The following is a 41,902-nucleotide window of genomic DNA, read 5'->3' on the forward strand; positions in this document are numbered from 1 at the left end:
ACGCAGCGTAACAATGCGCTAAAGTAAGCCCCACAATTTCACCACCCCATGGTGTCTACTTTCCGGGGGTCAGGCCCTTATGGCCGTTCCTCTTAGTTGGCCACGGTCAATGCGCAAAAGCTCGGCTATGTCTAACCAGGTGGGTTCTTTCTTGTGAGAAAGATTGACAAGGTAATTAAAAACAATCAGCCGCTCATCGCGATCAAGGGGAGAGGTATCGCCGCCGCGGTTGATACGGAGGTTTCCGGTGAGAGCAGCGATACGGTACTGCTGAAAGACGTCAGAAGCTTTTAGAGCTCGGTCTTGACTGGGTTGCAGGGGGTCCTTGCCGACGCGCCCTTGTTGAGCACCTTTGGGGGATTCAGCCTCGAAGACTAGTTCTAAAATGTTTTTCCGTAGTGTGTCGTCTATCTTTTGGACACGGCAAATCTCGTTGATTTCGCGCGCGTGGTCTATCTGATGCAGCCGCGCAGAAATAACTGCCTGCTTCACCTCGTTTGCGGGCTTCTTGTCGTCTTTCTTCTTGCCACCGCCTCGTAGCCTGTCGGTACCCAATTGAGCAAAGGAAATGAGTTGCCCAACGGTGGCATCGTGAGGAATTGCGCGGCCGGTGGCCGCCTCCAGCTCCTTGCGTATTTGTTGAAAAGCCTCGCTAGGCTCGCTCGGTGCGTACAGGCTCGATACCTTCCAATATGGATTACGCCAACCTCGGTGGTTGGCAATATGGCGTAGCGCGATAGAAAGATATCGGCCTCGTTCTTCGTCATCGTGGATGAAGGAATTTACCAATTCCACGCGAGCCTTCCATGGAAGGTAAGGGTCGGAATAGTGCTCAAAAGGTAGAGTTTCCCAGCCTTGCGCTTTGAGAAACTTTTCAAGCTTAATCATGCGCTTGCGGCGACGGCGGTACAGACGTCGCGTACGTCGTGCGACTCCAGAAGAAGCAAGTCGGGTCACCGCTCGCTTTTGCTGGTCGGGATCTAGTCCTGAGTCGTGGATCAGCGAAACCGCACTGAGAATTTTTACTGGTAGATCATTTTCGTCGACTTCAATGGCGGTGCAGCCAAGCGAATAAGTTCCGACATCTATTCCAACGCGGTAAGAGAGAGACAAAGGATTAGCCCTTTCAGATAAAAAGAAAGCCGAACCCGAGGGTTCGGCTTGGAGCAATCAACGTCGGAAACGAGCCGACGCTTACTGAGGTTCAGTTCTGGTTAAGAACATAGCAGAATACGTCTCGTGTGTCTTGGTTTCCTCCACAAAATTGGCGGAAGACTATTGGGTTCGCACCGATGACTTTCATCCAATAAACATGAACGCAAACAGCGTGTTGAGCACCGTCGCCACAATCATGGGCACGGAGGTGCGCTTGACCAATTGGATGGGATTGACCTTGATGGCGCCGGAGACAATGAGCACCGCGGCGTTGACCGGGGAGACCTGGCGCATCAGGTTGGAGGTACCCCAGATGGCGGTGAGCATCTGCGGGGCGTGGATGGAGGTCTGCGAAGCCAGGTTGGGCACCACCTCAGAGAAAGCAAAGTAGGGGGCAGTGCCAGAGCCAGTGAGCGCGGCCATTGCGGCGGTGGCGGCGACGAAGATGAGGACGATGAGGACGGCGGCGCCGGAGGAGCCCTCGGCGGCGTCGATAAGCATGTCGATGACACCCATCTGCGTAATACCCTCCACCAGGACAGCAGCAGCCACCAGCAGGGCCACGACGCCCGCAGCACCTTCGCCCATGCCTTTGAAGAAGCTGGAGATGGAATCCACAGCACCGGTGACGGTGCGCTTGCGGATGGATTCGATGATCATCGCGATGAACAAAGAGACCACGGTCACCGGGAGGATGCCGCCCTCAAAGGGGATGACACCCAAGCGGTTAAGAATGGCGGAGACGATGATGAGTAGCAACGGCATGAGCGGAAGCACGGCGTAGTAACCCGGCAGGGAGGCTGCGCGGGCGATGGCTTCCTCGGTAGCGTCATCGTGCATCGAATCGGCGCTGACCTCACCGGAGCTTTCGGCCTTGCGGGCATCCGCCTTATCGCAGCGGCGTTGCCACCACATGTGGACGAAGGCCGTGATGAGCAGCGTGGGCACCGTGGCGTAGGCGACAGCACCGTAGACGAACTCGGTTGGCGTCATGTTGGTGAGATCGGCACCCTGGATGAGGCCGGCCTCAAGTGGGGTGGGCACGATGGTGGAGGAGGTCACCACGATGGCGCCCACGGTCAGCGGGGTCAGACCCGCAGCGATGAGTGCCGGCAGGAGCGTGGCCACGAGCAAAAGGGAAAGCGCTGCAGCCGAGGGGATCACCAGCGAGAGCAGCGTGCCCAGGATGAAGCCCACCGGAACCAGCCAGTAGGAACCTTTGAAGCGCTTGAGCGGTGAGGAGAGCACCACGACCGTCTTGGCGTCCGCACCGATGTGCCGCATATAGGACACGAAGCCGAAGAGCACCATGATCGCCATGCCGATGCCGGAGAAGCGTGCTTTGAATAGCGCATCCACGACGAGCAGCTGATCGTAGAAGGCATTACCCGTGGCTTCGATTTCGGTGGTGCGGAAATCCGCGCGCCCAGTGAGGGCGGCGAGCATGAGCAGGACTACGCCAACGGCGAAGATGGAGGCCGCGGCGTGGACTTTCTTATAGATGAGGTAGACAACTGCGGCGATGGCCAGCAGTGCGATGAGAAGGTAAAGCATCTGAGGATCCTTCTTCTGGTTATATCCACTTACTGTTATAAGGTAACACCGGCTATGACAGGTGTCGCGCTCAACCCCCCACACGTACGATGAACCTCATGCACATTGATGACGTCCTTGACCGCGCCCACGTGGTCTCCCTTCCACTCGCCGTGAAGTTCCGTGGCATTACGACCCGGGAAGCATTGCTTATCGATGGCCCCGCGGGCTGGGGTGAGTTCGCCCCCTTCCTGGAGTACGGGGCGGAGGAATCCGCCCGCTGGCTCGCCGCCGGCCTGGAGGCCGCCTACGAAGGCTTCCCGGAACCCGTACGCGAGTGGGTAGAAGTCAACGGCACCGTCCCTGCGGTCCCCGCCGAGCAGGTCCCGAAGGTCATGGAACGCTACCCCGGTTGCCGCACCTTCAAGATCAAGGTGGCGGAGAAGGGACAGACCCTAGAGGACGATATCGCGCGCGTTCACGCTGTCCGTTCCCACATCGAAGCCCAGGGCCGCGTGCCGGTCCTGCGCGTCGATGCCAACTGTGGCTGGAGCGTCGAGGAAGCCGTCACCGCGGCCAAGGAGCTCATGCCGCTGGACTATATGGAGCAGCCGTGCCAGACCGTCGAGGAACTCAAGGAAGTGCGCACCCAGCTCATGCGCGCCGGGATTTTCGTGCGCGTGGCGGCAGATGAGTCCATCCGCAAGGCCAGCGACCCCTACCGGGTGGCGGAATTGCAGGCGGCGGATGTCGCCGTGGTCAAGCCCGCGCCGCTGGGTGGTGTGCGCAAGGTGCTCGAGGTGGCTTCCCATCTGCGCGAGCGCCACATGGACATCACGGTGGCCTCCGCCCTGGATACCTCGGTGGGAATCTCCATGGGGCTTGCCGCCGTGGCCGCCTTGCCGCAGATCTATGACGACGAAGACATCGACGTCACCCCGGCCGCCGCGGGCCTGGCCACCGGTTCGCTGTTCCTCGAGGATGTCACGGCACCGCGCGAGCTTGTCGACGGTCACCTGCGCGCCGAAGCCCTTGCCCCCGACCCGGATCGCCTCAGCGCGCTCGCCGCGCCGGGCGAGCGCCGCGAGTGGTGGTTTGAGCGCGTGCGCCAGTGCTGGCCGCACCTTTAAAAGCACAGCTCACGGTCCATGTCCGGAGGTCAGCGTAGGCTGGCGGGCATGACGATTTCCGTGAGAGACGCGCACCTGCACAACCTTCGCAACGTGGATGTGGACCTTCCACGCGGCCAGCTCGTGGCCGTGACGGGGGTGTCCGGTTCCGGCAAGTCCTCGCTGGCCTTCGGCACCATTCATGGCGAAGGCCAGCGCCGCTACCTGGAATCCGTCGCGCCCTTTGCTCGACGCCTCATCGCCTCCGCGGTGGACCCTCAGGTCGGCCGCATTGAGGGGTTGCCGCCGACGGTGGCGTTGCAGCAGTCGGCGTCGGCAAGCAGTGCGCGCTCCACGGTGGGCACGATCTCCGCCATGTCTAACTCCGTGCGCCTTCTTTACTCGCGCTGCGGTGACAACCCGGAGGGCCTGTACTCCGATTCCTTCTCCCCGAATACCCCAGAAGGCATGTGCCCGGAGTGCCAGGGCACCGGCGTGGTCCACGAACCCACGGAGGCCTCCATGGTGCCGGACCCCAGTCTGAGCATCGAGGAAGGCGCGATTGCTGCGTGGCCAGGGGCCTGGGCGGGCAAGAACTTCCACGACATTCTGCAAGAACTGGGCTATGACTTGGATTCACCGTGGGAGGATTTGCCGAAGAAAGACCGCGAATGGATCCTCTTCACCGAGGAGCGCCCAGTGGTAACCGTCAAGCCGCGCCGCGGGGCGGATCAGATCCAGCGCAATTACGAGGGCACGTGGCGTTCCGTAGCCAGCTACCTGACCAAGACCTATGCGGAGACGAAGTCGGATACGCTGCGTGCCCGCGTCTTGAGCTTCATGGAAACCCGCCGCTGCGATACCTGTCAGGGGCGCCGGCTGACGGCGAAGGCGCTCAAGGTCACCTACGCCGGGCTGCCGATCGACGAATTCAATGCCCTTCCGTTGAGCGAAGCCTACGAGCTGCTTAACGGCCAAAGTCCGCAGCCGAATGATGCTGAAGACCTACTCCTCAAGGCTCTCCTGCCAGCCTTTGAATCTGCATTGGAACTCGGCCTGGGGCACCTCAGCCTGGATAGGCCTACGGACACGCTCTCGGGCGGTGAGGTGCAGCGCCTGCGCCTGGCTGCGCAGCTGCGCTCTGGACTCTATGGCGTGACCTATGTCCTGGATGAGCCCTCTGCGGGCCTGCACCCGGTGGAGCGGGGCGCGGTGCTGGATATGTGCCGGCGCTTCATCGCGGAGGGGAACTCGGTGCTGCTGGTGGAACACGACATGGAACTGGTCAAGCAGGCCGATTGGATCGTGGATGTCGGCCCGCTCGCCGGTGAGCGCGGCGGCCAGGTGGTGTACTCGGGTCCCGTCGCCGATTACATAGAGGCGGCGGACTCTGCAGATACTCCCACCGCGCGTGCCTTGGCGCGCCCGCGCCCCACGCCCAAGGTCGAAGCGCGCCCGGCGCACGGGGACATCGCGCTGCGCCGGGTGCACTCGCACACCATCGATGGCCTCGACGTGGACTTCGGACTCGGCCAGTTTACGGCCATTACTGGGCTTTCGGGTTCCGGCAAATCCACGTTGCTGGCCGCACTCCATGACATGCTCACGGGGCCGGACTGTCCGAAGCAGGTCAAGCGCGTGGTCTCCATTACCCAAAAGCCAATCGGCCGAACCCCGCGCTCCACGGTGGCGACGTACACCAACCTCTTCGACAACGTGCGCAAGCTCTTCGCGGCCACCCCGGAGGCCAAGAAGAAGAAATGGACGGTCTCGCGCTTTTCCTACAACGTTAAGCAAGGCCAGTGCCCCACCTGCGGTGGCGCCGGCCAGATCGAGGTCGAGCTGGTCTTCCTTCCAGGCTCCTATACCCAGTGCCCGGATTGCCAGGGACAGCGCTATAACGATGACACCTTGTCCATCCGCTGGAAGGACAGGACCATCGCGGACATCCTCGACCTTACGGTGGAAGAGGCCCTGGAGGTCTTTGCAGATGAAGCGCCGATCCTCCACGCGCTGCAAACCTTGGAGGCGGTCGGTCTGGGTTACCTGCGCTTGGGCCAGGGCGCTCCGGAGCTTTCCGGCGGTGAAGCGCAGCGCATCAAGCTTGCCACGGAGCTGCAGCGCTCCCGCAACTCGCGCCGGGGCCATACCGTCTACCTGCTGGATGAGCCCACCGTCGGGTTGCACCCGGCCGATATCGACCTGCTCATCGCTGAGCTGCACTCGCTGGTGGAGGCCTCCCATACTGTCGTGGTGGCAGATCATGACCGTCACCTCATCGCCGGCGCTGACCGGGTTATTGAGATGGGCCCGGGGTCTGGTTCGGATGGCGGAAAGATTGTGGCGGATGGCACGCCGGGTCAGGTTTCCACGGGACTAACGCCCACCGGGCGGGTGCTAAGTGGCGCGGGTGCACGATAAGGTAAATCCCATGACCAACAACAACGGCGACAACGAGACGCGGCAGTTCGGCCGCGTCACCGGTGAGAACGAAACCCGCCAGTTCGGCGCGCCCCAACAGCAGCCGCCACAGCGTCCCCAACAACACTTCCCGGAGCCCGGATCCCAGAACGCGCAGGCCTATGGTCAGCCCTATCAGCAGGGCTATGACCAGAACTATCAGCAGCCGCAGTATGACCCGGTCCCGTCCAGCTACCAGGTGGAGCAGCCGAAGAAGGGCGGGGGAGCCCTGTCCTATGTCTTCGCGGCCATCGCTGCTATCGCCGTCGTTTTCGCCGGCGTGCTGTTCTTCCTGTGGCGCGGTGCGGCAGCGGATGCTGACAAACCCGCCCCGGAGCCGGTTACCGAGACCGTGACCACCGAGGTTCCCACCACGGTGACCACCACCAAGAGCTCGCCGCGGGATAACCTCCCCACCGATATTCCGACAGAGCTGCCGACGGAGCTGCCGCCGGACGTCCAGGACCGTGTGGACCAGGGTGGAGCCGAATTGGAAGGGTTGATCAATGACCTCTTCGAGCAATTCGATTCGGGCATGGAAGAGCTCGATACGGGTGGTGCAGGCAATGCCTAATACTGAATCTCACACCGAGCCCACTGCCTCCGCGCAGCCGGAGTCGATGCAGCTGGCCGAAGCACTGGCGGCCCAGCTTTCGCGGCACCTCACCGACGTGGTTATCTGCCCGGGTTCGCGCAACGCACCGCTGTCTTTGGCGCTTCTCGCGCGCAGCGATATTCGCGTGCATACCCGCCTGGATGAGCGCTCCGCCGCCTTCGCTGCTTTAGGTTTGGCACGCGTCCAACGCCGGCACGTCGGCATCGTGATGACCTCCGGCACCGCGGTGGCTAATGCCCTGCCCGCGATGGTGGAGGCGCATTACTCGCATACCCCGCTGGCCGTCATCAGCGCGGACCGGCCGGCCCGCTTGGTGGGCACGGGGGCCTCCCAGACTATTGAGCAGCCCGGCATCTTCGGCGTGTATGCGGAGACCACCCAGGTAGAGAGCACGAGTGATATCCCGCTTATCGCGGAGCGCTTTTTGAATGACCGCCAGGTGCACATCAACGTGGCTCTCGATGCCCCGCTGGTAGGCGAAGAGCTGCCCGGTAGCCCGACGGATTACACGCAGCACCGCGCTCGTACCCCGCGGTGGGCGAATCACGGCGAGGTGGCCGTCGATCTCAGCCGCAACACGCTCGTCATCGCCGGCGATGAGGCCTGGGAAGTCGAAGGCCTGGAGGATGTCCCCACCATCGCCGAGCCCACGGCACCTGCGCCCTATCACCCGGTGCACCCGGCCGCGGCGCACCTCTTCCGCCGCGCCCAAGTCTCCGCCAACGACTACGTGGTCAACACCAAGGTGGAGCAGGTCATCGTCGTGGGCCATCCCACCCTGCACCGCGGTGTCCTGGCACTGCTGAGTGATCCCGATATCGATCTCATCTGTCTGTCGCGCACGGAAGATTTCACCAACCCCCGTGGCGAGTCCGCGCAGCTGGGTACCACCGCCAAAACCAGCGGCGAGCCCACGCGAGAGTGGATGAAGATCTGCGAAGGCGCGGCCCAGATGGCGGCCGACGGTGTTCGTGAGGTTCTGGCGGAGACCACCGGTGAGGATGCCACCAAGCCCGAGATCGGCTTTACCGGCCTCCACGTCGCCGCCGCGGTGGGGGACACCCTCGCCGTCGGAGATACCCTCGTCCTGGGCGCCTCCAACGCGGTGCGGGATGCGTCCTTCATCGGCCTGCCCTTCGACGGTGTGGAGACCTATTCGCCGCGCGGGGCCGCCGGCATCGACGGCACCATAGCGCAGGCCATCGGTATCGCCCTGGCCACCCAGTCCCGCGAAGCCGACGCCCCGCGCGCCCCGCGCACCGTGGCGCTCATGGGGGATGTCACCTTCCTCCACGATGCGACTTCGCTCATCCTTCCCGAAGACAACCCGCGCCCGGAGAACCTCACCATCGTCGTCTCAAACGACGACGGCGGCGGCATCTTCGAGGTGCTCGAACAGGGCCGCGAGCACCTGCGCGACTCCTTCGAGAAGGCCTTTGGGACGCCGCATGGGGTGGGTGTGGCCAAGCTAGCGGAAGCCTGCGGTGCTGAGCACCGCGAGGTGAGCTCGGCGCAGGAGCTGCTCGACGTTTTGGCAGAACTCAAGGAATACTCCACCGGCATCACCGTGGTGGAGGCGCATACCACGAGGTCCTCGCGCCGCGCGCTGCAGGAAGCTTTGAATGCCAAGGTAGGTCAGTAAATGCCGCGGCGCCGGGTACGCCAGCTGATCCTGGTGCTGTACGCCGCAGCTCTCGTGGGCATGGCGGGAATGGTCATCGGCCCTTTTCTCAATGACCGCACCATCGGCGCCAACCCCGGGCGCGCCCTGGCCACGGTGACGGATGTCGGCACCTTGCGTACCTTCGTGGATTTCCAGGACTCCGAGGGTATCTATCACACCCCGCCCACCGGCCTGCTTTATCCCACCGGGCTGGGGGAGGGCCAGCAGGTCTGGGTGCTCTATGCCAAGAACAACCCGGACCTAGTCAAGGTGGAAGGCCGAGAATGGACACTATCGATCATTCCGGCGCTGTCCTCTGCAGCTGTGGCGACCCTGATTGCCGGTGCGTGCTGGTGGGCAAGCGGGAAAATTAACCGGAATTTAGCACGTGCTTTACCAGCTGAGCACCCAGGAAAGGAATGATGGGGCGCATGCGTGTAGCCATCGTCGCGGAATCCTTCTTGCCTAACGTCAATGGAGTGACCAACTCCGTGCTGCGTGTCCTTGAACACCTCCACGAGCACGGCCACGAGGCCATCGTCATCGCCCCCGGCGCCCGGGATGGGCAGGAGGAGATCCCTGATTACCTCGGGTTCACCATCGTGCGCGTGCCCACCGTGCGGGTGCCACTGGTGGATTCGCTCCCGGTCGGCGTTCCCACTTCCGCTGTGGACGAGGCGCTGCGCGAGTTCAAGCCGGACATCATTCACTTGGCCAGTCCCTTTGTTCTCGGAGCGGCGGGTGCCTTCTCCGCCCGCCAACAGCGTATTCCGGCAGTGGCGCTGTACCAGACGGACGTCGCGGGATTCGCCACCAAGTACCATGCCTCCGCGCTGGCCTATGGGGTGTGGGAGTGGCTGCGCACCATCCACAATGCGTGCCAAATGACTCTCGCGCCCTCCTCACTGACCATCGCCGACTTGGAGAAGCACCACATCAAGAACGTGCGCCACTGGGGCCGCGGCGTAGACTCGGAGCGCTTCCACCCCTCGAAGCGCTCGGCGGCGCTGCGCCGGAACTGGGACTCTACGGGGAAGAAGAAGATCGTCGGCTTCGTCGGCCGCCTGGCCGCGGAGAAGGGCGTGCACCGCCTGTCGGCCCTTAACGGTCGCGACGACATTCAGCTCGTCATTGTTGGCGATGGCCCAGAGCGTCCGCTGCTGGAGGCCCAGTTGCCGGATGCGGTCTTTACCGGGGCATTGGGCGGCGAGGAGCTCGCAGCCGCATATGCAAGCCTTGACATCTTCGTGCACGCGGGCGAGTTCGAGACTTTCTGCCAGGCCATCCAGGAGGCGCAGGCCTCAGGCGTGCCCACCATCGGCCCCCGCGCGGGCGGCCCAGTGGACCTCATTGAGGAGGGCTATAACGGGTTGCTTCTCGGTGTCCCCACGTTCGTCGAGGATCTCCCGAATGCCGTCGACGCGCTTCTCAATCCGGAGATTCACCAGGAGATGCGGGAGAACGCCCGGAAGTCGATTGCCTCCAAGACTTGGCCGGCGTTGTGCGAGCAGCTGCTGGGCTACTACGACGAGGTTTTGGAGAATGTCCGTGAGGTCCCGCTGACCATTTTGGGCCAGCGTCCGGAGCTGCCGCGTTGGGCCGCTCGCGCTCTGGGAGCGCGCGTCGCCTAAACTAGGCGCTTGTGTCTAAGGCAGATCTGGAGAAGAAGCCCTTCGATGTCGCGCGCATGTTTGACGCGGTGGGCAAGAAATACGACATCACCAACACGGTGCTGTCCTTTGGGCAGGACGCGCGCTGGCGCCGGCTGACCCGCGAGCGGCTCAACCTGCAGCCGGGGGAGAAGGTCCTCGACCTGGCTGCCGGAACGGCCGTCTCGACGGAAGAGCTGTCCAAGTCCGGCGCGTGGTGCGTGGCCTGTGACTTTTCCCTCGGCATGCTCGCGGCTGGCGCGGAACGCGATGTTCCCAAGGTGGCCGGCGATGGAATGCGCCTGCCCTTTGCGGATAACACTTTTGACGCGGTGACCATTTCCTACGGTCTGCGCAATATCCACGACTTCGAGCTGGGGCTTCGGGAGATGGCGCGCGTGACCAAGCCCGGCGGGCGCCTAGCAGTGGCGGAGTTCTCCAAGCCGGTCATTCCGGTCTTTGGCACCGTCTACAAGGAGTATCTGACCCGCTTGCTGCCGCCGATTGCCAAGGTCGTATCCTCCAACCCGGAGGCCTATATCTACCTCGCGGAGTCCATCCGTGCGTGGCCGGAGCAGCACGAGCTGGCCGCCGCTATTAATCGCAATGGCTGGGAGCAAGCTGGGTGGCGCAACCTGACCTTCGGCATCGTGGCGCTGCACTCCGCAGTGAAGCCCGCCTAGGGGGCCTAAGGCCAAAGGGCTCAGGACCAAAGGGGAGTATTGCGCCGCAGCGTGGAGACCGCCCCGCCGGCCAGCCGCCAGGCGCGGGCAAGCAGATCCTTGTCCTCGTCGGTGATGAGGTTGCCCATAAGACGCGCTGCGGCCGGCATGAGCATGCGGCCCACCGGCCCGCGCATGGCCACAGGCCCAGCCAGCGGCAGGAATTGTGGGTAGGTCAGCAGGCGCGCGGCGGTGCGGGCAAGTAGGAAGGCCTCGCCATACTCGGCGCGCAGCCGGTCTGGCCACGCCAAGGTGAGGTCCTTGGTGCCGAGCATCTCCACGGCGAGTGCTGCCGTTTCCAGGCCATAGTCGATGCCCTCGCCGTTCAGCGGATTTACGCAGGCCGCAGCGTCACCGATGAGCATCCAATTGGCGCCGGCAACTCCAGACACCGCACCACCCATCGGCAGCATCGCCGAGGTGACGTTGCGCAGCTCGCCTAGACCCCACTCCGAACGCTGCTGTTCGGCGTAGAAATCCAGCGCCTTCTTCGTGTTGAGGCGGGCCGGGCGGGCGGCCGTAGAGAGCGCGCCCAAGCCGATATTGACCCCCTGGCCCAGCGGAAAGATCCAGCCATAGCCCGGCTGCACCACGCCCTCGGGGTCCTTGAGCTCAACGTGGGAGTGCATCCATTCCTCGCCGTCCCGCAGTGAATCGGCATAAGCGCGTGCAGCAATGCCATAGACCTCCTCGCGGTGCCAGGTGCGGCCCAACTGCTTGCCAAACGTCGAGCGCACCCCGTCGGCCACGATGACCCACTGGGCGCGCACGCGGCGCTTGCCGACGGAGAACTCCACCAGCCGGTTGCCGTCCAGCTCCGGCTGTGTCGCCGCGCCGGTCACTAGCCGTGCGCCGGATTCTTGGGCGGCATTGACAAGCAGCGCGTCGAATTCATAGCGCGGCAGGGCTGTGCCTTCGTGCGAGGGGTAGGCCTCAGGCCACGGAGCGGTTACGGTGCCGCCGAAGCCGTGTAGCTTGAGCCCGCGGTTGCGGTAGGACGCGTTGACCTCGATGCCGAGGAGCTCCAACTGGTGCATGGCGCGCGGGGTCAGTCCATCGCCGCAGGTCTTGTCGCGGGGGAAAGGGGAGGCGTCGACAAGCAGCGTCTCATGGCCGGCGCGTGCGGCGTGGATAGCGGCGGCAGCGCCGGCGGGCCCGGCACCTACGATGGCGACGTCAACAAGGGTGGAATCGATCTGCTCCGACATGGGGACTATCATTGCACGGGATAGTGGCCACAAGTGTGTTGAGGGCCGTGCCATGGGCTACGGTAAGTAAACACTAGGATTTTTGAGCTTAAAGGAACACGTTTAATGTCACACGGCCAAACTCACGCCAAGCACGTGGACTTGGGGGATGCGCAGCTCACCGAGCGTATCAACGCCGGGATGGCTGCTGTAGAGGACCTGCTGAATACGGAGCTCGACCGCGGGCAGGACTTCATCAAGGACAAAGTGCGCCACCTGTCCCTGGCTGGTGGCAAGCGTTTCCGCCCGATGATGGCGTTGTTGGCCTCCGAGTTCGGTGAACGTTCACAATCCCCCGAGGTGGTGAAGGCGGCAACCGTGGTGGAAATGGTCCACGTGGCTACGCTCTACCACGACGATGTCATGGATGAGGCGGAGCGCCGACGCGGCGTGGATTCCGCGAACTTCCGGTGGACCAACTCTGTGGCGATTCTGGCGGGCGATGCACTGCTCGCGCACGCCTCGCGGCTGATGAGCCAGCTGGATACCCACACGGTGGAGCATTTCGCGGAGACTTTCGAGGAGCTCGTCACCGGCCAGATGCGGGAAACCATCGGTGCTGGCGAAGCCAATGCCGTAGAGCACTACACGGCGGTGATCCGGGAAAAGACCGCGGTGCTGATCGCGTCCGCCGGCTACCTGGGTGCCTACCACGCGGGTGCGGGTCCAGAACAGTGCGAGGCGCTGCGCCAAATCGGTGCGGCCGTAGGCATGATTTTCCAGATCGTCGACGATGTCATCGACATCTTCTCCGACTCCGAGGAATCCGGGAAGACCCCGGGCACGGACCTGCGCGAGGGCGTGTTCACCTTGCCGGTGCTCTATGCCCTGGAGGAGGAAGGCGAGGTCGGCGATGAGCTGCGCGCCCTGCTGACAGGCCCGCTGGAGGATGACGCTTCCGTACAACGCGCCATCGAGCTGCTGTGGCAGTCGGGCGGCCGTGATAAGGCGCTGGCCGACGTCAACGCCTACCTGCGCGTGGTCGAGGACCAGCTCTCCCTGCTGCCGGAATGCACGGCTAGTGAAGCACTGCGCCAGTTGGCGGACTATACCGTTCAGCGCGTGGGTTAAAAGCCCCTACTGCCTGGCGATTTGCATGTTAGGCGGGAGTTCGTAGTAAAGTATATAACCGCACTCAAGAGTGCCTGCCAGGTTGCCCGAGCGGCCAAAGGGAGCGGACTGTAAATCCGCCGGCTTTCGCCTTCAGAAGTTCGAATCTTCTACCTGGCACAACATGAATCCCGCAGACACATCACATGGGTCTGCGGGATTTTTCGATCGCGGGGCGGCCCGGCCCAGCGCAGGGCAGGGTTAAGGGCGGCTAATCCAAGCTGAACAGCTCTCGCTGGAAATCCGTGGGGTTCTTCAACCGCTCAGTTTCAGGCAACGGCCCCGGCAGGGTGGTGCCTTCAGCGAAGGGCGCACCCGGCAGGTAATCGCGGCCGTGGGGCTGTGCCAAACCATTAAGGTCGGGACCGGCCGGCACCACTTGGGTGGGATTAATTTCGCGGTGGACTATGTAGTAGTGCTGCTTGATCTCGGTGAAGTCGGTGGTATCGCCGAAACCAGGGAGCTGGAATAGCTCGCGCAAGTAGCCATAAACGTTCGGCATCTCGCTGGTTTTGTTCCGGTTGGTCTTGAAGTGGCCGTGGTAGACAACGTCAAAGCGGATCAAGGTGGTGTATGCCCGGATATCGGTCTCCGTGATGTGCTCGCCCATGATGAAGCGGCGGTGGTCTAGCCGCTCCTCCAGCCAGTCGAGGACCTCGAAGACATCCGCATAGGCCTCTTCATAAGCCTCCTGGGATGCGGAGAATCCCGCGCGATACACGCCGTTGTTGAGTTTCCTGAAGATGAAGTCGTTAATTTCTTCCATCTCCTCCTTCTGCTCGGCCGGCGGCAGCAGGTTGGGTGCGCCTTCTCGTTGGAAGTCGGTCCACTCTGTCTGGAAGTCCCGCACCATGGAGTTGAAGTCGTTGGTGACAACCTTGCCGCTGGACTCTTCCACAATGGCTGGCACCGTGATGCCCCGCGGATAGGCAGGAAAGCGCGCGAAATACGCATCCTGCAGGCGGGGGATGCGCAGGACGGGGTCGAGCCCGTCGGGGTCGAGGTCGAAAGTCCAGGAGCGCTTGTCGTGGGTGGGGCCCGCCAGGCCTAAGGAGATGACATTTTCCAGTCCCAACAGGCGCCGCACGATGACGGCGCGGTGTGCCCACGGGCAAGCGCGCGCAGCAATGAGGCGATACCGGTGGGGCTGCACCGGCCAGTCGAGGGCCTCGCCGCTACCAGCCACGGAAGGCTGTGGTTCGTCACCGGTGACCGAGGCAAGAATGCGGTCGCCGATGTAGTTGGTGTCTCGCTTGAATTCGCCGTCCGTCGAGGCATTCTGGGCGTCGCCGGCCCAGTCCTTCGGTGTCTGCTTCTGGGTACCAGAGCTCATGTGTCCTCCCTAGAGCACATAAAGTATTTGATACGTCAACAATAGCTGGGTTTGGTGCGCCTGGAGTAGGGGTGGTCTACCGCGAGAGTGGTGCAAGGGTGATGTGTGCGAGTTTAGGTGCCTGAAAAGTGCGCAAAAACCATTGTCGTACTGGCGATTTGTGTTGTTTAAGCGTTTCGGGTTAACCTTTTCAAGGCTTCAACGAGAGCACAGCGGAAGAAACTCCGTGACTCTAAGAGGCTGTGCCCCCTTAGCTCAGTCGGCAGAGCGTTTCCATGGTAAGGAAAAGGTCGACAGTTCGATTCTGTCAGGGGGCTCCATTCATGTTTCTGGAAGCTTTCAGAAAGTGAATATGGCGGTGTAGCTCAGTGGTAGAGCAAGCGACTCATAATCGCTGTGTCGCGAGTTCAATTCTCGCCATCGCTACCGGGAAAGAAAAGCGCCCGCATATGGGCGCTTTTTCACTACCGACTCCCAGCCTTATACGGCACGTGGTTTCCATGGGGAATCACTGTTCTGGTAGGGTTGTGCGTTGTCCCAAAAGGGCACGCAGAGGGGCGTGGCGCAATTGGTAGCGCAACGGTCTCCAAAACCGTAGGTTGCAGGTTCGAGTCCTGTCGCCCCTGCCACATCACTTCCAAGGAGGGAATCGCCGTGAGCGAGGAAAAGCAGCCGAGCACCGGGGCTCCGCGCCCAACCGGCAAGCGTCAGCTCTCTGGCGCAGCGACCACCTCTACTGATTCCTACACCGACAAGCGCGTCGTGCGCGTCGAGGATAAGAAGGAAGATTCTTTCGGCGGATCCGTCGGCTCCTTCCCAGGTGAAGTCGTCTCTGAGATGAAGAAGGTCGTGTGGCCTACCGGCAAGGAAATGCTTCAGTACGTTCTGGTGACCTTCGCCTTTCTTATCGTCCTCACCGCTCTGGTGTGGGGCGTGGACACGCTGACCGGCCTCGGAGTTGAAGCAATCCTCGCGCCTTAGTACACTAATTTCATACTTTCATCCCGCCGCCTTCCCGCTAGCTCGACTAGGGGAAACGGCGGGATACTTTTTGCCCTAGTCCCGCCGAGTACCCTGGTGGGGGACTGGAAGAATGAACACCAATTTGGAGTAGCAGACAATGAGCGAAGAAAACACTGGCACCTCCCTCGAGCAGGCCATGATCGATAACGTCCAGGAACAGGCCGCCGAAGCGGTCGAGGCTACTGAGGAATCCCAGCAGCCGCAGGAGGAACTGTCCGCTGAGGAGAAGGAAGCTGCCGAAAAGGAAGCTGCTACCAAGGCCGCTGAGGCTGCTCTCGGTGGCGTCACGGATGAGGCTGAAGGCGAGGGTGCAGGGGAGGTGTCGGCAAGCGCTGAGGCAGACGCCGCCGCTGCCGCAGACGCCGAGTACAAGTCCCGCCTGCGCGCCTTTACCCGCGAGCTGAAGAAGCAGCCGGGCCAGTGGTACATCATCCAGTGCTACTCCGGTTATGAGAACAAGGTGAAGACCAACCTCGACATGCGCGCCCAGACCCTCGAGGTGGAGGATTCCATCTTTGAGGTCGTTGTGCCGGTCGAGCAGGCCATTGAAAAGAAGGACGGCAAGAAGAAGGTAGTCAAGCGCAAGCTGCTGCCGGGCTACGTGCTGGTGCGCATGGAGCTTAACGACGCCGCCTGGTCCGTCGTCCGCGATACCCCGGGCGTGACCTCCTTCGTGGGCAATGAGGGCAACGCGACCCCGGTGAAGATCCGCGACGTTGCTAAGTTCCTCATGCCGAACGATCCGACGGTCTCTCCGGAGGACTCCGCAGCAGACTCCGAGGGCGAGCAGGTTGTGGCCATGCCGGAGAAGGAGGCCGCCAAGGCCTACGCGCACGACTTCGAGGTGGGCGAGGCCGTCACCATCCTGTCTGGCCCGCTGGCTTCCGTCTCCGCCACCATCTCCGAGATCGACCCAGAGACCGGCAAGATGCAGGGCCTGGTGTCCATCTTCGGCCGCGAGACCCCGGTGGAGCTGTCCCCGACGGAGATCGAGCGCATCTCCTAGAAAGCGATTTTGAGCTGGGCGCACGGTGTTCTAGACTTGAACGCCGTGCGCTTTTGCGCATCTTGAAACGTTCATCCTCCGGTGGCCCACAATGCGTGAGCATCCGGACGGGGCGCTGTTATTCATCGTGGCGGCACTCCGGTACCACAGGAAAGAGGTAATTCGATGGCTCCCAAGAAGAAGGTCACTGGCCTGATCAAGCTCCAGATCGAGGCAGGCGCTGCTAACCCGGCTCCGCCGGTCGGCCCGGCACTCGGTGCCCACGGCGTCAACATCATGGAGTTCTGCAAGGCCTACAACGCTGCGACCGAGTCCCAGCGCGGCAACGTCGTGCCGGTGGAGATCACCGTGTACGAGGACCGCTCCTTCGACTTCAAGCTGAAGACCCCGCCGGCAGCTAAGCTCCTGCTCAAGGCCGCTGGCATCAAGAAGGGCTCCGGCGTTCCGCACACCGACAAGGTTGGCTCCGTGACCTGGGATCAGTGCAAGGAGATTGCACAGACCAAGTTTGAGGACCTCAACGCTCGTGACATCGAGAACGGCGCCCGCATCATTGCTGGTACCGCTCGCTCCATGGGCATCACCGTTGACGGCGTCCCGGCTAAGTAAAAATTCGATTTAATGCGCGATACGTTCTGTATCGCGCGTGGCAGGGCCAGCTTCGGCCCGCTAACACCACATCAATCCAAGAAAAGGAATTGCACTTATGAGCACCAAGTCCAAGGCATACAAGGCTGCCGCTGAGCTGGTAGACCGCTCCCGCCTGTACCGTCCGATCGAGGCCGCCAAGCTGGCCAAGGAGACCTCCTCCAAGAACTTCGACGCCACCGTTGATGTTGTCTTCCGTCTCGGCGTTGACCCGCGTAAGGCTGACCAGCTGGTTCGCGGCACTGTCTCCCTGCCCCACGGCACCGGTAAGGACGTCCGCGTGGCTGTCTTCGCTGAGGGCGACAACGCTGAGGCTGCGAAGGCTGCTGGCGCCGATATCGTGGGCACCGAAGAGCTGATCGCTGCTATCAACGAGGGCAACATCGACTTCGACGTTGCTATCGCTACCCCGGATCAGATGGCCAAGGTTGGCCGCGTTGCCCGCGTCCTGGGCCCGCGTGGTCTCATGCCGAACCCGAAGACCGGCACCGTGACCGCTGACGTGACCAAGGCCGTTGCTGACGTCAAGGGCGGCAAGATTTCCTTCCGCGTTGACAAGGCTTCCAACCTGCACGCCATCATCGGCAAGGCTTCCTTCGATGCTGAGAAGCTGGCTGAGAACTACGGCGCGCTGTACGACGAGATCATTCGCCTGAAGCCGGCCTCCGCTAAGGGCATCTACGCCAAGAAGGTCACCATCTCCACCACCTCCGGCCCGGGCATCCCGGTCGACGCTTCCGTGGAGAAGAACTACACCGAGTAAATCGGTCGAGCGCATCGCGCTAAATGACACAGGGCTTCGAGGTTTACCCTCGGAGCCCTTTTCCTATGCCTGCCAGTCCCGTGGAGATAGCGGCTCGGATCGCTAGGCGTCGATATCGTCTGGCGCCCAGCCCCGGCCGTCTGCGTCTAAGTAGACATTGCGTGCTAACGGAATCTGGTGAGAGGCAGATTCCAAAATATGCATGAAGTAACCGGCGGTGTTGGGGATAGCGAGGGTATCGCCCACCGCTATGCCCTCTGGGAAATCGAGCTCGCGGCGCAGGATGACTTCATCTTCGATGCAATAGGCCCCCACCACGAACCCGGTGCGCGGTTCCCGGCCCACCGTACCGCGGTCTCCGGCAGTGGGCACGAGGAGCGGGTCGAGCAAAATGTCATCCGCCGCGGTACGGCACTGGGTGCGGTTCATAGCTGCGCCGATGAGGGGCAGGCCGTCGGAGCGCTCTTTGAGGAAGCTGACCTCAGCGAGAATGATGCCGCAGCCATCGAGCAGGCTGCGCCCCGGCTCCAAATGAAGAGAAATATTCCGCTCGCTCAAGGCACGGCCGGCAGGTCCAAACCCGGCTACCTCACCAGAAAGAAGTTGGTCTAACCACTGGCCGCGGGTGGGTGTTTGCCAGAAGGGGTAGGTATTTGAGAGCGGGTCGGACTTCCAGGTGAAAGGCTCACCGGTGCCGGCGCGCTGGGCTGCGATGCGCTGCTGGTAATACTCCCATTGCTCGCGGGATTCGAGGTAGCTCATGGGAACACCGCCGCCGATATCGATGAAGGAAGCAGGCTGGCCAACTAAGCGGAGGTGCTCGATGAGGGCGATGGCCTCCGCGAGTGCGGTGCGGCGGTCCGATTCGCTATAACCATGCAGGTGTACGTGAACGCCGTCAGCGTGGATGGTTTCGGGCCACGCGTGGCTTTGCCATGCGTGAAGGAGCTCACCGAAGCGCGTCGGCGGAAGGTTATCCGGGTTGGGGGCAAGGCGCGGTGCGACGTGCGCGGTGTGGTTGAGGGCCTTGGCAAGGGCAGCGATGCGCTCGGCTTCCGCTCGCGAATCGCAGGAAATGGTGACTCCGCGGTCGATAGCTAGGCGCAGCAACGCGTCGGTCTTAATAGCCGCGCTGAGGATAATCCGCTCGGGCGCGACTCCACGGTTAAGCACTTGGCGCAGCTCATTTTCACTGGCGACGTCCACGCCCAGACCAGCCCCGCGGGCGGCATCGACGAAACACAAGGCTTTATTGGCCTTACGAGCGAAAAATACCTGTGTGTCCACGCCATGAGAGGCGCCGGCATCGAGGAGCTCTTGGGCGTTGCGGCGCAGCGGCGCGGGGTTGAGCACATTAACGGGCGAGCCATACTCGGAGGTAAGGCGGGAAACTTGCTGTGGGTCGCCCACCAATTCCGTCATCCACTCTTCCCACCGCGCGCGCAGCGCAACGGTGCCATGAACGGGTAACGGGGTGGTGTGGTTGGTCATGGGTTTCCTACTTTCTCCGCCCAACGGGGGATGTCATCGTGCACGGAACGGTTCAACGAGTCATGGCCGGGAAGCTCAAGCTCATTCATGCGGCCGATTTCCACGACGCCGGGGACATCGTGGAAAGGGGTGGGGATGGCTTGGGGAGCTACGGTGGCATCGATAAGCAGATCAACGCCACCCTGCTCGCGCCAGTGGTCTATCTGGTCCGGGGCGGCGAGGTAGCGGGTATCTACCACGCCTGTGCGGATGAGCTCGAGCAGCCGCCGCGCGGTGACCGGTGGTGGGCCAAAGGCCACGCGCTCGAGGGTGCGCGAGAGCTCACGGAAGCCGGGCATGGGGCCATGAGTCTTATGCCATTCAACGCATTCTTGAAAGAGCCCCCGAAACGCCGCGCCTACAGCCGCAGCCGGGGTAAGCGGCCCGGTGCCCTCGGCGGCGCGGAGGGAGGCATCCAGCTCCGCGACGGCATCGCCGGAAAAGTCGTGGCCGTCGAGCACTGCAGCAAGCTCCCCGGTGGAAAACTCACCCATCGATCCGGCGGCCGCCAGGAGGATGTCGCGCAACTCATCGGCATTGTGCACGCCGGCACAGGCGCGCCTTACATTAGCCGGGATCTTGGGCTGCGGCGTGCCCGGCGCGGGTTTGACCTCCATAAAGCGCCCGCTGCGGCTCACCGGGAAGATGACCTCGGCGGCATCGCCGTACAGCAGGCAGACATCGATGAAGCTCAAGGCAGCACCGCGTACCCCAATCCGTCGCGGGGCACTGGGCAAATCGGCGCCGAAGTAGAGTCCGGTGATCGGAACGCGGGAAGGCTCGTGAACTAAGGCACCGGGGTGGAGGTGATCGTGGCCGGTGCAGACGAGGACTTCGTCGAAGGGCGAGCCATCGACGATGAACCCGTCGTCAGCGGCAGACACCGAACGCACACGCTGGGGTAGGTGTCGAATGCGCACGTGCTGCGGGGCGCGGTGCAGGGCAGCAGCCCACGTATCGGCCAGGAATTGCCCTACCTGCGCGCGCGGCGGGAAGGCATCGGTAGTGGATTGCCCGCGGCGGGTACGCCAAGCGTTGAAGCTATCGTGTGCGGTGGTGACGATGGCGCAATTGACGTTAAGGCGCCATTGCGGCGGCTGCTGCGGGCGATACACTGCGCCGGCGCCGGCGGGGTAGGGATCAAAGACGGTGATATCCACGGGGATGCGGGCGCGCTCGATGAGTTCTTCTACGGCCCACAGCCCGCGTGGGCCGCCGCCGATGATGGCGATGCGGCGGGAAGGTTCCTGCGGGCTCACTCTGAATCCCCTTCGACGCGCGCGGCGAGCTCGGGAGGAGAGATGTCGAAGTGCTCGCAGACCCAGGAATCGTTGTAGATGGTATCGAGGTAAGGCTGGCCACCGTCGTGGAGTACGGCCACGACCTCTGCACCGGCCGGAAGGGTAGGCGAGAGACGCTGGAATGCCGCGATGACCGCGCCGCCGGAGGCCCCAGGCAGAAGGCCTTCGGCCTGGGCGAGGCGACGAGCTGCCACAATGGCATCCAGATCGGGCACACGCTCTACTGAGGACGGCGAGAATTTGGTGGATAGATCGGTGACAATGCCAGCACCATAGCCCGGCAGCATGCGGGTGCCGCGCTGGCCCCCAAACAACACGGAGCCTTCGGCATCGACACCGATGGTCTCCGTATCCGCGCCAATCTCAGTGAGCTTTCGCACGCAGCCGCCGAGAGTACCGGTGGTGCTCATAGCGACGAGCAAGTGGGTGGGTGCCTGTCCGAGCTGGTCCACGATTTCCGTCATCGTGCCTTCGGCGTGGGCGTAAAAGGCGGCCTCGTTGGAGTACTGGTTGAGATTGAAAGAATTGGGGATCTCTTCTAGAAGCTCGGCCACGCGGGTGCGGCGAGCGGTGAGCCAATCGCCGGTTTCCGGGTCCGGGTGATCCAGCAATTCTACGTGGGCGCCGTAGGCCCGCATCGTGGCCACGGTGGAGGAATTGACGCGCGGATCGACCACGCAGTGGAATTTCATACCCGCAAGTGGGGCCTGGCGGGCCAGTGCCATGCCGAGGTTGCCCGAGGAAGACTCCACCAGGGTGGATCCGGGGCCTATGTCGCCGGCGTCAAGCGCGGCTTGGATGAGTGCGCGTGCGGTGCGGTCCTTGGCGGATCCGCCCAGGTTGAATTGCTCTAGCTTGAGATAGAGGTGCACATCGGTACGGGGATTAATGGCGTCCACGCGCATCAGCGGGGTATGGCCAATAGGTGGTTGGGCTTGAGAATGAATCCGTGGGTTCATCATTAGCCCCATGGTAGACCTCTGCCTGCGGCTTTTCCCGTGTCTAGTGCTGGATTTGTGTAGGGTAACGGCACTTTTCTCACTAACAGGCAATTGGCAGGTTGGTGGTATGGGATTACAAGGAACATGCCGCATAATAATCTTGTGCGTTTGAGAGAGGCGCATGAGAGATAGAGAGAACACCCTGAGTCTTGCAGGGCGGGCGGCGTGAGAAACCGCCTGATAGACAAGACCCCTTACAACGCGGGTCCCAGATTTTACTGGGACCCGCGTTGTACTGTGTGCGGAGACTTTAGCCCCAGGTGGCTTTAACCCCCAGCGCACCTGAGGCACGTGACTGGAGGAGGGGAAGGGGGACCAGACTAAAGACACCATATGCAGCGCTGAATCGAGATAAGCCCAGGTGAATGCATGCACTCCTTTGCATAAGGTGCCATTGCTTTGGTCCCTGTACCCCAGGCAGCAGGCTCTAGAGGTGAAGACTGCGCTAAGGCCGCGGCCTCCCTTTCATCCAGTACACGGACCAGATGACCTCTTCGCGCGGAACGCCCCAGTCATGCACGGCTAATGAGCGCACAGCTTTTGCGAGATCCCCTTCACCGGCAACCCATACCGAATCTGGTGCGGTATCGGGGGTGAAGCGGGAGCCGAGAAGTTGTCTGGCGCGTGTGCAGTGTTCGTCGTGTGGAGCCAGGACCATGGTGAGTGAGCGGACCTTGCCGCGCCACGTCTCCTCCAAGCCGTCTTCAACTTCATCGTCGTCTGTGATCATGGCAACGACGTCGACTGCATCCAAGATTTCCGGTGAGAAGGCTTCGTAGTGCTCGAGGATGTGCCACAGTGCCGGTAGAGCAGAGGCATCCGCGAGTAACAGTTGTGACTTCCTAGGGGCCTGCCACAGTGCTTGCCCGGTATATATTCCGGCGGTATCCCCGGGTTGGGCATTGAGGATCCAGTGTGAACCCGGGCCATTATCGCCATGGGTCACCACGTCGACATCGATGGTGCACGCTTCTTGGTTGAGCTTGCGAATGGTGTACCAGCGCAATGCTGGGCGAATGTTGTCGGGCAATCGGGTGACGGCGGCGCGAACATTGGCATCGTCGACCGGGAAGGGCGAAAAATCCTGCTCGTCTTGTGGCATGAGGAGCCCAAAATACTCGTCAGGCCCGGCTAACGGGTAGTCACTAAAAGCCGGCGAGTGAAAAGTTAAACGGTGCAGTCGCGGCTTGAGGCGGGTGTTCCCGGTGAGGGTTACGGGCAGTAGGCGGTGATGCGTCAAGGGAATTGATCCTAGGTAGAGGTCAAATTTGAAACCATCATAACGCGCAGGTTAGGCTAGCCTCAAATAAGTTAGGGGGCGCGTTAATGTGCGTGCCGCTTCCCTGTGAAGGAAAGGTTCATTCCATGGTTGCTATCAACCGGCGCGCGAAAGCAGTGCTCGCTATTGTCTCAGCGGCAGCGATTGCTTTAGCGGGGTGCTCGCGCGGAAGTGGCGAGGACAGTGCGGGTGCGGACAGTGCTGAGGAGGTGCGCGTTGCCAGCCTGGGGCTCGGTGATGCCGATACCGTGCTGGCACTCGGAATCACTCCGGTTGCCGTAGCACCCTGGGGTTCGCAAGGCGACGGTGATGGCTCCGGCGTTGGCCCATGGGCGAAGGAACTTTTGGGTGACGCCCAGCCCGAGGTGATTTATAACACCGCTTCCGGTTTCACGGCAGAGGTTCTTGAACAGGTCACGGCCTCGGATCCCACGCAGATCATCGCCGTGAACCAAGCTGTGGATCAGGAGGCGAAGAAATCCCTCGAGGATATCGCCCCGCTGACCGTGAAGCCCGAAGGTTTCGAAGACTGGCAGATTCCCTGGGAGGAGCAAGTTAAGACCATCGCCTCTGCCGTGGATAAGGAAGAGGAGGGGGAGAAGCTCATTGACCAAGCAGAGGACGCCTTTGAGCAGTTCAAGGACTCCCACCCGGAGCTGCAGGGCAAGCGCGCAGCTATCGTCATGCCCTATGACGGGAAGCTGGGCCTCTACACAGCAGAAGACGGCCGCGGCCAGTTCATTGAGAACCTCGGCTTTGGCATTCCGCAGGAACTGCAGGGTGATGGTTCCAGCTTCTTCGTGGACTATGCCCCGGAAAACTACTCCCAGCTCAACAACGTGGACTACCTGTTCGTCTTGGATTACAACGGCGCGGCCGATGAACTCAAGAAGGACTCCACGTTCCAGGGCCTCGACGTGGTCAAGGATGGCCGTGTTCGCTACCTGGACACGGACACCGGCAATGCGATGAGCATGCCAAATCCGCTGACTATTCCGTGGGCCGTCGACAAGTTCGAAGAGAAGCTTTAAGTGCTCGCATTACCGAGGAAGGCTGAGGCTATCCACGGTGCTGCGGGTGCGCGCCACGGCGGTGAGACAGCCGCATTGGATTCGCGGGGGAGAAGCCGCGCACTGCTCACCACGGCCCTAGTTGTGTCGACCCTCCTCCTTTTGCTGTGCTCATTGGCGGTGGGCTCGAGGGCTATTCCGCTGCCGGATCTGTTGTCTGCGCTCCTCCGCGGAGGCGAAGCAGATATCGAGAACATCGTGTGGGATTTGCGTATTCCCCGCACGTTCGTGGCCTACTTTGCTGGTGCGGCCATCGCGGTATCGGGTGTAATCGCCCAGTCCTGGACTAGAAATCCCCTGGCCGATCCGGGCTTCATCGGTATCACCGCGGGAGCCTCGTTCCTGGTTGCCCTCGGGACGGCGCTAGGTGTCGCCACCTCAACCGGAATGCGGACCGCGCTCGCCCTCCTCGGCGCTGGCTTAGCCACGGCATTAGTGCTGGGCGTGTCCCGCAGGTTTCAGGATCCCCTGACGCTGGTTCTAGTCGGCGCAGGCGTTGCTGCCGCCTTGAGCTCTGGCGCCATGCTGATCGGTCTGTACTCCACGGATGTCCTCGACAGCATGCGCCGGTGGACCATCGGCTCCACGTTTGGGCGCGGCCCGGAGGATGTCGCCATCGCAGGTGCCGGATTGCTCATCGGGTTTATCATCGCCGCACGTGTGGCGCGCCCGCTCGATCTTCTGGCAATGGGGGAGGAATCCTCGGTTGCTTTAGGTGGCTCGCCCACGCTGACGCGGCGCGGTGCTGTCTTGAGCATCGTTGTCCTAGCAGGATGCGCTACCGCGGCGACGGGGCCCATTGCTTTCGTCGGATTCGCTATCCCCCATCTGCTGCGGCGGTTCACGGGGCCAGAAGTTACCGCGATGATTGCTCCTGCCGCATTGCTCGGTGGTTGCTCCGTACTCGCTGCAGATATTCTGGGCCGCCTCATCGCGGGTCCCTCTGAGCTGGAGATGTCCATCGTCTTGGCCTTTGTGGGCGCACCATTTCTCATCTGGGCAGTACACCGTGGGGAGCACAAGCTATGAGGGGGTTGCAGAAGGGGGACGTCGTCAAGCAACTGCGTTCCCAAGAGCGGCAGCGCCGGACATGGATATGGGCAGCGACCTGCTTCTTTGTTCTGGTCGCAGCAAGCTCCTATGTCCTCCTTTTGGGTCAGGGGCCTGTGGCCTTGAGTCCGGGGCGGGTCCTGGAGATTCTCAATGGCGGGGGAAGCCGTAGCGAAATTCGCGTTGTCTGGGACTTTCGCATGCCGGTAGCTCTAGCGACCCTCATTGTGGGTGCCGCGCTCGGACTGGCGGGGTCGTGGACGCAGTCAATGTCACGCAATCCGCTGGCCTCGCCCGACATTCTTGGCGTGACTGGTGGCGCGTCCGTCATGGTGGTCCTCGGAACGGTAGTCTCCCGGCCGCTGCTTGCCGACGGGCTCTCCATGTTCTGGTGGCGGGCTGGGCTCGCGTTGCTGGGTGCCGTGCTAGCAGCCATCCTGCTGGTGGCACTTGGGGGAATCGGCACGAGCAACCGCATCGTCATCGTCGGAATCGCGCTCTCCCTGCTGTTTCAAGCGCTGGTGGCGTATCTCTTGCGCGCAGCTGAGCTCCTCCGCGCGGCGCAATCGCAGCTGTGGCTGGCGGGAACCACGGGTTTCGTGCGGATGGAAGTCATTCTTCCTTTGCTCGTGGGGTTGACTCCTTTTGTGGTGCTTGGCCTGTGGCGTGCTCGGGAGTTGCCGCTCCTCGCACATGATGATCTCTCGGCTCTTTCCCTCGGGGTTAACATCACGCGAACACGCGCGCTCCTGTTGGTCGCAGCTACGGGCATCTGCGCGGTGACCGTATCCGTGGCCGGTCCCATTGGTTTCATCGCGCTTCTGGCCCCGCATGTGGGGCGCATTGTTGCCCGCACGCCCACGCCGGTGCCCCTAGTATCCTGCGCTGCCGGAGCCGCCTTGTTGAGTGTGTGCGCTGTCATTGCTGGAATGCTGCCGATGGACGCTCCCGTGGGCGCTGTCTCCTCCATCATCGGAGGTTGTGCCCTAGTCATCTTGGTGTGGAACGCCGCACGGCGGAGAGGATAAAAAGCTTGTGAAAGACAGAGAAATTACGGCCACCGGTATTCATGCCGGCTATAAGGACGGGGAAGATATCCTGTCCGGCGTTGAACTGGTGGCTCGCCCGGGTGAAATCACCACGCTTATTGGCCCTAATGGCTGCGGTAAGTCCACGTTGCTGAAGACCTTGTCCAAGATTCTTCGCCCGCGGCTGGGGCGCGTGCACATCGGCGAGCTAGACGTGCACGCCATGAGCCCGAAAGAAGCAGCTGCCCACGTGGCGCTTTTGCCGCAGCAGCCGACGGCGCCGGATGGGCTGCGGGTGGGCGAGCTCGTGGCGCGCGGCCGCTACCCGCACCTGGGCCGTGGTCGGGGCCTGTCCGCGAAGGACCGCGACATCATCGCGCAGGCCTGCGTGGAGACGGGCATTACGGACTTCATCGACCGTGACATCGCGGCGCTCTCGGGCGGCCAACGCCAGCGCGTGTGGCTGGCGCTTGCTTTGGCGCAGGACACGCCGGTGCTGCTTCTCGACGAACCCACCACCTTCCTCGACCCAGCCCACGCCATTAGCGTTTTAGAGCTCGTGCGCAAACAAGCCGACTCGGGGAAAACAGTCGTCGTCGTGTTGCACGATCTCATGTTGGCCGGTCAGTACTCCGACACCATGGTGGTCATGAACAATGGCGAGGTCATCGCGCAGGGAGCTCCCCGCCAAGCGTTGCGGAAAGACGTGCTGGCAGCCGCTTATGGCATCGATGTGGAAATCTGGGATGACCCGCGAGGTGACTCTCCGGTTATCGTTCCGCGTGGGGTGCTCGGTGACTAGACATGCTCATACACGAGCTCGAGTAGGAAACTCCCAGCGGAGCGATTTGGAGTTGTGGAAGGTCGGGTTGTAAAGTACCTAGCGAAGTTTGAACGGCCCGCTGAGGCCGAGTCAAAGTTCACCGAAGACCGTCGGTCATCCGGATACCCGGATCGAAGGTTCCTCATCCTAGAGGGCGGCCCACGCAGGAGACACTTTGCGAATGAGCGCGGATTTCCGCGCGCGCCCTGTGCTCTTGCACGGGGCTTTTGTTATTTCGGTTGTCGTTAACGACAACCGAGGTGGGAGAGGCCCCGGCGGAAAACACAAGAGATGTTTCGAAAGGAGGCGAAGTAGAAAATGGCAAACCCGAAGAACACCGCAGACCTGGCGGCACTGAAGGAGAAGCTCGAGGGTGCAAACTCCATCGTGCTTACCGAGTACCGTGGCCTGACCGTGGGTCAGCTCCAGGAGCTGCGTACCAACCTCGGCTTTGACGTTGAGTACTCCGTCGCCAAGAACACCCTTTTCAAGATCGCTGCCAACGAAGCTGGCATCGAGGGTCTTGACGAGCACCTGACTGGCCCGACCGCTATTGCGTTCATCAAGGGCGAGGCAGTGGATGCTGCGAAGGTCATCACCAAGTTCGCTGATGACAACAAGGCACTCGTTATCAAGGGTGGCTACATGGACGGCAACGCTCTGTCTGCCGACCAGGTTGAGGCCATCGCCAAGCTGGACAACCGCGAGACCACCCTCGCAAAGCTGGCTGGCGCCATGAAGGGTTCTATGGCAAAGGCTGCCGCCGTATTCAACGCTCCTGCAACCAAGATGGTCCGCACCGCTGCGGCCCTGCAGGACAAGAAAGCTGCGGAAGCTTAAGACGCCACTTACAGGCGCACAACTTAAACACACACACTTATCTGGCTGCCTAGCGCGGCCAGGAACAATGAGAAAGGATGCCAATCATGGCTAAGCTCACCAAGGACGAGCTCATTGAAGCTTTCAAGGAAATGACCCTCATCGAGCTCTCCGAGTTCGTCAAGGAGTTCGAGGAGGTCTTCGACGTTGAGGCCGCCGCTCCGGTTGCTGCTGTTGCTGCTGGTGCCCCGGCTGCCGGCGGTGCCGCTGAGGAAGAGAAGACCGAGTTTGACGTCGTTCTGACCGACGCTGGCGCTAAGAAGATCGGCGTTATTAAGGCTGTCCGCGAGATCGTCTCCGGCCTGGGCCTGAAGGAAGCTAAGGAGCTCGTTGAGGGTGCTCCGAAGGCTATCCTCGAGGGTGCTTCCAAGGACGACGCTGACGCTGCTAAGGCTAAGCTCGAAGAGGCTGGCGCTTCCGTCGAGCTCAAGTAATTCACCTGAATTACTCAGCTTTCCTGCGCAGCACACTCGCTGCGCGCCAACAACCCCGTTCCGCTTTCCTGCGGTGCGGGGTTGTTCCCGTTTTGCCGGAACCCCGATGGCCCGGCGGATTCTAAACATTTCGTGTCAAGTCTTGACACTAGGGTCAAAAAGAGACACTATTGGAGTGTGCAATTTCGGCGTAGAAGTCTCGAGCGGTTCCATCAGGATGGTGTGCCGCCGCGATATATTCCATCGGAATTGCGCTCGGTAGTGCGCCGCAAGTTACTTATGATTGGGCGGTCTGTAAATGTCACGGACCTTCGGATTCCACCAGCAAACCGGTTGGAGCGGCTCAAGGGTGACCTTGGTGGTTACTACTCAATTCGCGTCAACTCGCAGTGGCGCATCATATTCAAGTGGACACCCGAAGGAGCTGTTGACGTTGACTTTATCGACTACCACTGACGCGCATACTCATGTTGATGTTGTTCCCGTTCCGCATCCTGGAGAAGTCCTTCTCCTAGAATTCCTCAAACCCTGCGGTATCACCCAGTATCGCCTGGCCAACGACATTGGCACTACTCGTTCCCAAGTTTCCAAAATCACTCGCGGTGCGCTCGGTATCAGTGCCGATATGGCTTTGCGTTTGTCGGCCTACTTTGGGAATTCCGCGGAGTTCTGGCTCGGGCTTCAAGAGGAATACGATCTGTGGAAAGCTCGCCAGACTACGGATGTCAGCGCCATCGTCCCGTGGAATCACAAAGAAGAAGCCGACTCTCACTCATAGAAACAGATAACTTGCGCTCAATGCGAGGTAAGGGTCGCCCCGCAGCGCCCCATAAATCTGAAACGCACCCTCCAGGGAAATGTGTTTTGAACAAACGAGTCGGTAGGATAAGCCACCATGCTGCCCAAGTCCCGCATCTTCTCCGTCCTCCTGCTCGGCCTTGGCGTTGCGCTGATCGCAGCTGGCCTAGCGGCTTCGAGCTTCTTGAGCTTTAGCCCGCGCCTGCCGCTGGATATCAAGGACACTACGTGGACGATGCAGGATGAGAATGCCACTGGGCAGGCACTGTCCGCAGAGGGTGTTACGCAATACGAGGAGCCGATGACCTATCAGCTCAACCTGGACATCCAGGACCCGGCGGACAAGGACACGGCGACGCTGCGGGTGGGGGAGTCAGCCATCCGTGGCGGCACCGGCAATGTGGAGGACTTAAGCTTTGCGCGCGTGTGGAATTATCCCGTCGACCGCCTCAGCGGTGAGGCCACGGGTCCGGCGGCGCTCTCCCACACCATGGGCTCGCCCACGGCGGAGGTCCCAATCGAGGGCTACTGGCTGAAGCTGCCTGCTGATGCCGAGCAGACCACCTACCCGGTCTTTGACCCGGTCCTGCGCAAGGCAGCGGATGCCGTCTTTGAGGAATCCCTCGACATCGATGGTCGCACGGTCTACCGCTACCACCAGGAGGTTGAGCCCACCAATGTGGCTACCCTTTATGCCGGGAACACGACTACCACGCTGAGCAATGAAGATGGCTCCACCGAGCAGGGCTACCTCTTCCACGCCGCAACCCGGGACCTCTTTGTAGACCAAGCCACCGGACTCGTCGTGGGCATGGACGTCGATATCAAGGACTACTGGGCCGACCGCGAGGGCAACGAGCGCGAGGTGCAGTTCGCCTTCAACGGTGCCACTGATGAGGAATCCCGCGCGGAGCTGCTCCAGCAAGCAGAGCGCTTCCCGCGGAGTGCTGTGGGGCAGTGGGTGCGCTGGGGTGGCGTCGGCATCGGCGCCCTTCTGGTGCTGCTCGGAGCGCTGGGCGCTTTCCGCCGTCCCGCCAGCCGTCACTCTCGCTAGCCGCGCGTGCGAATCTCCGCAGCGACACGCCGACGGCACGTTTCGCCTTTACAAGGCTGCCATTATGCTATAGGCTATTTCGTTGCGCTGGAATCTGGATCTTTAGTGCACATTTAGCCTTTCGAGCGGTGATGGTAAAACCGACTTGACAAGGTGATTTTGTGCATTCTAAACCCAGTCATTCCACAGCAGACCGAATGCTAAATCTACCAGCGGTTTTGCACCTCACCGGCCAGGGTGGGGCCGCAATCCGCCAGAGGTACTGGAAGGACCCATCTTGGCAGTCTCCCGCCAGACCAAGTCAGTGGCCAACATCCCTGGAGCCCCGAAGCGATACTCCTTCGCTAAAATCAGCGAGCCTATCGCTGTCCCGGGCCTCCTCGATCTACAACTCGATTCTTACGCGTGGCTCATCGGCACCCCCGAGTGGCGCGAGCGCGAGCAGGCAGAGCGCGGCGAAGACGCACGCGTGACGAGCGGCCTTGAGGATATCCTCGAGGAGCTTTCTCCGATCCAGGATTACTCGGGCAACATGTCCCTGTCCCTGTCGGAGCCTCGCTTCGAGCCGGTGAAGAACACCGTGGACGAGTGCAAAGAGAAGGACATCAACTACTCGGCGCCACTGTATGTCACCGCAGAATTCATCAATAACGACACCCAGGAGATTAAGTCCCAGACCGTCTTCATCGGCGACTTCCCGATGATGACCGATAAGGGCACCTTCATCGTCAACGGCACCGAGCGCGTTATCGTTTCGCAGCTCGTGCGTTCCCCGGGTGTCTACTTCGACCAGACCATCGACAAGTCCACCGAGCGCCCGCTGCACTCCGTGAAGGTGATTCCTTCCCGCGGTGCATGGTTGGAGTTTGACGTCGACAAGCGCGACACCGTCGGCGTTCGTATCGACCGCAAGCGCCGCCAGCCGGTCACCGTGTTGCTCAAGGCCCTGGGGTGGAGCGAAGAGCAGATCAAGGAGCGCTTCGGCTTCTCCGAGCTCATGATGTCCACCCTTGAGTCCGATGGCGTGGCCAACACCGATGAGGCTCTGCTGGAGATCTACCGCAAGCAGCGCCCAGGCGAGCAGCCCACGCGTGACCTCGCACAGGCACTGCTGGATAACTCCTTCTTCCGCGCCAAGCGCTATGACCTGGCCAAGGTGGGCCGCTACAAGGTCAACCGCAAGCTCGGCCTGGGCGGAGACCACGATGGTCTGATGACCCTGACCGAGGAAGACATCGCCGTCACCCTCGAGTACCTCGTGCGCCTGCACGCCGGCGAGCGTGAGATGAAGGCCCCGAACGGTGAGATGATCTCCATCCACACCGACGACATCGACCACTTTGGTAACCGTCGTCTGCGTACCGTCGGCGAGCTCATTCAGAACCAGGTCCGCGTGGGCCTGTCCCGCATGGAGCGCGTCGTCCGCGAGCGCATGACCACCCAGGACGCCGAGTCGATTACCCCGACTTCCCTGATCAACGTCCGTCCGGTTTCTGCTGCCATCCGCGAGTTCTTCGGTACCTCCCAGCTCTCGCAGTTCATGGACCAGAACAACTCCCTGTCCGGCCTGACCCACAAGCGCCGCCTGTCCGCGCTGGGCCCGGGCGGTCTGTCCCGTGAGCGCGCCGGCATTGAGGTGCGAGACGTTCACGCTTCGCACTACGGCCGCATGTGCCCGATTGAGACGCCGGAAGGTCCGAACATTGGCCTGATCGGTTCGCTGGCTTCCTACGCCCGTGTCAACGCTTTCGGCTTCATCGAGACCCCGTACCGCAAGGTTGTGGACGGCAAGGTCACCGACCAGGTGGAGTACCTCACTGCCGATGAAGAGGATCGCTTCGCTATCGCGCAGGCTGAGGTTGAGAAGGATGCCGACGGCACCCTGACCGGCGACCGCATCGAGGTCCGCCTCAAGGATGGCGATATCGGTGTGACCGACGCCTCCGGCGTGGACTACGTTGACGTGTCCCCGCGTCAGATGGTCTCCGTGGCAACCGCCATGATTCCGTTCCTTGAGCACGACGATGCTAACCGTGCGCTCATGGGCGCGAACATGCAGCGCCAGGCCGTGCCGCTGGTTCGCTCCGAGGCCCCGTACGTGGGCACCGGTATGGAGCAGCGCGCTGCCTACGATGCTGGTGACCTCATCATCACCCCAAAGGCGGGCGTGGTGGAGAACGTCACCGCGGACCTCATCACCATCATGGATGACGAGGGCCAGCGCGATACTTACATGCTGCGCAAGTTCGAGCGCACCAACCAGAACACCAACTACAACCAGACTCCGCTGGTCTCCCTGGGTGACCGTGTGGAGGCAGGCCAGGTGCTTGCCGACGGCCCCGGTACCCACAACGGTGAGATGTCCCTCGGCCGCAACCTGCTGGTTGCCTTCATGCCGTGGGAAGGCCACAACTACGAGGACGCCATCATCCTCAACCAGCGCATCGTGGAGGAAGACATCCTCACCTCGATCCACATCGAGGAGCACGAGATCGATGCTCGCGATACCAAGCTGGGCCCGGAGGAGATCACCCGCGAGATCCCGAACGTCTCCGATGACGTTCTGCGTGACCTCGACGAGCGCGGCATCGTCCGCATCGGTGCTGACGTCCGCGCGGGCGACATCCTGGTAGGTAAGGTCACCCCGAAGGGTGAGACCGAGCTGACCCCGGAGGAGCGCCTCCTGCGCGCCATCTTCGGTGAGAAGGCCCGCGAGGTGCGCGATACCTCCATGAAGGTGCCGCACGGTGAGACCGGTAAGGTCATCGGCGTCTCCCGCTTCTCCCGCGAGGATGATGACGATCTGGCCCCGGGCGTCAACGAAATGATCCGCGTCTACGTGGCTCAGAAGCGCAAGATCCAGGACGGCGATAAGCTCGCCGGCCGCCACGGTAACAAGGGCGTTGTGGGCAAGATTCTCCCGCCGGAGGATATGCCGTTCATGGAGGATGGCACCCCGGTGGACATCATCCTCAACACCCACGGTGTGCCGCGTCGTATGAACATCGGCCAGGTTCTCGAGGTTCACCTCGGCTGGCTGGCACACGCCGGTTGGAAGATCGACACTGAGGACCCGGCCAACGCTGAGCTGCTCAAGACCCTGCCGGAAGAGCTGTACGACGTCCCGCCGGAGTCTCTCACCGCAACCCCGGTCTTCGACGGTGCCACCAACGAGGAGATCTCTCGTCTGCTGGCTTCCTCCAAGCCGAACCGCGATGGTGACGTCATGGTGGATGAGCACGGCAAGGCCCGCCTCTTCGACGGCCGCTCCGGCGAGCCCTACCTGTACCCGGTTTCCGTCGGCTACATGTACATGCTCAAGCTGCACCACCTCGTCGACGAGAAGATTCACGCCCGCTCCACCGGTCCGTACTCCATGATTACCCAGCAGCCGCTGGGTGGTAAGGCACAGTTCGGTGGCCAGCGCTTCGGTGAGATGGAGGTGTGGGCAATGCAGGCATACGGCGCTGCCTACACCCTGCAGGAGCTTCTGACCATCAAGTCCGATGACGTGGTCGGCCGCGTCAAGGTCTACGAGGCCATTGTCAAGGGTGACAACATCCCGGATCCGGGCATCCCGGAGTCCTTCAAGGTCCTCCTCAAGGAGCTGCAGTCCCTCTGCCTGAACGTGGAGGTTCTCTCCACCGACGGCACCCCGATGGAACTGTCCGGCTCCGACGATGACGACATGGACGGCGCTCCGTCCCTGGGCATTAACCTGTCCCGCGACGAGCGCTCCGACGCAGACATCGCCTAGCTTCTTGGTCCGCCGCCTATCAACAGCGGCGGGCATAACGAAACACCACCTACATTCAAAGCCATCAACTTCCCCCTGACGGGGGATGAAAGGGAGACATTACGTGTTTGACGTAAATCTCTTCGACGAGCTCCGCATCGGGCTGGCCACCGCAGAGGACATCCGTCGCTGGTCCAAGGGCGAGGTCAAGAAACCCGAAACCATTAATTACCGCACCCTCAAGCCGGAGAAGGACGGCCTCTTCTGTGAGCGCATCTTCGGCCCGACCCGTGACTGGGAGTGTGCCTGCGGTAAGTACAAGCGCGTGCGCTACAAGGGCATCATCTGTGAGCGCTGTGGCGTCGAGGTGACCAAGTCCAAGGTGCGCCGTGAGCGCATGGGTCACATCGAGCTGGCCGCGCCGGTTACCCACATCTGGTACTTCAAGGGCGTTCCTTCCCGCCTGGGCTACCTGCTGGACCTGGCTCCGAAGGACCTTGAGCGCATCATCTACTTCGCCGCCAACATCATCACCTCCGTGGACGAGGAAGCTCGCCACAATGACCAGTCCACTCTGGAAGCAGAAATGCTGCTGGAGAAGAAGGACGTGGAGGATGACGTCGAGGCAGAGATCGCTGAGCGCGCTGCCAAGCTCGAGCAGGATCTGGCCGAGCTGGAGGCCGTCGGCGCTAAGGCCGACGCCCGCCGCAAGGTCCAGAACGCTGCCGACAAGGAGATGCAGCACATCCGCGAGCGCGGTGAGCGCGAGGTTGCTCGCCTCGATGAAATCTGGAATACCTTCATCAAGCTGGCTCCGAAGCAGATGATCATCGATGAGACCATCTACGAAGAGCTGGTTGACCGCTACGAGGATTACTTCACCGGCGGCATGGGTGCTGAGGCTATCCAGACCCTGATCCGCAACTTCGACCTCGAGGCTGAGGCCGAGGAGCTCAAGGAGATCATTAACAACGGCAAGGGCCAGAAGAAGATGCGTGCCCTTAAGCGCCTGAAGGTTGTTGCAGCCTTCCTGCGCTCGGGCAATGACCCGGCCGGTATGGTCCTGGATGCTATCCCGGTGATCCCGCCGGAGCTGCGCCCGATGGTGCAGCTGGACGGTGGCCGCTTCGCTACCTCCGACCTCAACGACCTCTACCGTCGCGTGATCAACCGCAACAACCGCCTCAAGCGCATGATCGACCTCGGTGCTCCCGAGATCATTGTGAACAACGAGAAGCGCATGCTGCAGGAGTCCGTTGACGCGCTCTTCGACAACGGCCGTCGCGGCCGTCCGGTCACCGGCCCGGGTAACCGCCCGCTGAAGTCCCTGTCTGACCTGCTCAAGGGTAAGCAGGGCCGCTTCCGCCAGAACCTGCTGGGTAAGCGCGTGGACTACTCCGGCCGTTCCGTGATTATCGTTGGTCCGCAGCTCAAGCTGCACGAGTGTGGTCTGCCGAAGCTCATGGCACTGGAGCTGTTTAAGCCCTTCGTCATGAAGCGCCTCGTGGAAAACGACTACGCGCAAAACATCAAGTCCGCTAAGCGCATGGTGGAGCGCCAGCGCTCCGAGGTGTGGGACGTCCTCGAAGAGGCCATTTCCGAGCACCCGGTGATGCTGAACCGCGCACCTACCCTGCACCGCCTGGGTATCCAGGCCTTCGAGCCGAAGCTCGTCGAGGGTAAGGCCATTCAGCTGCACCCGTTGGCTTGTGAGGCTTTCAACGCTGACTTCGACGGTGACCAGATGGCAGTCCACCTGCCCCTGTCCGCCGAGGCACAGGCTGAGGCACGTGTGCTGATGTTGGCTTCCAACAACATTCTGTCCCCGGCCTCCGGTAAGCCGCTGGCTATGCCGCGCCTGGATATGGTTACCGGCCTGTACTACCTCACCATGGACAAGGCCGAGGACGAGATCGGCGGTGAGGGTCGTTACCAGCCCGCCACCGAAGACCGTCCGGAGCAGGGCGTGTACTCCTCCTACGCGGAGGCCATCATGGCTCGTGACCGCGGTGTCCTGGGCCTGCAGGCCCCGATCAAGGTGCGCATCTCTCACCTGCGTCCGCCATCAGACATTGAGGCAGAGCAGTTCCCGGATGGTTGGCAGAAGGGCCAGGCTTGGCTCGCTGAGACCACCCTGGGCCGCATCATGTTCAATGACCTGCTGCCGTGGAACTACCCGTACCTCGAGGGCGTCATGGTCCGTAAGGGCGGCGCCGGCAACAAGATGCTGCTGGGTGACGTCATTAATGACCTCGCCGCGAAGTACCCGATGATCACCGTTGCCCAGGTTCTGGACAAGATGAAGGACGCGGGCTTCTACTGGTCCACCCGTTCCGGCGTGACCATCACCATGCACGACGTTCTGGTTCTGCCGAACAAGACCGAGGTCCTCGAGTCTTATGAGAAGGAAGCAGAGCGCATTGAGCGCAAGTACTGGGAGCAGGGTGCCCTGACCGAGCGCGAGCGCTACGACCGCCTGGTGGAGCTGTGGAAGGATGCCACGGACACCGTGGGTAACGCCGTCGAGGAGATGTACCCCGACGACAACCCGATTCCGATGATCGTGAAGTCCGGTGCTGCCGGTAACATGCGTCAGATCTGGACCCTGGCCGGCATGAAGGGCATGGTTGTGAACTCCAAGGGTGACTACATCACCCGTCCGATTAAGACCTCCTTCCGCGAGGGCCTGTCGGTTCTGGAGTACTTCAACAACTCGCACGGTTCCCGTAAGGGGCTGGCGGATACCGCTCTGCGTACCGCTGACTCCGGCTACCTCACCCGTCGTCTGGTGGACGTGGCGCAGGACGTCATCGTCCGCGAGGAGGACTGTGGCACCCGCCAGGGCGTGCGCGTCCCGCTCGGCGTCGAGGTTGCCCCTGGCTCCTACGACCTGCACGAGCTGTGGGAGACCTCCGCCTCCGGCCGCGTCGTGGCTAACGACGTCAAGGATGAAAACGGCGAGGTCATCGCTGAGGCAGGCACCGACCTGACTGAGGAACTCAGCCGCACGATCGTCAACGCTGGTGTTCTGGAAATCAAGGTCCGCTCCGTGCTGACCTGCCAGACCCCGGCCGGTGTCTGTGCCAAGTGCTACGGCAAGTCCATGGCCTCCGGCCAGCTGGTCGATATCGGCGAGGCCGTCGGCATCGTGGCCGCGCAGTCCATTGGTGAGCCGGGTACCCAGCTGACCATGCGTACCTTCCACCAGGGTGGTGTCGGTGGCGATATTACCGGTGGTCTGCCGCGTGTTCAGGAGCTCTTCGAGGCCCGTAACCCGAAGAACCGTGCTCCTATCGCTTCCGTCGACGGCACCGTCTCCCTGTCGGATGAGGGTAACTTCTGGACGCTGACCATCACCCCGGATGATGGCTCCGACAACGTCGTTTACGAGAAGCTGTCGAAGCGCCAAGGCCTGGCTCAGGTCCGCCGCCCGATGGAGTCCAACCCGGATGCGATGATTGAGCGCTCCCTGCGCGACGGTGACCACGTCAGCACCGGTGACCGCCTCATGCGTGGTGCGGCTGACCCGCACGACGTGCTGGAGGTCCTCGGCCGCCGTGGTGTGGAGAAGCACCTCATCGACGAGGTCCAGGCTGTCTACCGTGCACAGGGTGTGGCCATCCACGACAAGCACATCGAGATCATCATCCGCCAGATGCTGCGTCGCGGTACCGTCATCGACGCTGGTACCACCGACCTGCTGCCGGGCAACCTCATTGACCTCTCTGAGGCCAAGCAGGTTAACGCCGCACAGGTCGCTGAGGGCGGCCAGCCGGCTCAGCTGCGCAGTGAGATCATGGGTATTACCAAGGCCTCCCTGGCTACGGAGTCCTGGCTGTCCGCTGCCTCCTTCCAGGAGACCACGCGCGTGCTTACCGACGCCGCCATCAACAAGCGCTCCGATCAGCTCATTGGTCTGAAGGAGAACGTCATCATCGGTAAGCTGATCCCGGCCGGTACGGGTATTTCCCGCTACCGCAACATCAGCGTGAAGCCGACTGAGGCCGCACGCAATGCTGCGTACTCCATCCCGACCTACGGTGATTCCATCTACGGCGACGATGGCTTCGGTGAGTTCACCGGCGCTTCCGTCCCGCTGGAGGAGGACTACACGTTCTAGGACCTAGTCCTTAGCCCTTGAACACCAAAGGGAAACCAAAAAGCCCGCACTTCACGCACCACACACTGGTGGGGAAGAGGTGCGGGTCTTTTTGGTATCCGGGATTATTTGGCTTTGCTTAGAATAGCGCTAACGGCATAGCCAAAAACAGCTTTACTAGACCAGCCTCAATCGACCCCGTACTCCAATCAAGAAGGGCCGTAACCATGACCCAGCCCAACAAGAAAATCCACGATTCGACTTCATCCTCGCGCGCGACTGCCGAAAGCAGCAAGGCATGGACAGGGATTGACGCCCTTGTTGTCATGGGTTTCTCCCTCATGGGCGCATTGCTGCTGTGGGGCAAAGCAGCGATTTTTCAACGAGTGGCAGAGGGGGAGGATATGCCCCTCAGTTGGGAGAATCTGATGGTTCTACTCTCTGCCTTATGGGTGCTGCAGTTTATGGGTGCTCTGTGCGCGGCCTTGACCACCCGCAAGCCGGGTGCGGCCTTCGTGGGCTATGTCATGACCGTTATTTTGTGCCGTGCGTTGGTTGGGAGCTTTGATCAGTTGGGGTGGCCAACAATCATCGCGACGGGCTTGGTCACGGAAGCGGCCTTTTTCGCCTTCAAATACACGCGCTTCACTATTCTCAGCGGGGCACTCGCTGGCGCTGCGGCTGTGTTAGTTACCGGAATCGCCACCTTCGTCACCCGCGACCTCGCTCCCGGTGATGCCGCGATTCAGTTCCGCGCCGAAGTTATTCAGTTCCTCGTTACCATCGTGACCGTGGCGCCGGTGTCCTACCTACTCGCCATAGCGGTGCGGTCGGCGTTCTATAAAACTTCTTAGGTTTGAACCTCAGGTTGATACCCCCGCCAGTCCCCCTCAAGAAGGGGACTGGCGGGAAACTTATTTAAGTCCTGAATTCCCAACCTAAGGAAACCCGTGAACGCCATGAACATTGGAACCGGCTGTGGCCTGCAGATTTACAGGTTTTAGGAGTCGGAATACCTGTGACATGCATGGACAACGTTAACCGCAAGCGAATTTAGCTCTTGCGGAGAGTGGCGGGGGGGGTAACGTCTCAGCTTGAGTCCAGTCTGCCTTCAGGAATGCTTAAGAGGCTTCGAAATCTGACCTAGGACAGCAGTTGACCCATTCCCTAATTGTTCTCATGAAAGGATTCTTCATGAATTTGAAGAGTTTTAATGGTTCCGCTCGTCGTCGCGGTACGACGATTGCAGCCGCAGCGCTCTCCGTGGCGATGGTTGCGCCCTTCGTACATCCAATCGCGTCCCCACAGACCGCTGCAGTAGCTCAGGCACAGGAGTCTGATGCGCCTGCTTCCAACGCTAATGTGATTGAGGCAGATGCCATCGCCAATGGATACATTGGTTCTGCAACCGACATGACAAACGCAAAGTCGACATTGTCTGGTCGCGCCTACATCGATGATGGGTCGGGCTTTGGTCCAACCGATGCAGGAAACCTTCCAGTACCGGAAGGAACCACTGTTTACATGCAGTGGATTGATAAAGATGGTGCTGTTTCCCCGGTATATTCTGCAAAGACCTCCAACCAACTGAGCAGCGACAAGACCTCTCAGGCGGGCCCAGGTGCGTATGCATTCGATTTGCGCGAGCCGTGGACGGATGTTCACGGTAAGGACCACACCTATACTGCTAGTGCTAAGCAGTATTACAAGCTTTGGATCAACCCTTTTACTGATGAGCGCAACGGTGCGACAGTTGTTCCTTTCCGACAGGTTGGTGGATTCTTCCCTGGTGCCTTCAGGAATTCGGCTGGTGCTAGCCAGCAAGGAGCATGGAATACTATCGGCACCAACATGCAGCGCACTTCGGTCTTAATGCAGAATGAGGGGGATACCTCTTATATGCATAAGCCAAAGGCGGAGTGGGTAAAGGATACAGAGGAAACCCTGCCGAACCAATCAGGCAACCTCGGCATGAAGAACCACGTGGGTGGACGTGTCTGGCTTGAGACTCGCGACGTTCGCGTTGACGGGCCGGATATGACTGGTAGCGATGTTGCTGCTGCCGGTTTCAACGTGGTGATGAGTGTTCTCACACCAGAGGGCATCGGAGAATATGCGGCAAAGGTTGAGACTCTTCCGCTGGCGCAACAGCAGGCTGCCGCGAAGCAGCTGCTAGAGGAGCACCCAGAGTACATCGCAGAGACGGTAACCACCAAGGTTGGAGAGGATGGTTACTACTCGGTCAAGTTCTCGGATGGGAAGCTGACGAACGAGTCGAAGAAATACCTCTACGCCCATGTAGAGTCCCCTGATGGTAAGCCTATGATCGGCTACTCAGGTTGGCGTCTGCCTCTGTACCAGAGCCCAACGGCAAACGGCGCGCGTAACCCCAACCCAATTGCCGCGCAAAACCTGGTTGCTAACCCAATGTGGTACAATGTGAACTTTGCGCTGGTGCCTAGGCATAACGTGTCGCTGGATATCACCAACTACGACATGACCGAGAACCCTGCTCGCGCAGGCGACACGCCGGCTTTGGATGTCAAGGGGCCGTTCCCTGTAACTCCTAACAAGATCGTTTGGAAGAAGAACGGCGAGGAATTCAAGACCTGTGAGGGCATCACTTCTGAGGCAGAGGCTAATAAGTGTGTATTTGTCGTTCCTGAGGACGCGGTTAAGGGCGATGTTTTCACCGCTGAGTTTGTCACCGGTGATAATACGGTGATTGCTGCTGACTCTTTCGTGGTAACGGATAAGCCTTATGCTGAAGAACTCGAGCCGGAGTACGGGGGCAAGAAGGTTGTCCCGGGTACCCCGGTAGAGTCTGAGCCTACGTTTAAGAAGCAGGACGAAAACGGCAACGTCACTGACGAGACCGTCAAGACCCCAGAAGGGTCTAAGTTCTCGATTCCGGATGATTTCAAGGTTCCGGAGGGCTACACCGTCGACATCGACGAGTCAACTGGCAAGGTGACGGTTGATGCTGACCCGGAGAAGCTCAATAAGGATACGGTTGAGGAATTTGAGGTTCCGGTAACTGTTGAGTATCCGGATGGCTCTAAGGATGACGCTAAGGCGAAGTTCGAGCTGGATACCGATGGTGACGGCACACCTGACTCCAAGGATGATGACGACGATGGTGATGGCGTCTCCGATGAGGATGAGAAGGATAAGGGCACTAACCCTAAGGATAAGGGCGAGTTTCCGATGACTCCGCTGGATCCGGCGGAGGATACCACTAGTGCTACTGTTGAGCCTTCTTATGGGGATGTGGCTGTGACGCCGGAGAAGCCGGCTGTTTCTAAGCCGACCTTCAAGGAGGAGGATTCTGAAGGTAACGTCACCGATAAGACGGTCGATACACCGGAAGGGTCTGAGTTCTCGATTCCGGGTAATTTCACCGCTCCGGAGGGCTACACGGTCGAGGTTGATCCGGATACCGGTGATGTGACTGTGACCGTGGATAAGGACAAGCTCAATAAGGATACGGTTGAGGAATTTGAGGTTCCGGTAACTGTTGAGTATCCGGATGGCTCTAAGGATGACGCTAAGGCGAAGTTCGAGCTGGATACCGATGGTGACGGCACACCTGACTCCAAGGATGATGACGACGATGGTGATGGCGTCTCCGATGAGGATGAGAAGGATAAGGGCACTAACCCTAAGGATAAGGGCGAGTTCCCTGCTACTCCGCTAGAGCCGGGAACGAAGAACCCTGATTGGGATAACACTTCGACTACTCCGGATAAGCCGGTTGAGATTCCGAATACCGGTGGTTCGGTT

At 61.3% G+C, this 41,902-nt stretch carries 33 protein-coding genes and 4 tRNA genes; 29 read left to right on the forward strand and 8 right to left on the reverse strand.

The window, feature by feature from the left end:
• Positions 1–69: 69 nt before the first annotated feature.
• Together QP363_RS10600 and dcuC are read right to left on the reverse strand one after the other, a co-directional pair.
• Positions 70–1,170: a hypothetical protein gene (locus QP363_RS10600; RefSeq protein WP_284764524.1), complete on the reverse strand. Its 1,101-nt coding sequence runs from the start codon at positions 1,168–1,170 to the stop codon at positions 70–72.
• 129 nt (positions 1,171–1,299) lie between these two features.
• Complete coding sequence (gene dcuC, locus QP363_RS10605) at positions 1,300–2,709, reverse strand: C4-dicarboxylate transporter DcuC (protein ID WP_070718945.1); 1,410 nt, start codon at positions 2,707–2,709, stop codon at positions 1,300–1,302.
• An 89-nt stretch (positions 2,710–2,798) separates the two neighbouring features.
• On the opposite strand from dcuC, the gene QP363_RS10610 reads away from it, so the two are divergent.
• From QP363_RS10610 to QP363_RS10640, 7 genes are read left to right on the forward strand one after another with little or no spacing between them, the layout of a single operon-like run.
• Positions 2,799–3,818: an o-succinylbenzoate synthase gene (locus QP363_RS10610; protein WP_284764525.1), complete on the forward strand. Its 1,020-nt coding sequence runs from the start codon at positions 2,799–2,801 to the stop codon at positions 3,816–3,818.
• Positions 3,819–3,866: 48 nt separating this feature from the next.
• Positions 3,867–6,218, forward strand: coding sequence for an excinuclease ABC subunit UvrA (locus QP363_RS10615; protein WP_284764526.1), 2,352 nt, complete (start codon positions 3,867–3,869; stop codon positions 6,216–6,218).
• Positions 6,219–6,228: 10 nt separating this feature from the next.
• On the forward strand, positions 6,229–6,831 hold the full coding sequence (locus tag QP363_RS10620) for a hypothetical protein (RefSeq protein ID WP_070711046.1): 603 nt from the start codon (positions 6,229–6,231) through the stop codon (positions 6,829–6,831).
• Complete coding sequence (gene menD / locus QP363_RS10625; protein WP_070644705.1) at positions 6,824–8,515, forward strand: 2-succinyl-5-enolpyruvyl-6-hydroxy-3-cyclohexene-1-carboxylic-acid synthase; 1,692 nt, start codon at positions 6,824–6,826, stop codon at positions 8,513–8,515. The genes QP363_RS10620 and menD overlap by 8 nt, the downstream gene beginning before the upstream one ends.
• Positions 8,516–8,959: a DUF3592 domain-containing protein gene (locus QP363_RS10630; RefSeq protein ID WP_284764528.1), complete on the forward strand. Its 444-nt coding sequence runs from the start codon at positions 8,516–8,518 to the stop codon at positions 8,957–8,959.
• An 8-nt stretch (positions 8,960–8,967) separates the two neighbouring features.
• Positions 8,968–10,167: a glycosyltransferase family 1 protein gene (locus QP363_RS10635; RefSeq protein WP_284764529.1), complete on the forward strand. Its 1,200-nt coding sequence runs from the start codon at positions 8,968–8,970 to the stop codon at positions 10,165–10,167.
• 11 nt (positions 10,168–10,178) lie between these two features.
• Entirely contained in the window at positions 10,179–10,868 is a 690-nt protein-coding gene (locus QP363_RS10640) for a demethylmenaquinone methyltransferase (protein ID WP_070686672.1), read from the forward strand.
• Between the two features lie 20 nt (positions 10,869–10,888).
• Here QP363_RS10640 and QP363_RS10645 read toward each other — a convergent pair whose 3' ends face one another.
• A complete protein-coding gene (locus QP363_RS10645) occupies positions 10,889–12,127 on the reverse strand; it encodes a geranylgeranyl reductase family protein (RefSeq protein ID WP_284764530.1) in 1,239 nt (412 codons plus the stop codon).
• 93 nt (positions 12,128–12,220) lie between these two features.
• Between QP363_RS10645 and QP363_RS10650 the strand changes: the two genes are divergently transcribed.
• Together QP363_RS10650 and QP363_RS10655 are read left to right on the forward strand one after the other, a co-directional pair.
• On the forward strand, positions 12,221–13,225 hold the full coding sequence (locus tag QP363_RS10650) for a polyprenyl synthetase family protein (protein ID WP_070447998.1): 1,005 nt from the start codon (positions 12,221–12,223) through the stop codon (positions 13,223–13,225).
• A gap of 76 nt (positions 13,226–13,301) precedes the next feature.
• Positions 13,302–13,384 (forward strand) — tRNA-Tyr (locus QP363_RS10655).
• A 91-nt stretch (positions 13,385–13,475) separates the two neighbouring features.
• Here QP363_RS10655 and QP363_RS10660 read toward each other — a convergent pair.
• Entirely contained in the window at positions 13,476–14,597 is a 1,122-nt protein-coding gene (locus tag QP363_RS10660; RefSeq protein ID WP_070731371.1) for a glutathione S-transferase C-terminal domain-containing protein, read from the reverse strand.
• A 244-nt stretch (positions 14,598–14,841) separates the two neighbouring features.
• Here QP363_RS10660 and QP363_RS10665 point away from each other — a divergent pair.
• The 7 genes from QP363_RS10665 (at position 14,842) to rplA (ending at position 18,037) form a co-directional block, all read left to right on the forward strand.
• Positions 14,842–14,917, forward strand: a tRNA-Thr gene (locus QP363_RS10665).
• A 34-nt stretch (positions 14,918–14,951) separates the two neighbouring features.
• A tRNA-Met gene (locus QP363_RS10670) sits at positions 14,952–15,023 on the forward strand.
• Positions 15,024–15,150: 127 nt separating this feature from the next.
• Positions 15,151–15,226: transfer RNA gene (locus QP363_RS10675), tRNA-Trp, on the forward strand.
• 25 nt (positions 15,227–15,251) lie between these two features.
• Positions 15,252–15,578 carry a preprotein translocase subunit SecE gene (gene secE / locus QP363_RS10680; protein ID WP_070448002.1) on the forward strand — a complete coding sequence of 109 codons (327 nt, stop codon included), beginning with the start codon at positions 15,252–15,254 and terminating at the stop codon, positions 15,576–15,578.
• A 139-nt stretch (positions 15,579–15,717) separates the two neighbouring features.
• Positions 15,718–16,626 (forward strand): transcription termination/antitermination protein NusG, encoded by a 909-nt coding sequence (gene nusG, locus QP363_RS10685; RefSeq protein WP_070448006.1) that lies wholly within the window; start codon positions 15,718–15,720, stop codon positions 16,624–16,626.
• 165 nt (positions 16,627–16,791) lie between these two features.
• A complete protein-coding gene (gene rplK / locus QP363_RS10690) occupies positions 16,792–17,235 on the forward strand; it encodes a 50S ribosomal protein L11 (RefSeq protein WP_010189723.1) in 444 nt (147 codons plus the stop codon).
• 97 nt (positions 17,236–17,332) lie between these two features.
• Positions 17,333–18,037: a 50S ribosomal protein L1 gene (gene rplA / locus QP363_RS10695; protein ID WP_070644701.1), complete on the forward strand. Its 705-nt coding sequence runs from the start codon at positions 17,333–17,335 to the stop codon at positions 18,035–18,037.
• Positions 18,038–18,139: 102 nt separating this feature from the next.
• On the opposite strand, the gene QP363_RS10700 is transcribed toward rplA, so the two are convergent.
• From QP363_RS10700 to QP363_RS10715, 4 genes are all read right to left on the reverse strand, one after another.
• Positions 18,140–19,528 (reverse strand): diaminopimelate decarboxylase, encoded by a 1,389-nt coding sequence (locus QP363_RS10700; RefSeq protein ID WP_070644700.1) that lies wholly within the window; start codon positions 19,526–19,528, stop codon positions 18,140–18,142.
• Positions 19,525–20,826, reverse strand: a complete 1,302-nt coding sequence (locus tag QP363_RS10705) for an FAD/NAD(P)-binding protein (protein ID WP_070644699.1) — start codon at positions 20,824–20,826, stop codon at positions 19,525–19,527. The genes QP363_RS10700 and QP363_RS10705 overlap by 4 nt, the downstream gene beginning before the upstream one ends.
• Positions 20,823–21,839, reverse strand: a complete 1,017-nt coding sequence (locus QP363_RS10710; protein WP_284764533.1) for a pyridoxal-phosphate dependent enzyme — start codon at positions 21,837–21,839, stop codon at positions 20,823–20,825. The genes QP363_RS10705 and QP363_RS10710 overlap by 4 nt, the downstream gene beginning before the upstream one ends.
• Before the next feature lie 475 nt (positions 21,840–22,314).
• Positions 22,315–23,109 (reverse strand): siderophore-interacting protein, encoded by a 795-nt coding sequence (locus QP363_RS10715; RefSeq protein WP_284764534.1) that lies wholly within the window; start codon positions 23,107–23,109, stop codon positions 22,315–22,317.
• A gap of 125 nt (positions 23,110–23,234) precedes the next feature.
• Between QP363_RS10715 and QP363_RS10720 the strand changes: the two genes are divergently transcribed.
• The 13 genes from QP363_RS10720 to QP363_RS10780 all read left to right on the forward strand — a co-directional run.
• Positions 23,235–24,179 carry an ABC transporter substrate-binding protein gene (locus QP363_RS10720; protein WP_284764536.1) on the forward strand — a complete coding sequence of 315 codons (945 nt, stop codon included), beginning with the start codon at positions 23,235–23,237 and terminating at the stop codon, positions 24,177–24,179.
• A complete protein-coding gene (locus QP363_RS10725) occupies positions 24,180–25,247 on the forward strand; it encodes an iron ABC transporter permease (RefSeq protein ID WP_284764537.1) in 1,068 nt (355 codons plus the stop codon). It abuts the gene before it with no gap.
• On the forward strand, positions 25,244–26,296 hold the full coding sequence (locus QP363_RS10730) for an iron chelate uptake ABC transporter family permease subunit (protein ID WP_284764538.1): 1,053 nt from the start codon (positions 25,244–25,246) through the stop codon (positions 26,294–26,296). The genes QP363_RS10725 and QP363_RS10730 overlap by 4 nt, the downstream gene beginning before the upstream one ends.
• Before the next feature lie 7 nt (positions 26,297–26,303).
• Positions 26,304–27,098, forward strand: a complete 795-nt coding sequence (locus QP363_RS10735; protein ID WP_284764540.1) for an ABC transporter ATP-binding protein — start codon at positions 26,304–26,306, stop codon at positions 27,096–27,098.
• Between the two features lie 339 nt (positions 27,099–27,437).
• On the forward strand, positions 27,438–27,959 hold the full coding sequence (gene rplJ / locus QP363_RS10740) for a 50S ribosomal protein L10 (RefSeq protein ID WP_070644693.1): 522 nt from the start codon (positions 27,438–27,440) through the stop codon (positions 27,957–27,959).
• 86 nt (positions 27,960–28,045) lie between these two features.
• Positions 28,046–28,432: a 50S ribosomal protein L7/L12 gene (rplL, locus tag QP363_RS10745; RefSeq protein ID WP_046647762.1), complete on the forward strand. Its 387-nt coding sequence runs from the start codon at positions 28,046–28,048 to the stop codon at positions 28,430–28,432.
• A 222-nt stretch (positions 28,433–28,654) separates the two neighbouring features.
• Positions 28,655–28,888: a type II toxin-antitoxin system RelE/ParE family toxin gene (locus QP363_RS13735; RefSeq protein ID WP_246815784.1), complete on the forward strand. Its 234-nt coding sequence runs from the start codon at positions 28,655–28,657 to the stop codon at positions 28,886–28,888.
• Positions 28,866–29,210, forward strand: coding sequence for a HigA family addiction module antitoxin (locus QP363_RS10755; RefSeq protein ID WP_186312136.1), 345 nt, complete (start codon positions 28,866–28,868; stop codon positions 29,208–29,210). The genes QP363_RS13735 and QP363_RS10755 overlap by 23 nt, the downstream gene beginning before the upstream one ends.
• A gap of 117 nt (positions 29,211–29,327) precedes the next feature.
• Positions 29,328–30,284, forward strand: coding sequence for a DUF3068 domain-containing protein (locus QP363_RS10760; RefSeq protein ID WP_216382057.1), 957 nt, complete (start codon positions 29,328–29,330; stop codon positions 30,282–30,284).
• Between the two features lie 277 nt (positions 30,285–30,561).
• Positions 30,562–34,041: a DNA-directed RNA polymerase subunit beta gene (locus QP363_RS10765; RefSeq protein ID WP_070448029.1), complete on the forward strand. Its 3,480-nt coding sequence runs from the start codon at positions 30,562–30,564 to the stop codon at positions 34,039–34,041.
• Positions 34,042–34,144: 103 nt separating this feature from the next.
• Positions 34,145–38,140 carry a DNA-directed RNA polymerase subunit beta' gene (locus QP363_RS10770; RefSeq protein WP_284764547.1) on the forward strand — a complete coding sequence of 1,332 codons (3,996 nt, stop codon included), beginning with the start codon at positions 34,145–34,147 and terminating at the stop codon, positions 38,138–38,140.
• A 206-nt stretch (positions 38,141–38,346) separates the two neighbouring features.
• Entirely contained in the window at positions 38,347–38,973 is a 627-nt protein-coding gene (locus QP363_RS10775) for an ECF transporter S component (RefSeq protein ID WP_284764549.1), read from the forward strand.
• Between the two features lie 340 nt (positions 38,974–39,313).
• The coding region (locus tag QP363_RS10780; protein WP_284764551.1) for a YPDG domain-containing protein at positions 39,314–41,902 on the forward strand (2,589 nt) is incomplete at its 3' end.

The sequence above is a fragment of the Corynebacterium sp. UMB6689 genome (assembly GCF_030215295.1).
Classification (GTDB): domain Bacteria; phylum Actinomycetota; class Actinomycetes; order Mycobacteriales; family Mycobacteriaceae; genus Corynebacterium; species Corynebacterium aurimucosum.

Coding starts and splice junctions, on each gene's coding strand:
- rplK (WP_010189723.1), top strand. CDS start 16,792: ATGGCTCCCAAGAAGAAGGTCACTGGCCTGATCAAGCTCCAGATCGAG.
- QP363_RS10610 (WP_284764525.1), top strand. CDS start 2,799: ATGAACCTCATGCACATTGATGACGTCCTTGACCGCGCCCACGTGGTC.
- rplJ (WP_070644693.1), top strand. CDS start 27,438: ATGGCAAACCCGAAGAACACCGCAGACCTGGCGGCACTGAAGGAGAAG.
- dcuC (WP_070718945.1), bottom strand. CDS start 2,709: ATGCTTTACCTTCTCATCGCACTGCTGGCCATCGCCGCAGTTGTCTAC.
- QP363_RS10710 (WP_284764533.1), bottom strand. CDS start 21,839: ATGGGGCTAATGATGAACCCACGGATTCATTCTCAAGCCCAACCACCT.
- QP363_RS10615 (WP_284764526.1), top strand. CDS start 3,867: ATGACGATTTCCGTGAGAGACGCGCACCTGCACAACCTTCGCAACGTG.
- QP363_RS10775 (WP_284764549.1), top strand. CDS start 38,347: ATGACCCAGCCCAACAAGAAAATCCACGATTCGACTTCATCCTCGCGC.
- QP363_RS10730 (WP_284764538.1), top strand. CDS start 25,244: ATGAGGGGGTTGCAGAAGGGGGACGTCGTCAAGCAACTGCGTTCCCAA.
- QP363_RS10700 (WP_070644700.1), bottom strand. CDS start 19,528: ATGACCAACCACACCACCCCGTTACCCGTTCATGGCACCGTTGCGCTG.
- QP363_RS10760 (WP_216382057.1), top strand. CDS start 29,328: ATGCTGCCCAAGTCCCGCATCTTCTCCGTCCTCCTGCTCGGCCTTGGC.
- QP363_RS10630 (WP_284764528.1), top strand. CDS start 8,516: ATGCCGCGGCGCCGGGTACGCCAGCTGATCCTGGTGCTGTACGCCGCA.
- QP363_RS10660 (WP_070731371.1), bottom strand. CDS start 14,597: ATGAGCTCTGGTACCCAGAAGCAGACACCGAAGGACTGGGCCGGCGAC.
- QP363_RS10635 (WP_284764529.1), top strand. CDS start 8,968: ATGCGTGTAGCCATCGTCGCGGAATCCTTCTTGCCTAACGTCAATGGA.
- menD (WP_070644705.1), top strand. CDS start 6,824: ATGCCTAATACTGAATCTCACACCGAGCCCACTGCCTCCGCGCAGCCG.
- QP363_RS10720 (WP_284764536.1), top strand. CDS start 23,235: ATGGTTGCTATCAACCGGCGCGCGAAAGCAGTGCTCGCTATTGTCTCA.
- QP363_RS10645 (WP_284764530.1), bottom strand. CDS start 12,127: ATGATAGTCCCCATGTCGGAGCAGATCGATTCCACCCTTGTTGACGTC.
- rplL (WP_046647762.1), top strand. CDS start 28,046: ATGGCTAAGCTCACCAAGGACGAGCTCATTGAAGCTTTCAAGGAAATG.
- QP363_RS10620 (WP_070711046.1), top strand. CDS start 6,229: ATGACCAACAACAACGGCGACAACGAGACGCGGCAGTTCGGCCGCGTC.
- nusG (WP_070448006.1), top strand. CDS start 15,718: ATGAGCGAAGAAAACACTGGCACCTCCCTCGAGCAGGCCATGATCGAT.
- rplA (WP_070644701.1), top strand. CDS start 17,333: ATGAGCACCAAGTCCAAGGCATACAAGGCTGCCGCTGAGCTGGTAGAC.
- QP363_RS10650 (WP_070447998.1), top strand. CDS start 12,221: ATGTCACACGGCCAAACTCACGCCAAGCACGTGGACTTGGGGGATGCG.